We start from the raw sequence: 57,671 nt of genomic DNA, 5'->3' as shown, positions 1-57,671 counted from the left end.
GTTCACACCCGACACGCCCTATGGGCTGATCCTCGCCATGCTGCTCGCCGGGGGCTTCATCCGTTCGATGTTCTTCACCGGCATCAACGCGCTTGCCTATGCCGAGATTTCAGCCGCCGACACCAGCAAGGCGACGCCGATCACCGCGGTGTTCCAGCAGTTGGCAATCGCGCTCGGTGTGGCGCTGGCCGGCGGCATCCTGGAAGTGTCGACCAAGATCCATGGCGGCCCACTGACGCTGAGCGACTTCCACACCGCCTTCTTCATCGTAGCGGCGATGTCGGCGGCAGCCTCGCTGTCGTTCATGCGGCTGGCGCCGGACGCCGGCAATGCCGTGTCGGGACATGGCCGACTGACACCGCCGAAGACGCTGGAGCCGGTGAGCCCGCCGGGGAGTTGACCTTTGCTCGTACTTACGGACGCCGGAGGCGCCCCCCTCTGTCCTGCCGGACATCTCCCCCACGTGGGGGGAGATCGGACGTGACATCGGCTTTCGCCAATATTCAACGTTGCAGGATTAGACAGCGCGCCGAAGCTGCCAATCTCCCCCCTCGTGGGGGAGATGTCCGGCAGGACAGAGGGGGGCGCGAAGGATCGCTACAGAGCGATTTTCACGCCGCGCCGTTTCCGCCTTTAAAATCCTTCGCCAACAAATACAGCTCCACCGACTCATCGCGCGAGGCCGGCGGCTTGACGTGATGGACCGAGCGGAAATTCCGCTTCAGCCTCGCCAGCAATTCGTTTTCGGCGCCGCCCTGAAAGGTCTTGGCGAGGAAGTGGCCGCCCGGCTTCAGTACCGACAGCGCGAAATCGGCCGCCACCTCGCAAAGATGCATGGTGCGGATGTGGTCGGTCCGCTTGTGGCCGGTGGTGGGTGCGGCCATGTCGGAGAGCACGATGTCGGGCTGGCCGCCCAGCGCCTCGGCCAGCTTCTGCGGCGCCTGAGGATCGAGGAAATCCATCAGCAGCACCGGCGCGCCCGGCACCGCGTCCATCTCCAAATAGTCGATGCCGACGACGTTCGGGTGTTCCGCGGTAGATTTCGTACGTGCGGCGGCGACCTGGCACCAGCCGCCGGGTGCCGCACCAAGGTCGATCACCTTCATGCCTGGCTTGAGCAAATGGTGCTTGTCGTCGATCTCGATCAGCTTGTAGGCCGCGCGCGAGCGATAGCCGTCGGCCTTCGAGCGCTGGACATACGGATCGTTGATATGGCGCTGCAACCAGCGGCGCGACGATTCCTTCAAGCCGCTTTTCTTCTTGATCTTCGTCTTCAGCACGCGAATGCTGGCCGAACTCGGCTTTTCCGGTTTCTTCGTCATTGCCGGCCACGCCCACTGTTTCGCCAGACGCCGTCATCGGCCATCAATTCGCTCAATATGCCCTCGCGCAGGCCGCGGTCGGCGACACGCAGCCGCTCCGACGGCCAGACGGCACGTATCGCCTCCAATATGGCGCAGCCGGCCAGAACCAGGTCGGCGCGGTCGGCGCCGATGCAAGGATTGGCGACGCGCTGCTGGAAATCCCAGCCGACCAGCTTTTCGACCATGCGGTCGACGCTGTCGCGATCCATCCACAGCCCGTCGACGCGGCGGCGATCGTAGCGTTCGAGATCGAGATGGACGCCGGCCAGCGTCGTCACCGTGCCCGAGGTGCCTAGCAAATGGAATTTCGGGCTGGACAGGAGGTGGCTCAGCCGGTCGCGCCCGTCGAAGGCGCGCAGCCGCATTGCAACATCCTCGACCATGGCGCCAAAGATCTCGCGCGTTACCGTGCGGCCGCCAAAACGCTCGGCCAGCGAGACGACACCGACCGGCAGCGAGGTCCACGAGACGATATGGTTGGCAAGCCTTGGCGAGCGATGGCCGGTGAGGTCGATCAGCGCGATTTCGGACGAGCCGCCGCCGATATCGAACAGCACGACGCCTTGCGTGTCGCGCTCGACCAGCGAGCCGCAGCCCGACACCGCCAGCCGCGCCTCGGTCTGGCGGTCGATGATCTCGAGCTTCAGGCCGGCCTCGCGTTCGACGCGCTCGAGGAACTCGACGCCGTTGGCGGCGGTGCGGCAGGCCTCGGTGGCGATCAGCCTGGCCTTCCTGACCTTGCGGTTGCGCAATTTGTCACCGCAGATCTTCAGCGCCTCGACCGCGCGGTCCATTGCAGCCTCGCCGAGCCGGCCGTTGGCGGTAAGGCCTTCGCCCAGCCTGACGATGCGCGAGAAGGCATCGATGACGCGGAACTGGCCATGACGCGTCGGCACCGCGACCAGCAGACGGCAATTGTTGGTGCCGAGATCGAGCGCGGCAAACACCGGCAACTCCTGCAGCGGTGGCGGCGTGCGGGCACCTTGCCCCGGCCTTGGCGACGTTGCCGGGGCTGAGGGCGGAGGCACGTAAGCCGCTGGCTGGGGCGGAGGCGCGGCCGGGGTCTCGTTGGCGGCGGGCACCGAAGCGCCGGCCGCCAGCGGACGAGCCTCGTCGCGCGCGAAAACCTTGCGCCCGCGCCGGCGCTTGCGCCGCTTCTTGGGTTTGCCGTTCTGATGCGGGCCTTTTTGGTCTTGGCCCTTTTGGTGCTGGGACGTGTCGCCAGTCTGTCCGTTGCCGGACCGGGGCTGCACCTGACGGCCGTAGCGTCCGGTGGATGGGCTTGCCTGGCCGGACGGCGTCGGCGAACCCCTGGACACGCCCACTTCCGGCGCACCAGCGCCGGCTTCGTGGTCTTCCACTGTGGTTCCTTCCGGCGCCGCGCGAACCGGAGACCGGACGCAGCAGGCGCATTTACATGTTCAAGTTGCCGCCAGACTATCAGCGCCGGGCCGGATCACCAAGAGTGCTCGCGGCGAATTTTGCCGGCGGCATTGTCTCGCCCGTGCCCTCGGCCCGATGATGGCGCGCCTTCCCGGTTGAATAGCCGGCTTCAATGAGGCATTTCTGAAATGGAGGGCGAAACCATTCGGGACCGCGGGCGGTTTTCCTGCTGCGAACCGGAAAAAGGGTACGGGCTGCAACGCATGATCCTCACGCCATGAACTGGAGGCGCTATTTCTGGCCCGTGATCGGCATCGCCGCCGTGGTGTTCTCGCTGTGGCTGCTGCTGCACGAATTGCGCGGCATATCGCTCGACGATGTCTGGGACGGCATCGTCGCCATCCCGGCGCGCGGCTGGGTGCTGGCGGCGCTGAGCTCGGTCATTGCCTATGCCTCGCTCGCCGGTTACGACCACATCGCGCTTCTGCACATCGGCAAAAAAGTCTCGTGGCTGTTCGTCACCTTCTGCTCGTTCACCACCTACGCGCTGTCGCACAATATCGGCGGCTCGGTGTTTTCCGGTGCGGTGATCCGTTACCGCGCCTATGGCACCAGGGGCCTGACCGGGCAGGATGTCGGCGTTCTGGTGGCGATCTGCTGGATCACCTTCGTGCTGTCGACGCTGTTCGTCTCAGGCCTCGTCCTGCTGCTCGAGCCTGAGGTGATCGACCGGTTTTCCGGCACGCCGCACCACAAGCTGTCGCAAGCGGCAGGACTCGCCATGCTGCTCGTGGTGGCGGCCTATGTCTTCGGCAGCTGGCTGCATCTGAGGCCGCTGAGAATCGGCAGCTTTCAGCTGCACTACCCGGCGCTGCCGATCGTGGCGCGGCAATTGCTGGTCGGCCCGATCGAGCTGCTGGCGGCGGCGGCGATCATCTTCTTCGCCCTGCCCGCCGCCGGCAATCCCGGCTATTTCGTCGTGCTCGGCGTCTTCTTGGTGTCGTTCTCGATCGCGCAGATCTCGCATGCGCCGGGCGGGCTCGGCGTCTTCGAGGTGGTGTTCCTCGCCGGCTTGTCACATATGGACCAGGTCGGCGTGCTGGCGGCGCTGCTGGTGTTCCGGCTGTTCTACCTGATCATCCCGCTGCTGATCGCACTCGGCGTCGTGCTCTATTTCGAGCGCTCGCAATTCAGCCGCAGCGAGAATTGAATGCGCCAGAAGCCGACGATTGAACCCAGACACAGGGTTGACTATTTTCCGGCGGCGGCTACAAGGCACGCGCGGCGACATCGGTTTTCGACAGCCGCGCCTGCTGGGGAATAGGTTAACGGTAGACCCACGGACTCTGACTCCGTTAGTCCTGGTTCGAATCCAGGTTCCCCAGCCACTTGATTTCACTCACATTTCCGGCTGCTCAGACCCGACCCGCTAGTGTCAGTTGGGCACTTGGTTGGGAATTTTTTTCCCCTCAAGCTTTGCGATGGCTTTTTCGCCAGCGCCGTATCTCGCACAAGGTAGTGCACATCAAAATTGAGCGTACGTCACGAAGGCTATGGCCGGTCAATGTGGCTATCTCCGCCTCGGTTGCGCCGACCAGTGTAAGCCGGGTAACCCCAATGCGCGGTCACGAAATAGGAGCGTGTTACTCCTATCCCAGATATAATGACCTATGCAGATTATCCAGCTTCTGCTCTCTTTTTTCCAATAAATTTGCACGGACTATTGGTTTGTCCGGTCTATTGTCGCACTAAATGCCCGGGGGGCCTGAACGATGGTCGATATTTCCGCAACAGTGAGGCTTCGCCCAACCCGGATTGCGTTACTTGTAAAGCCAACCGATATGGGATCGATCCGTCGGTTCATGCAGGTTTGCACGTGCCTTTGGGGAGGTGCCTATAATCCTATTATCCCTGTCTTTCAGAAGCCGCCTACGGCTTGGATGTCGCGCACGCGAGACAGAGTTAAGGGTTACAATGTGGCCCGTGGATACGTTCAGTTTTTCGAGCCGGAAGTTTTCGTCGAAGCTCAAGAAGGACTTGCCGAAGCCATCGGATTAGCGGCATTGCGTAATGATCGCCTCGCCCGGACGTCGGTTATTGGATTGGACGCTCTCCTCAGAAAGCGGGAGGACCGCAACTGGTCCGAACTCAGCATGGGACTGAGCATAGTAGACCCACTCGCTGAGATTTACGAAACCGAGCGGCGCTTTCGGCTTCGCGATGCACGCCCTGCTGTGGCTGTACCAGTCGATCCAACGAGCGCTTTAGTTGAAGCTGTCTTCGGAGACTATCCGGCCGATGAGGCCTCTGACTATTTCGCTAAAAGCTATGCCAATGTCTTCAAACCAGAAGTGATGAAAGCTGACCACGCGCTTTGGCGAAACGTGTTCTTAGATGGAGCACAGACTCCGCTACGCACTACCCAGTACGGACTCGAAGTTCAGCGTTCCTGGCAACATGATCTGGTGGTATTTATTTTCGACCCTCGCCGCTCGATTGACGTTATCGATCTGTGGAACATGCGTTCGGAGCCTAGCCCGGTACTGCCAGTGCCAATCGATTGGGCTGATGTTCTAGCCGATGACATTGCACACATTCTACAAGATGAAACTCGCCCGCTCCAAGGCAATCCGAACGGGGCCATGCACCATCCAACGATTGAGTTTGCGCGGTCGATCTCTGATGACGTCCAAAACTCAACCGTGGAAAAAATCATTGCAGCAGCCGGCGACTTCACACCTTCGGTGAAGAGATGGCGCAATGAGATATGGGTGCCTCAGAACACACTGCACCCGCGATATTTAAGGGCAGAAATCACCGCGCGCGACAAGCGATTTGCGCTGACAACGGATGATAAGTGCATGATCCAGTTCGATGCATTGGCCCCGGATTTTGCAGAGCGCTATGGCGGCCAAAACGCCCGCTGGGTCAACACTGCCCGGATCGGAACTTACGGCAACAATATTGCCGTGGCGACAGTGTTCCCATTCAACACCTTCGACCGACACTGGCCGAGCCTCGACACTATGGGCAACGAAGTTCTGGTTGGTGCCGAGGGTTGGTCATTCGTTCAGAAATATAAGGATTCCGTCGAGTCCTTCAGGGCAATCAGCCACGAGAATGCGGTGATCGGCTCCCTCAAAGTGTTTGGAATTGAAGCTATAGCTTCCGATGCTGGATTGGTCGCAGGGCAGGTACTCAACCACCTAGAAGGATTCTGGGGCGTGCACCTCCTCGCCAATCTCGATACGTTGGCGCTTTTGAACAGCATGGCAGGCAGTCTTCGAAAACGCCAGCTTGGGGATGATGCTGCGGAGGAGCATTTGGGCGGCAAGTCCAGATCCCTAAACGTTTGGCACACTCATATCGAGAAGCGAAATAGCAAGGGATTGTTTAGCAAGGTTAAGCTTGAGGACTTCACGCGCAGAAACATCATTCGACTTGGCATCGAAACAGGCTGCCCACACTGTCAATTCGAGAACTGGCATAGCCTAGCGGAGACCCAATACGAACTAACATGTGAACGGTGTCTGAAGGTTTACCCGTTTCCCCAGTCGGGACTCAAAAAGAATAACGGTAATTGGGCATTCCGGGCGATAGGACCGTTTGCTGTGCCGGACTATGCCCGTGGCGCATACGGCGCAATATTGGTCGCGCGTGTCTTCGACAGGCTGTCTGGAGGCGGCTCTGATGCAATGACGTTCTCGACTGCGCTGAAGTTAAGATTTGATGGTATTGAGCGGGAAGCTGACTATGTGATTTTCAAGGCTGCATCGGACATGGATACGAACCGGCCGCCAGACCTCATCATCGGTGAGGCGAAATCGCTTGGTGATGGTGAGCTTCTGAAAAAGGCCGACATCGACCGGATGATTGATATTGGCTCTCGACTCCCCGGTTCTTACCTTGTTGTGTCAGTGCTGAGAAACAGCTTCACGGTAAAAGAAAAGCAATTGCTGACGCGTTTGGTCAAATGGGGCCGACGACTGAATAACGATTTCCGTCCAACAAATCCCGTGATCCTCTTCACCGGGAACGAGCTACTTTTCGAGTTTCATTTGACTGACGCTTGGAAGAAGTTGGGCGGTACGCACGCCAAGTTCGCCAGCTATGAGGACACCCATGACCTTGACGCCATCGCGAATGCCACCCAGTCGATCTATTTAGACATACCAACATTTGACGAGGAACGCCGGAAGCATTGGGAACGTAAGCATCAGAAGAGGAAAAGCGCGCTCAAAGGCGAGGCTCCTAGCCAAATGAAAGACGGGAACAGTGAGCAAACGAAAACGGTGGGATAACTGCGGTCTTTGCGGAGAATTCAAAATCACCACGCGGGAACACGTCGTACCCAAGTGCCTCTATCCGCCGTCGAAGGCCACCAGCAAATTTCAGCGGATCATCATTGCGGCTTGCTCCGAATGCAACAACGGAACGGCCGACGACGACGCGCATTTTAGAAACGTGATCCTCGTGGCCGGCGACGCAACCGACGCTGTGAATGAAATCTGGCATGGAGCCGCCCGACGGGCCTTCGCAGAAGTCGATGGCAAGCGCCGCCTCAAAGACCTTTTTGCCCTGATGAAACCAGCACCAGATGCCGGTCCCGACCGATATAGGATTTATCCAGCCGACGATGAGCGGATCTTACGAATCGTTCGCAAGGTCGTGCGCGGATTGTCCAAGCACCATGGACTCCCCTCACCTATCAAAGATCATCAGGTCTTCGCAGATGTCATGCGTTTTGCGATTCCTGGTGAGATTCTTGGCGCGATGCATTTTGAATCGGCGGAGCCAGATATTTTTGACTATCGCTATCTTCTATTGTCGGAACCGTCCTATACGCAATCCATTTGGGTGCTACGCTTCTTTCAGCGGACCTCATTCGTCGCCATGGTGCTCGATGCCAATGCGGACAATTGATCGCGCCCTCAGTAACCAATATCCCAACACGGACTCTGACTCCGTTAGTCCTGGTTCGAATCCAGGTTCCCCAGCCATGATTTTGTGATACTATTTAAGTTCGCCTTTTTGTCGCTGCTTCACAAGAATTCGAACCGAATCGATCTTGATAGGGATTGTCGTTTCACCTTTCACTGGCGAAACGCGAAGTTCAAGCTTTTCAATGCCTCTAATTTTAAGCTCAGGTAAAACACTCGCTGCATCAAGGGTTACCAAGAACTGAGCGCCGCCGGGTTGATTTTTTGTTGACGCACCAAACACGTTGAACCGACCCACGGCTACCTCTTTTTGTTCGAGCGCAGCTTGGGCAGGAAATTTCACGAATACATTGAACGATGTACTCGGCTCTTCGGTAGCACGAATTTCCAATTCAATTGATGCGTCAGAAATCTCCACAGCACCTACTGTCATCAGATCGGGCGTAGTAGCGAGGTCAACTACAGCCCCTGTTCCAACCACGGTGATTGATTCACCTTTCCCCATTTCGGCGATCATCACCTTTCGCGACGATTGAATATCCAATGTAGTGATCACCTCCTCCACGAGGGGAACGGTATCATAATCATACTCCAAGTACGGCAGGTCTAAAGATTTAAGCACTGCCATTTCCGTACGTTCACCATTACGATCAGCGAAAGCAAACGACACGTTTTCCCAGTCGCTGCGGAAAGACCCCTCGTCTGACTTGCCTTTGGACGATCTCCGCCACATTTCCCATAGGCGATCTATACTGCAATGGTGGATCCAGAATATTGGGTCACGCGCGGCCGTAGGGACGCTACCCATCCCGGCATCAATTCCGGAACCTCCAATAGCGCCGTGGACATTGCCGTGGGGAGCGTTGTTAAGACTTCGACTAAAACCACTCATATCACCTGGTTTGTAAAGCCCATCGGCCTTAAATGCGACCGTTGACGTGACATCCGACTCTTCAAGTTCCGCAGGGTTGCTTTCCTTGTTCATTTTAGCGTCTCTGTGTTCATACCATAGCAGGTTCCCTGCTTGTGATCCGTTTATGGCAACTCGAAACTCAGGAGGCAGGGCGCGACCGAAGGAAGAGTTTTTCTGGGAGTAGTCCCAATACGGCAATGCGAAGTCATCCCCTACAAGTGAGGCAACGATTCTCTCGAAGTGCCACAGATAAAGTCGGTGCCATCCTAAGAAAAAGTACTCTACATTGTCCGTATGCTGGCAGGTTGCCCATGTTCTCACTGCAGAAGAGGTGCCAATCGCCAGAATACGATGCCTTTTGACAGCGTCTGCTTGTTCATTTGACATGCCGCTGGTTGAGAATATGGCATCAAATGCCTCCTCCGAATTGTCTTCTGGATGAACCCAGTGGATATTTGCCTGGAATTTCCATGATCTTGGGTCGTGTCGAGGGAACTTGGTTTCGTCTCTCATAAGCTTTACCGCCTCGCGATAGCGCGACAGCATCCCTCGTCCCTCTGGAGTGCTGACCTCCGAGCGAATGCGTGAAGTGGCGGTTTGTGCCTTGAAGACCGTTCCCGCTAGACCGACGAATGCAGAGCCTCCAACAATTACATCTCTTCGCGTAACCATGTTGATCCTCATGTTGCGTTCGGTGTCTAGACATCATGTCCTGGATGGAACTGCTTCATCGACCTTTGACGCTCGCAGGTATTAGGCCAACAACGACCCTCTGCTTGTTGTAACTAACCGCCACACCATAGTGACAATCTTGATAGTTGGGATCGGCATACTCAACAGGCGTCAGGGTCAACACCTGCGTTACCTGCCCCACCGGTGGAAGTGCGGAAAGTTCTAGTTGGAGGATGAGCGGATTATCCTGAGGGCTCGCTTTCGCAAGGCTCAGTTTATAATCTGGAGTTGGAGCGAGAAATTGCCCCGTTACCAGGAGCGCCGAACAGCCCGTGTCCGTAGGCACATAGGTCGCGGAGAACGATCCCGATACCAGCCCGACATCATCTGCGGCCAAAGCAGCCGGCGACATTAGGGATGCGACGATCCCAGTCACGATATGCAGCGTCGAGTATCTCATTTCTGTACTCCTCATTAGAGAAACATGGTCTCAGCTTCACTCCGGCCAACAATGGTTATTCAGGGCAGAGACAATTTCGCTGCACTGGTCCGCCATAAGAAATCGCCCGTCCAACCCGCGCGTTCGGAGTTCGCCAACGCCCGGATTATCGAATGCTCTTCGGTGCCCACCAAGGGAATGGCCAGGGAACCGGCAAGCCTTCCCCACTCATCAAGGCTTTGGTCGGCTCACTGGCGCCTTCGATCTTGGCTTCCATTTTGTTCGTCGAACTGTGAATCCTGACACCAATTACCCACGCAGGAACGGGGAACGCCTTGACGACGCCTATGGTCGTGAAGACTTGCAGTACGAAGCCAGTTGGCTGTGTCGCCACAAAGTCGAGATCAAGAATACCGTCCTTCGGGGGAGTTATATATATCCATGGCGCAAGATCGGGATGCGTCCATCCGGTTGTTGGAACCGATCCCTTGGCCGATACTGCGATGGCTGGCGGATTCTCGGGAATTACGATCAGGCTCTCAATATGCACGTCCTCGACAGAATAAACACGCGATTGCATAGCTTCCTCCCTTACAGCCCTGGTTGTTCGCGTTTAGTACAGAACGAGCTCCGTCCTTCTGTTGTCCACAAAAGGTACCTGTCGTCCCCGCCGAACCAGCAACGAATGCTCAATCCCAAGTATCTTCCGCACGCTCGCTAGCGCCGCCTCGTTCACCTCGATATACGCGACGATGTACCACTCGCCGTTTTCTTCCCTCGCCATGCCCATCGGCTCGGCGCGCCATTTGAGGGCGCCGTGGTGCGGCATGAAGTACGTCTCCTGGACGCCGCCGACGGCGCTGAGGCCCTCGTCGAGAGAGTATTCCATTACCGCGCAGCACAGCTGCGTCAGCGTTCCCCTCAGTCCAGCAGTTCGCTTGTCGGGAACGACAAATGTGCGGGTCCATTCGGCCCAGTCGGGACGTCTTGGGACGCCCGATTTTTCGCACATGTGAGAAAAGACCTCCGAGACCATGTGCGGCTCGCTCGTTGGGATCAATCGAGCCGAAGTCACTACGCGATCGTCTTCAATGCCCAGCAGGTATGTCGCCGCATCCGTATCGAATTGATCCAGCTCGCGACCATCCGGGCTCGGAGGGCGCCAGCGTTTTTGATGCACGAAGAAATCGTGCCGGCGGCGCAGAAACTCGTCGAATTCGTTTTCGTAGAGATGCTTGTTATGCGCGTTGACTACATGGGCCGTTATCATGGCGCGATCCCCCGATCGTTCTCGCAGGGATATTTGCAGCCTCGCTAATGTACGTCACCTGTCCGATAGGACAGTTGACGCGGCTAGAGCAGGACGGTCGTCCTGCTCTAGCTCTTTGTTTCTTCGCATGATCTTATCCGAAAAGTCTGCAACTTTTCGGGATCATGCTCTAGGGGTGGATCAGGCGCCGGCGCACTGCCTCGACGACCGCCTGCGTGGTCGTTGCGACGCCAAAAGCCTCGCGGGCCCGCGTTGAGTGCCATTTGACGGTGCGCTCGGTCAGACCAAGGATCTGGGATGTCTCCGACGAGGTCTTGCCGGCCGCGGCCCAGAGCAGCACTTCTTTTTCGCGGTCGGTCAGCACGCCCTCATCGTCATCATTATCATCCGCCAAGGCCTGGATCGACATGCCGGCATAGACCGCCATCGTCACCAGTTGCACTTGATGGCGCGGCGAAAGGGTGCAGGACTTCGCGGAAGAGGCAAACGACAGCACGGATTGCCAATGGTGAATGCTGAGCATCGGCACAGCGAAGCCGCTACAGATGCCGAACTCCGTCGCCTCGCCGGCGACGCGTCGTGAACCTTCCGTATCCGACCACTTTGCCGGGACTTCGGACCAGAGGAACGGCTTCAGGGTCTTTGCCGAGTAGATGCAAACACCATCCACCGCGGCATGCTCGGCCTCGACATAGCGTTCGAACCAGCCGGCCGGCCAGCCATTCAGTTCAACCATCGGCGCAAGCTTCTGACCGCTGAGCGGCACTCCGCTCAGGATAAGGTGCTCGAAGCCGAGGTTCCTCACGGTATCGAGAAGGTCGCTCAGCAGCGGCCCGGTGGCTGTGTGTTTCCTGCAGCGTTCGACAAAGTCGAACACGTCTGAATCGATCATCACAGAGACCCCCGTCTCCACGCCCGAAAACAAACTTTAACTCAAATTAGCAACTTCGAATACTCCCAATAAGTGTGTCCGCCACGCAGGACGCGTGGACCAAAATCAGCTAAATCAGCCAGACGTGATCAGCGAAGCAGGACCCCCAAGCATGACGCCATCATTGCCGAAACGAAACGAGCCGTTCCGGGCCGGCGAAACCGCGCTGCTGCTGGTCGACATGCAACGGGTCTGGCTGGAGCCCGGCGCCGATCCGGCGCATCCGGAGCGCGGTCCCGACCACTATTTCTACCGGCAGACGGCGTCGCGAACGATCCCCAACCAGGAACGCCTGCTGGCGGCGGCGCGGGCCAACGGCGTCGAGGTGATCCATACCATCATCCAAAGCCTGACCGAGGATGGCCGCGACTGCTCGCTCGACCACAAGCTGACGCCGATTCATATCGCGCCGAGCCGGCCGGAAGGCCTGCCGGTGCCGTCGCTGGCACCGGTCGGCGACGAGATCATGCTGCCGAAGACGTCGTCGGGAGTCTTCAATTCGACCAACATCGATTATGTCCTGAAAAACCTCGGCGTGCGTTACCTGATCGTCGCCGGCATCATGACCGACCAGTGCGTCGACATGGCGGTGCGCGATGCCGCCGATCGCGGCTACCTCGTCACCTGCGTATCAGACGCTTGCGCCGCTGCCTCGCAGGAGCGCCATGATGGCGCGCTCGAGGCTTTCGGCGGCTATTGCTGGATCGCCGACACCGCCATCATTACTGCCCGTTTCGAAGCCTTGGGAAAAGCTACATGACATCGACCGTCGAACCGCTCGTTGCCGTCGTCACCACCGACCTTTCGGCGATCACGCGCGGCCGCTCCGTCGTCGAAAGCAAGCTGCAGAAGATCGCCGCGACCGGCGTCGGCTGGCTGCAGGCCAATCTGTCGCTGACGCCCTTCAATTCCATCGTCGACCCCAATCCCTGGGGCTCGTCCGGCGATGTGCGGCTCATTCCCGATCTCAACGCGCGGTTTCGCACGGCGCTGACCGGATCGCCGACACCGTTCGACATGGTCGCCGGCAACATCGTCGAACTGGACGGCAGCCCGTGGGTCGGCTGTACGCGGACCATGCTGAGCGATGCGCTGGCGGAGTTGAAGGCGGCGACCGGGCTTTCCGTCATCGCCGCGTTCGAGCATGAATTCCATATCGAGGGCGACTTTGGGCCGGCTCATTCGATGTCGTTGGCCGCATTGCGCCGCGCCGATCCGTTTGCCGCCAATCTGATAGCGGCGCTAGCGGAAGCCGGCGTCGCGCCCGAAGTGGTGATCGCCGAATTCGGCACCGACCAATTCGAGGTGACATGCGAGCCAGCCGATGCGCTCGCCGCGGCCGATCGCGCGGTCGCCATCCGTGAGATCACGCGCGAAGTCGCGCGATGTGCCGGCTGGCGGGCGAGCTTCGCGCCCAAGATCGCGCCGGATGCCGTCGGCAACGGCGTCCACATCCATTTCAGTTTCGTCGACGAGGCCGGCAAGCCGGCGACCTACGATCCGGCCCAGCCGGGCGGTCTTTCCAGCCGGACCGCTTCGTTCTGCGCCGGCGTGCTGCGCCACCTGCCCGCAATCACCGCCATGACGGCGGCAAGTGTGTCGTCCTACTACCGGCTGAAGCCGCATAGCTGGAGTTCGTCCTACACCTGGCTTGCCGATCGCGACCGCGAGGCGAGCCTGCGCATCTGCCCGACGGTGACAATCGGCGGGCGCGATCCGGCGCGGCAGTACAACATCGAATACCGGGCAGCCGACGCCACCGGCAATCCCTATCTGTCGCTGGCGGCGATCGTGCGCGCCGGGCTGGAAGGGCTGAAGGCCAAGCTGCCGGCGCCGCCGCTGGTCACCGGCGACCCGACGCAGATGAGCGCCGCCGAACGCAAGAAGCTTGGCCTCGTACGGCTGCCGGAAACGCTGCCGGCGGCACTCGACGCGCTCGTTGCCGACAAGACCGTGACAGGATGGTTCGCGCCGGTGTTCGTCGAGACCTTTGTCGGCCTCAAGCGGCATGAGACCGAGCGCCTTGCCGGGCTTGATCCAGTGGCAGTCTGCGACCTTTACCGGACGCTGTATTGATGGCTGAGCCGCTTGCCAACGCCATCCTACCGGAAGGTTGGCCACCCGCGGTCGACGCAATCAACGAAACGGGGCGTTCCGATATCGTTCTGATATGCGAGCACGCGTCAAATCACATCCCGGCCGAGTATGCGCGGCTTGGTCTCGACAGCAGCCATTTGCAGCGCCATATCGCCTGGGATATCGGCGCCGCCGAAGTGACCCGCCTTCTGTCGAAGCTGCTCGATGCTCCGGCCTTCCTCAGCTCCTATTCGCGGCTTTTGATCGATCTCAACCGGCCGCTTGGTTCCAGCGGCAGCATTCCGGTGCTATCGGAGGACACTGAGATCCCCGGCAATGTCGGCCTCGATCCGGAGGAGCGAAGCCGGCGCGCCGAGATCATGTTCGCGCCGTTTCATGACCGCGTCGCTGCCCATCTCGACGAGCGGGCGAAGCAGGGCAGAGCGACACGGATCGCGACGATCCACTCCTTCACGCCGGTCTACCTCGGTGTTGGCAGGCCCTGGCATGGCGGCGTGCTTTACGACCGGGCAATCGATTTCGGCCAGGCAATGCTTGCCGGCCTGGGCGCCGGCATCGGGCTCAACGTCGCGGCAAACGAGCCTTACGTGATCAGCCGCGAGGGCGACTACGCCATACCGGTCCATGGCGACGATCGCGGCATTCCAGCCGTCCTCGTCGAGATCAGGCAGGACCTGCTGGCGGGCCGCTCCGGCATCGAGGAATGGGCGCACCGCCTGGCAGCAGCGTTGCCGGCACAGACAAAGGCGTTATGACCGAGCTCGGCTGCTCGACCGCAACGCAAGATGCCAGCCGGTGAAAAGCCTCCACCGTCCTCAGGAGAAGATTTGCGACAGTTCTTCGACGCTGGTGCCTTCCTTGACCTGCCGCAGCTCGACATAGCTGACCGCCGTGGCGACCGACAGCACCATCGACAGCACGGTCGACACCAAGGCTGCCGCCACATCGGCAATGATCCCGCCAAACATGACGATGACTGCCAGCATCACCCACTGGATGACCATCGCGATGACCATCAGGATCAGGAAAAGGCCAAATAGCGGCCAGCGGTTGCCCTTGGTCAGGACACGGCTGCGCGACATCGAACCGAACACGCCAAGCCGCTCCTGGATCAGAACCGGCACCGCCACGCACCATCCGAGCCACAAGATGATGCCGGGAACCAGCAAAGCTATCGACGCCAGGCCCGCACCCAGGCCGACGAGCAGGCCAATACCAAGGGTCGGCAGCAAATTGCGGATGGCTATCTGAATGCAGTCGCCAAAGGTCGGCCGCTTGCCGTTGTCGTTGCCCGCACCAGCGCCGACTGGAGCAGCAGCGCGAAAACGAAGGATAGCAATCCCGCAATAACCGTAATCCATGAATTCTGAAACATCATCGAGGGATCGGCCGCGGCGCCGGGGTCGCCCTGCAGAACCGCATCTAGTTGCGGTTGGCTCCACAGCCGAAGAATAATCGCCGGCAAGCCTGAAAACAGCAGCGCGAGTCCAAGGCACAGGCCGATGTTGCGGCCGATCACGGCGAAGCTGTTGTTGAACACTCTGCCGATCTCGAATTTCTCAGGCCGTTCCAATGTCGTTGAAGCCATGATTTCCCCCGTGTTTCGCCGTAACAGTATCACGGCGCCCTAATAGCAATTCTGCCAAGATTAACCGTGGGCGTCCAGCCCACTTGCAATTCTTGTGCTGCATTGTCAGTGTCGGCTGGGAACTGCAGGTTGCAGGGGAGCGGGTGACGGTGGCACAGCCAGGCACAGCGGAAGCCGAATGGCTGACCAATCTGCACAAGCAGCTGATCGCCGATGAGTCGATCCAGTTCGACCTGCCGGCCTATGTGCCGCCCCAGCCGCCCGACTGGCTGAAGCCGCTGCTCGATCTTTTGTCATCGCTCGGTCCCTACATGATCTATCTGTTCTGGGGGGCGGTGATATCGGGCGCCGCAATCATCCTGCTTTTGGTCTTCCTCGAGGTGAAAGGCATCGCCTGGCACCTGCCGTGGCAGCGCGCGCGGCCCGAGGCCGAGGCCGAAGAGACCTGGCGTCCCGACGCGGGCGCCGCGCAGATCCTGCTGTCGGAAGCGGATGCGCTGGCCGCACGCGGCGACTATGACGAGGCGGTTCACTTGCTGCTTCGGCGCAGCGTCGCCGATATTGCCAGCCGGCTGCCGGACTTCCTGCGCCCGTCGCTCACCGCGCGCGACATCGCCAATGCTCCTTCCCTGCCGGGAAGGGCACGCCATGCGTTTACCGAGATCGCCCGCATTGTCGAGACGGCGCTGTTCGCGCGCCGGCCGGTCGGCGCGGAAGGCTGGCGGCAAGCACGCGGCGCCTATGAACGTTTCGCCTTCCGGGATGCCTGGACGTGAGCGCACCGGCGGTCGAGGCGCAGGAGCCGTTCAATCGAAAGACACTGTTTTGGGGGATTTTCGCCAGCCTGCTTGCGGCTGCCGGTTTCTTCCTGCTGTCCACCTATGCTCCCGATTTCCGGCAACCCGGCAATGGCGGCGCCACGCCGCTGTCGAAAAGCGGCGTCGGCTACGCCGGCCTGGCCGAATGGCTGAAGCTGACCGGCGAACCGCCCTTCATGGCGCGGACCGAGGACGATCTCGGCACCGACATGCTGCTGATCGTCACCATTTCGCTCGACAGCGATCCGGAGGCTCTCGACCACATCCTCGACCTTCGTCAGGACCAGAACACGCTCTTCGTGCTGCCCAAATGGCAGATCCTGCCGCTGCAGGAGCATGAAGGCTGGAACATGAAATTCGGGCGATTGCCTGGTTCGGTGGTGAACGAGTGGCTTGGCCGGATCGCCGATGCAAAGATTGGTGCCGGCCAAAGTACGCCAAAGCAACTCGACATCGACGGCAGGCTCGTCAACGCCCCCGAAGAATTGCAGTGGGTAGCGGACGAACACCCGGTCATTGCAGCCGGCAAAGGCCAGGCCGTCCTGACGCAAGTGGAGAACAAGCCGTTCTATATCCTGACCGACCCCGACCTGATCAACAACGCCGCCCTCAAGGATCCCGACAAGGCGGCAGCGGCGCTCGGGCTGATCGCCTTGCTCCAGCCGGACGACGGGCCGGTGATGTTCGATCTGACGCTGCACGGCGCGGGGCGGAAGTATGATCTGGCCAAGCTTCTGGTCGAGCCGCCGTTCCTGGCGCTGACACTGACGATCCTGGTCGCTGCGGCGCTGGCGTTCCTGCATGGCCTCGGCCGATTCGGCCCGCCGCGTGCCGACCAGCGTGCAATTGCTTTCGGCAAGCGTGCGCTGGTCGATACGACGGCGATGCTCATGCGGCGTGCCGGCCGGCTGGACGAGCTGGGAGGCCGCTATGCGGCCTTGATGCGGGTGCGCGCCGGCGCGCTGCTCGGGGCACCGCAAGGATTGCAAGGCACAGCGCTCGACCACTGGCTCGACTCTCGCGATAAGGAGCAAGCCGGCGGATTCACGACGCGCTCGCAAGCCGCCGGCGAGGCGAAGAACCTGACGCAGATGCAACAGGCAGCTGAGCGGCTGCACGACTGGACAGCAAGGAGGCTCGGTGAACGTCGATGATGTGAAGGCCCTGGCGACACGGATCAGGGAAGAAGTGGCCAAGGCGATTACCGGGCAGCACGATACGGTCGACCTGATGCTGACCGCCTTGTTTGCAGGCGGGCATATCTTGCTCGAAGGCCCTCCCGGCACGGCCAAGACAATGACCGCGCGCTGCTTCGCCCAAGCGCTTGGGGTCACCTACGGGCGGATCCAGTTCACGCCGGACCTGATGCCCGGCGACATCGTCGGGTCGAACATCTACAACTTCCAGACCGGGCAGTTCACGCTGACGCGCGGCCCGATCTTCTGCGATCTCCTGCTTGCCGACGAAATCAACCGCACGCCACCCAAGACGCAAGCCGCACTGCTCGAGGCGATGCAGGAACATGCGGTCACGTTCGACGGCACCACGCATTCGCTCGGCCGCAACTTCATGGTCGTCGCGACCCAGAATCCGATCGAGCACCAGGGCGTCTACCCCCTGCCCGAGGCGCAGCTCGACCGCTTCCTGTTCAAGCACCGCGTCAGCTATCCCGGCCCCGAGGAAGAACGAGCCATCATCGTCCATCACGGCGGCGGCTCCGCCTCGCACGACATCGCGCAATATGGCATCGAGGCGCAGACGGACCGCGAGACGCTGCAGGAGGCACTTGCAACCGTCGGCTCCGTCACCCTCGTCGACGATGTCATCGGCTACATAGCGGCGCTGGTACGGGCTACGCGCGAAAATGCCGATCTGGAAGTCGGGGCCAGCCCACGCGCGGGCGCCATGCTGGCGCGGGCGGCGCGTGCCAGGGCAGCGCTGGACGGACGCGCCTATGTGATCCCCGACGACGTCAAGGCGCTGGCAGTGCCGGCGCTGCGCCATCGCGTCATCCTTTCGCCGGCCGCACAGATCGATGGCCGCCTGGTCGAACAGATCGTCTCCGACCTGGTCGACCAGACGGAAGCGCCACGTTGATCTATCCCAGCGGCCGAGCAGTATGGGCAGCAGCGGCCGGCGCGGTGCCGGCCTTCCTGATCGCGCTGGCACTGCCGTCGTTCTGGTATCTGGGATTGCTGTGGAGCTGCCTGCTGCTCGCCTTCCTGGCGGGGGATGCCGCGGCCGGACGCGGGCGGGCATCGCTGAATGCCAGCATCGATGCGCCGCAGCAGGTCGGTGTCGGCGGCGAGTTCAGCGTGCAAATCGCCGCCCGTCACTCGGGGCCGCGCGCCGCGGAGGCTCGCGTCGGCCACGATGCGCGTCTGGCGCCGGTGAGCGACAGCGGTGGGACATTGCTGCCAACCCCCGGAGGCGGGTCGCTCGACCTTCGCTTCCAGGCGCTGCGGCGTGGGATCGCCAGCTTCGACCGTCTTTGGGTGCGCTGGCGCGGGCCGTTCGGGCTGGTCTGGAACCAGGTCGTGCTGCCGGTGGAAAGCAAGGTTGCGGTGCTGCCCGACGTCAGCAGCGCCCGCGGCGAGGCGCTCACGCTGCTGCAGCGTGCGACCCTCGCTGAAGGCCATGCGCAGCGCCGCGCCGGCCAAGGCCGCGAGTTCGACGCGCTCAAGGATTACCAGCCGGGCATGGGCCGGCGCATGATCGACTGGAAGCGCAGCGCCCGCCACGGCAAGCTTTTGGCGCGCGAGTTCCGCATCGAGGAGAACAACAATATCGTGCTGGCCATCGATAGCGGACGCCTGATGTGCGAGCCGGTCGACGGTGTGCCGAAGGTGGATCGGGCGGTGACGGCCGCCCTGCTCTCGGCATTCATCGCGCTGAAGGGCGGCGACATGGTCAGCCTGTTCGGCTTCGATGCAAGGCCGCGCGTTTCGAGCGGCGCGGTACGCGGCCCCGCCAGCTTTGCGATGATCCAGAAACGGGCCGCCGAGATCGACTATTCCAGCGAGGAGACAAACTTCACCTTGGCGCTGACGACGCTGGCGGCGCGGCTCGACCGCCGTTCGCTGGTCATCATCTTCACCGATTTCGTCGATCCGATCAGTGCCGAATTGATGCTGCGCACCGTGGGCCGGCTCACCGAACGGCATCTGGTGCTGTTCATGCTGATGAAGGATACCGAACTGGAGGGCCTGGCCGACATGCCGCCACGCTCCGGCGAGGACGTTGCCCGCGCGGTCGTTGCCGGAGGGCTCTTGCGCGAAAGGCAGGTCGTCATCGGCCGGCTGCGGCTGCTCGGGGCGCATGTCATCGAAGCCAACCACAACCGGCTGGGTCCCGCGCTGGTTGAGCGTTATCTGCAGTTCAAGCAGGAGGATCTGTTGTGACGGCGCCAGTACCCGGCAGTGCGGTGCGTGGCGACGCGGTACGCCAGTCGTTGGCCAGCTTTCGCCGCGAGCGCGAGGCCGACTGGAAAGCATTCGAGGCACTGCTGGCGCGTGTCGAGAAGCGTGCGCCGCGCACGCTTTCCGAAGAGGAGCTGCTGTCGCTGCCCCTACTCTATCGATCGGCGCTGTCTTCCCTTTCGGTGGCGCGGGCGACCTCGCTCGACAACGCGCTGGTCGCCTATCTCGAAGCGCTGTCGCTGCGCGGTTATTTCTATCTCTACGGCGCACGTCGCGGGCTGCGGCAGCGCCTCGCCGATTTCTTCCTGCACGACTGGCCCGAAGCCATTCGCGACCTGTGGCGCGAGACATTGGTTTCGGTCGCGCTGATGGTGATCGGCATTGGTGCAGGCGCCTGGCTGGTGGCATCCGACAAGAGCTGGTTCGACGCGATCATCCCGTCCAGCCTGGCGGGGGGCCGCGGTCCCGATGCCTCGGCCGAACTGCTGCGCAGCATGCTTTATGATGGCGACAATGGCTTTCTCTCAGGCTTTGCCGCCTATCTGTTCACGCACAACGTCCAGGTCGCAATCCTGGCCTTCGCCCTTGGCTTTGCCTTCGCCGTGCCGACGGTGCTGCTGATGCTGTTCAACGGCTGCATGATCGGTGCGTTGTTCCAAGTCTATTGGTCCAAGGGACTTGGCATGGAGCTCGGCGGCTGGCTGGCCATCCACGGCACCACCGAATTGTTCGCAATCGCTTTGGCCGGCGCGGCCGGCATGCGCATCGGCACCAGCATCGCCTTTCCCGGCGAATTGACACGCATGGCGGCAGCGGCTCGTGCCGGACGCATCGCCGCGAATGCTATGGTCGGGGTCTCGGTCATGCTGCTGTTTGCCGGGCTGCTCGAGGGCATTGGCAGGCAGACCATCACCAGCGACGTCACGCGCTACGCCATTGGCGGTGGCATGCTGGCGCTGTGGATCGGTTACTTCTACCTGTTCCGGATGGTGCGGCATGGCCATCGGTAGACGCGCCGCCTTTGCGGCTATACGGCCGCTGATCACGCCCGAAGGCGTCGATCTCCGGATAAAGTTGGCCGACGCCGGCACGCGGGCCTCCGCCTTCCTGCTCGACATCGTGTTCATCGCCGTGGCTGCAATCGTGATCACGATCGTCGCGCTATTCGGGGTGGGAGGCCTTGGCAGCGAGGGATTTCAGCCGCTCTTCGTCGTCTGGATCATCCTGATCTTCTTTCTGCGCAACGCCTACTTCATCGTCTTCGAAGCGGGCCGGCGCGCGGCTACGCCCGGCAAGCGGATCGTCGGCATCCGGGTCGCGTCGCGCAGCGGAGACGGCCTGTCGATCGACCAGGTCATCGCCCGCAACCTGATGCGCGAGATCGAGGTGTTCCTGCCGCTGTCGATCATCGTTGGACGCAGCGGGACCGACCTCGCCGACACGTTGACGACGGTGTTCGGACTGGTGTGGACGCTGCTGTTTGCCTTGTTCCCGCTGTTCAATCGCGACCGCATGCGGATCGGCGACCTGTTGGCGGGGACCTGGGTGGTCGAGGCACCGAAGCGCGCCTTGCTGGAAGATCTGTCGGCCCGGCAGGATGCCGGCGCTGGCGCGTTCCGGTTCAGCCACGCCCAGCTCGACGCCTACGGAATTGCCGAACTCCACAAGCTGGAGGAGGTGCTGCGCCGCGACGACTATTTCGCCCTGCGGACGGTTGCCGAGACGATCGGACGCAAGATCGGCGCGGCACCCCAAGCCCATGACGCGCGCGCGTTCCTGACGGCCTATTACGGGGAATTGCGGGCGCATCTCGAGCGCAAGCTGCTGCTGGGCAACCGCAGGGCCGATAAGCATCAGCGGTAGGTTCGCTTTCGCAGCCCTTCTATTGGAGAACTACGATGGCTTGGGTTTGGTACGATCGATTGGATACGTCGTTTCAGCCGGCGACTTTTGACTACGGTTCTCCAGTAACCCCCGTTGATGCGATGACCTCCGTACCAATCGAGGAATCTCGTGGTCGGCCGGTGCTTCGTGCCAGATCCAATTTAATCAATTTTGAAAGCCTTCACTGCCCACCAACTGGCAACCCTCCGGCTGTTGATGATACGTGGCAGGAAATAATTTTGAAATTCGTGCCCCAAGAGTTTGTTCAATTTTATCCAATAACCTTAGTGGCCCGCGACGGAACGACTAACAAGTTTTCTTGGGTTCTGCCACTCAGCCGGGTTCGCTGCATAGATCCAGAACGATCTGATGTTGCCAGCGCGGTGGAAGGAGGTAACGTCTTACATATAATTTCTTGTAATTTTTACGTACACTTTGAGCACTGCTTAGGCACTATTCATCTGGCTAGAGATGAGCAGCAGTTAAATCATATAGTTTTGTCCGACGAATTGAGAACTGCACTCGCCGTAACAGGCGAGTCCTCAATGTTTTTTCGACCAGGCGACGTTCCCACGTTGATTAGGCGGAGGGTCCACTGACCAAAGATAGCGCAAACTTTGCCAACCGGCCAGACCGCCCGTCGCTTCTTACCCCACCCACTTCTCATAATCGGACACCAGCAGGTGCAGCGGTGCTGTGTCCTCGTCGATGTCCGCGAAGCGGCCGATTGGTTCGCGGAAGACGTTGTCGGTGAGATCGTCGTTGACGGTCGAAACCTCGCCGATCAGCACGTCCTTGCCCTCGGCCCAGAAGGCGTGCCAGACGCCCGGCAGCAAGGTGACGCTCTGGCCTGGGTCGAGCTTCAGGAGCCCACCCGCAGGTAGTCTGTGGATGGTTCCGTCGACAGGCACCGATACTTCGGCCTTCGGATCGATGCCGCCATCGCGATCATGCATGAACAGCTCCAGCACCAGTTTGCCGCCGCCACGGTTGATGATGTCCTCGGCCTTGATGTTGTGGCGGTGCATCGGCGACAGCTGATCCTTGCGCGAGATCATGATTTTTTCGGCATAAAGCATGCCCATGCCCTTCTTCATGTCCTCGTAGCGGCCGTTGCGAACGGTGAACAGGAACAGGCCGAGCTTGTCGAATTTCTCCTGGCCGTAGTCGGTGATGTCCCAGCCAAGCCGCGACGAGAAGATTGCCGACGAATCCTGCCGGCGCGCCTTCATCTCTTCCGGCGACCAGTAGGCGAAGGGCGGCATGATGTAGCCGAACGAGCGGATGAAGGCGTCGGCGTCGCGGATGATGTCGTTGATGGCGGAGCGTTTCATGATCGTGGTTCCTTCCCGTCGCTTTGCGAGCGCTAGAACGGTTCATCGTTTCACGGAAACGCCGAACCGCTCGATCTTTTTTGGACGCAATTCCGGACGGAAAACCGTTTCACACTTTTCCTGGAATTGCTCAAACCGCAATAGCCGAACGTCCATCCGGTGTCGATGCAAACTGCTGTCGCTGGCCCCATGACATGCGGTCCGATCAGGGCCATAAGGTCAACCAATTTTCCGATGGTGAGACCATGCGCAGCATAGACGACCTCGATACGCCGGCGACCCTGATCGATGCCGACCGCGCCGAAGCCAATATCGCGCGGGCGCAGGCCCATGCCGACCGGCATGGGCTGAAGCTCAGGCCGCACGTCAAGACCCACAAGCTGCCCTACTGGGCAAAGAAGCAGATCGCGGCGGGCGCCGTCGGCATCACCTGCCAGAAGATCGGCGAGGCCGAGGTCATGGCCGATGCCGGACTGACCGACATCTTTCTGCCCTACAATATCGTCGGGCGGGCCAAGCTGGAGCGCCTCAAGGCGCTGCACGGCCGCGTAACCCTGTCGGTGACAACGGACAGCATGGACACGCTGATGGGGCTTGCCGCCACCTTTGCCGATCCCGGCCACGGCCTGCCGGTGCTGGTCGAATGCGACACCGGCATGGGCCGCTGCGGTGTGCAGTCGGCCGGCGAGGCAGTCGCGCTGGCGAGCGAGATCGACAAGGTTCGGGGGCTCGTCTTCGGCGGCTTGATGACCTACCCGGGGGCCGGCCGCGCCGCCGAGACCGAGGCGTGGCTCGCCGAAGCGCGGCAAGCACTTGCCGCAGCCGGCCTTGCTTGCGAGCGCATCTCCAGCGGCGGCACACCCGATATGTGGCGTTCCGGCGAGCACAGCGTCGTTACCGAATACCGGCCCGGCACCTACATCTATCTCGACCGCTACCAGGTCGCCAAAGGCGTCGGCAGCCTCGACGATTGCGCACTGACGGTGCTGTCGACGGTGGTCAGCCACCCGACCCCGACACGCGCCATCCTCGACGCCGGCAGCAAGGCCCTGTCCAGCGACACACTGGGGCTCGCCGATTTCGGTGAGCTGCTGGGCATTTCAGGCGCAAGGGTGACCAGCCTCAGCGAAGAGCACGGCAACGTCACGCTGTCAGGCGGCGCCGAGCTTCGCATCGGCGAGCGCGTGCGCGTCGTGCCCGACCATTGCTGCGTCGTCACCAACCTGTTCGACGAGGTGCATCTGATCGAAGGCGACAAGGTGCTGGAAACGCTGCCGGTGGCAGCACGCGGGCGGATGGGGTGAGTCCAGCTGGAGCGCGTGCGCTTCAGGTACAAAATCCTTCAAACGCTGGAGGGACAGCACCCCCCCTCTGGCCTGCCGGCCATCTCCCCCTCAAGGGGGGTGATCGGTAGCTTCGCCTCTCTTTCAACATTCGCGATTGGCGAAACGATACGTGACATTCAATCTCCCCCCTTGAGGGGGAGATGTCCGGCAGGACAGAGGGGGGCGCGAAGGAACTCGACGGCGGTCAGTTAGCCTGCCTTGCCGCGACGCGGCGCATCGAAATGACTCGGCGGCGGAGGATTTCCGTGCGCATCGCCGCTAGGTGCAGCGCGAAGAAAAGCACGGTGAAGCCGAGTGCCATCACCAGCAATGGCCACAACAGGCTTGGGTCGATGGTCGGGCCGCCGAGCCGGAACACCGACGCCGGCTGATGCAGCGTGTTCCACCAGTCGACCGAAAATTTGATGATCGGAATGTTGATGAAGCCGACCAGGGTGATGATGGCGGCGGCCCACGCGGCGCGCCCGGCATCGTCGAGCGCGCGGGTCAGCGCGATGATGCCGAGATACATCAGGAACAGGATGAAGACCGAGGTCAACCGCGCGTCCCATACCCACCAGGTGCCCCACATCGGCTTGCCCCAGATCGAACCGGTGATCAGTGCAAGGGCGGTGAAGACGGCGCCGATGGGTGCCGCCGATTTCAGCGCCACGTCGGCCAGCGGATGGCGCCAGACCAGCGTGCCCAGTGCCGAGACCGCCATCAGCGTGTAGCACATCATGGCGAGCCAGGCGAAAGGCACGTGGATATACATGATGCGAACGGTGATGCCTTGCTGGAAGTCCTCGGGCGCCGCGAAGCTCATGTAGAGGCCGACAGCGAGGATGATGGCGGCAACGCTCGCCAACCACGGCACTACCTTGTCGACCAGCCCGACGAACCGCGTCGGGTTGGCAAGGTCCATCCAGCCGGAGAGGCGTGAAGTCGTGTCGCTCATGCGGCTTTACATAGACCGCCGGCGGAGTTGCGGCAACCACGGCGCCGGCGGTCTCTCCTTCTTCCCTTTGTGGGAGAAGGTGGATCGGCGCGTGGCTCCGAGTCGGATGACGGCTCATGTCGAGCCTGAATCAGTACTCATCGCAATATGAAAGCCGCCAGTCGGTAAACAACCCGATCGGGGTGTTTGATCGCGCCGAAGTTGACGCCAAAAGCGGTCAAGCTGGAAGCGTCGAGGATTGGTCAAACGCTCGGCGGCAGACTTCAAACCTGCTGTGGGCTGTTGGTTGATGGGGCGTTGATCGCAAATTGCGAGGCGAAAGCCCGGATATAGGCGGGCCGTGCTTCCCCGCGCGCAACATAGGCAGCCACGTTTTGATATTCGTCCAAAATGCCTGACATTCTTAGTCGCAGCAGCACCGATACCATCAATAGATCGCCCGCGCTGAACGCATCATCGAGCCAGTCGGCGACGCCTAAGTGAGCCGAGAGTTTGTCCAGCCGAGCGCGAACACGGTCCTTTACCAACGGCAAGCGCTCCTCGCTCCAAGGCTTGTCACTTTCGAATATTCTTGCCGTCGTTAATTCCAGGATCGGCGGCTCGACGGTGTTAAGTGCGGCAAACATCCACGTGATCGCGCGTGCGCGGGCATCGCGATCCTTCGGGAGCAGGCCCGCATGCTGCTCGGCAAGATGAAAGACGATCGAGCCGGTCTCGAACAGCGAGAGAGAACCTTCCTCATAGGTGGGGATCTGGCCGAAGGGATGGATCGCCAGATGGTCAGGCGCCTTCATCCCTGCGAAGGAAACAAGACGAACCTCATAAGGCTGACCCACTTCTTCGAGCGCCCAGCGAACGCGCGTATCGCGCGCCAGTCCCTTGCCGCCATCGGGCGATCGTTCAAATGCTGTGATAGTGATTGTCATCGCATCCGTTTCCTTGCCTGGGCGAATTTCTTCGGCTTCCTATCGTGAGACGAATGAGCCTCCCCGAAATCGACATCGGTCTTGACCTATTTCATTGCTGGGCGCCGCTCCCGATCAGAGGTCGTGATAGCGCGATGGCCAATTCGGCGAGGCTGCGCGATGGCCAACTCCGCGAGGCCGCGCGTAGGGGCTGCCTTGTTACATTGTCCGCTTTTGCGAGCTTGCGCCCTGAACGCAGACCGAGGCCCTTCCGGTCAATCCCGATTTACGGATTCACATCCTGATCTGCAGTGCGCCTACATCTCCATTTTTGGATGAAGATTTTGCGCCAAGCTGGAGTTGCGGGATCTGAACGCCGTCTGCGACACAATTATCGCCTAGGTCCGCGATGAGAGCTTGCAGCCGTGGCGGTGACGCGGTCTCCCCTTCTCCCCTGTGGGAGAAGGTGGATTGGCGCGCAGCGCCGAGACGGATGAGGGATGCTGGACGGAGTAAGGCGCTACTCGGTGCGCCGCAGTCTGGATTTTGGATGAAGGTGTGCGCCGAGTTGGAGCGCACCTCATCCGTCGCCTACGGTGACACCTTCTCCCACAACAAGGGGAGAAGGTGAACCGTGCCACTCAGGCGGCTTCGTTCACCGGATGGCTGAGGCGGCGAACCTCCTCGTCGTTGAGCAGGCCGCCAGCACGCAGCAGGCTGGCGAAGCGGCCGTTGCGCAGCGACAGTTCGGTGAACCCGCCCATCTCGACCACCCGGCCCTTGTCCATGAACACGACCAGATCGGCATCGCGAACGGTGGTCAGGCGGTGGGCGATGATGAAGGTGGTGCGGCCGCGCCGCAATTCGTCGATGGCGTCCTTGACGCGGTCTTCCGTCTCGACGTCGAGCGCGCTGGTCGCCTCGTCGAGAACCAGGATGGGCGCGTCCTTCAGCACGGCGCGGGCAATCGCGATGCGCTGGCGCTCGCCACCGGACAGCTGTCCGCCGCGTTCGCCGACGACCGTGTCGTAGCCTTCGCTCTTCGACAGGATGAAATCCTGCGCGGCGGCGGCGTTGGCAGCGGCATGGACCTCGTCATAGGTCGCCTCCGCACGGCCGACGCGGATGTTGTCCTCGATCGAGCGGTTGAGCAGGCCGGCATCCTGGAACACGGTGGCGATCGAATGGCGCAGCGACTTGCGGGTCACCGTGCGGGTGTCGATGCCATCGATCAGGATACGGCCGCCGGACGGCGTGAAGACGCGCTGCAGGAGGTTGATGAGCGTCGTCTTGCCGGCGCCCGTCGGGCCGACGATGGCGACGGTCTGGCCGGCCTGGACCTCGAACGACGCGTCGTCGACGCCCTGCCCGGAATTGCCGAACTCGAAGCAGACATTCTCGAAACGCACATGACCCGTGACGTTGACGAGGTCGCGCAGCCCGTCGGGCTCGGCGGCATCGGAAGCGGAGTCCTCGAGATGATAGAATTCCTCGAGCTTGGCGCGTGCCTCGGAAATCTGGTTGGCGAAAGCCGACATCTGGTCGAGCCGGGCAATCAGCAGCGTGGCAAAGCCGGTAAAGGCGATGACGTCGCCGATGCGCAACTGGCCGTGCGTCACCAGATAGGCGCCAATCAAGAGCACCACCATCATCGAAATCGTCGACGACAGCCGGTGCAGCGCGTTGGCCATCGCCCACCAGTCGAGCACCGGATTCTGTGCATCGAGCAGGTTCTTGACGTAGCGCTTGAGCGCCTCGGTCTCGTGGCCGATGCGGTTGTAGCTCTGCAGGACAGCGACGTTGCTGACCGAGTCGGTCACATGCGCAAACACCTTGTGGTAATGCCGCTCGACGGCCGCCTGGCCTTCCTTGGTGCGCCGCATCACCAGCCGTCCGATGCCAACATAGAGCGCGCCAAGCGCCAGCAGCACCATCGACATGCGGATATCCATGCTGAGCGCCGTGGGCACCAGCAGAACCAGCGCGACCGCGGTCGACAGATGCTGCCGCATGAATTCGAGCCAGAGGCTGAACAGGGTCTCGACCGCGCGCAGGAGCGTGTGCAGGGAATTGGAGGTGCCGCGCTGATGATGCCAGGCTAGCGGCATGGTGATAACGCGCTCGAACGACTGGCAAAGAACCTCGCTGCGCCGCTGGTGGGCAAAGCGGTCGGCGCCGCGCGCCACCAGCACGAAGGCGATGATGTTGAACGCGCCGAGGCCGGCCCACATCGCCAGCGTCGAGAATACCGAGCCGCGGTCCGAAATGGCATCGATCACCCGGCCGAACATGATCGGCTCGAGAATGGCGATAATGGCAAGCGCGACATTCGCCCCGCAGATAAACGCAACGCGTTTCCTGTCGGCAGCGAGATAACCAAGGGCTCGCCAGTAGATTTGCAGAAGTGACACTTCAGCTACTCCGCCAATTATTTATGGTGCAGTGCGTCATTTTTTGACTCGTATCGGTTGACGCGTCGCAAAACAATGCTCGTCTACCTCTTCCGTTCCCATTCCGCGAACAAAAGATGACGACGCTTCGAAATTTGCCGTGATCGTCTAACAGTTTGAGATAAAAGGTGAAATGTCAGCGTTGCGGCAAAATCATGGCAGCTGGAAAGCACTGCCACAATTTTAATCAGCAAGACCCCGGGCACGACGTCTAAAGTCGTGTGCAGGCATTCAGCAAGGTCAAACGCAAATATAACCGGTAGAGGCACTTGGAGTGCCCGTGCGTTCCCTGGGGAAGCGCAAGGGACGCTCCAAGCCCTTGAATCTAGGCCGGTATTCTGACGATCACCTCGGCGTTGTCTCCGGCTTTTGGCTCGAAGGACGAAGATTTGGTCTTCGTGCCATTCACTTCAAGTGAGATGGCCCGAGCCTTTTTGTCGCGGACGACGCGTACCTTGATCTCGGCGCCCAGCATCTTCAGGGTCGCCGAATAACCGTCCCAATGGCTGGGAAGTCTCGGCGTGAATTGAATGCGCTGTCCGCGACGCTCGATGCCGAGAATGCTCTCGACCGCCGCGCGATAAAGCCAGCCCGCCGAACCGGTATACCAGGTCCAGCCGCCGCGGCCGCCCTTGTCCTGCCCGGAATAAACGTCGGCCGCGACGACGTAGGGTTCCACCCGGTAGCGCTCTGCCGCGGCTTCATCGAGTGCATGGTTGACCGGATTGAGCATCGAAAGGCAACGGTAGGCATCGTCGGTGCGACCCATCTCGGCGAGCGCAATGACGAACCATGTCGCCGCGTGCGTGTATTGGCCGCCGTTTTCACGGACCCCCGGCGGATAGCTCTTGATGTAGCCCGGGTCCTTTTCCGTCCTCGAGAACGGCGGGGTGAACAGCTTGACGATCTTGAGCTCGTCGTCGACGAGCGTTTTCAGCGCCTGCCCCATTGCCGTCGTCGACCGCGCCGGGTCGCCCTCGCCCGAAAGCACGCTCCAGGACTGGGCGATCGAGTCGATCTTGCACTCGTCCGATTTGCGCGAGCCGAGCGGCGTGCCGTCGTCGAAGCTGCCGCGCCGATACCACTCGCCATCCCAGGCGGTGCTTTCCAGCGCCCGCTTCAGCATCTCGGCGTGCTTTGCCCAGGCCTGCGCGCGCTTGGCATCGCTCTGCGCCTTGGCGACAGCGGCAAAGTCGCCCAGCGTCTTCAGCAGGAACCAGCCCAGCCACACGCTCTCGCCCTTGCCGTGCTCGCCGACGCGGTTCATGCCGTCGTTCCAGTCGCCGCCGAGGATCAGCGGCAGCCCGGCTGGGCTGCTGCGCTTGACGGCAAGATCGAGCGCCCGCGCGCAATGGTCATAGAGCGAGGCTGTCTTCTTCGAGATTTCCGGGATGAAGAAAGCATCGTGCTCGCCTTCGCCCAGCGCCTGCCCCTCGATGAAAGGCAATTGCTCCTTCAGGATCGCGGTATCGCCCGTCACCAGCAGGTAGCGCGCCGTGGCGTGGGCCAGCCAGACCACGTCGTCCGAGATCATGGTGCGAACGCCTGCCTCTGTGCGCGGCAGCCACCAATGCTGCACGTCGCCTTCGGGAAATTGCCGCCGCGCCGCATTGAGGATCTGGTCACGCGCCAACTTGGGGTCATGCGCCAGCAAGGCCAAGGTGTCCTGCAGTTGATCGCGGAAGCCGAAGGCACCGCTTGCCTGATAGAACGCAGAGCGGGCACGGATGCGGCAGGCCAGGCTCTGATAGGGCAGCCAGTGATTGACCATGGCGTCGAGTGCCTTGTCCGGCGTCTCGACCTGGATGGTGTCGAGAAAGCCGCGCCATGTGCGCTCGTTGTCGGCCAGCCGCTGATCGAAATCCCTGGAGCGATGGGTCTGCACCAGCGCGCTGGCCTCCTCGGGCGAGGCCGCGTCGCCGAGCAGCCAGAGCAGCGTGACGTCGCCACCGGCAGCGATGTCGATGTCGCGTGCGATGGCCGCGCAGGGATCGTCGCCGGCCTCGACACGGCCCGACAGGCCGGCGCCGCTCAGCACGGCATGCGGAAACTCGCTGGAGCCCAGCCTGCCGATGAATTCGCCGCGGTCGGCGGTGACCGAATGCACCGCACCGTCGGCGGCCAGAAAGGCGATCCGTTCGCCAAAATCGAGCCCATAGGGATTTTGCGCCAGCAGAGCGCCGGTCGCGGCATCCCGGGACGGAACGATGCTTGCCGCGGTGCGCGAACGATGGCCGCCAAGAACCCATTCAGCATAGGCGTAGACGCGTAGCCGCATCGGCGCCGAACCCGAATTCTGGATGCGCAGCCGCGATATCTTCACCGGATCGACGGGATCGACGACATGGGTCAGGTCCATCGACAGCGGCCCGCGTTTTGAACGGAACGTCGAAAAACCCTGCCCGTGCCAGGTTTCGTAAGTCATTGTCGGGTCACGCACCACGGCAGCCAGCGGCGAGAACGCTTTGCCACTGGCATGATCGTAGATATAGATGCCCTCGCCCGGCCGGTTGGTGACCGGATCGTTCGACCACGGCGTCAACTGATAGTCGCGGCTGTTGCGGCTCCAGGTGAAGGCAGCGCCTTCAGCCGATATGTGGAACCCGAACGATGGGTTGGAGATGACGTTGATCCACGGTTGCGGCGTCGTGCGCCGGCCGGCAAGACGCACGACGTAGTGGCGTCCGCCGCCGTCGAAGCCGCCGAAACCGTTCCATTGGTCGAGCCCGCTGCCGTCGACGCGGGCCTCGACCAGTGCCTGGGCGGCAAACGCTTGCGCCGTCGGCACCGGCAAGGACGGCTCGCGAAGCGCTGCAAGGTCTGCCGGCTGGAGGGCGGCGTCTCGCGCCTGCAGTGCCGCGGCCTCGGCGCGCTCGATCTGGTCGAAGATGGTGCCGTTACGCGTATGCAGCACCACCCGGGCGACGGCGAGCAAAGTCCTGTAGGTCGTTTCCTCCATCAGATCGCGGCGCACCGCGAAGATGTGCTGGCGGGGTCCAAGCTCCTTGCCGCGCAACCGGCTGTTTTCGCACAGCGTCTCGACCGCGCGCTGCAAGTCCTGCACGTATGACGAAGCCTGCTCGTTGACGACGACAAAATCGATCATCATGCCGCGGGCGCGCATGTATTCCTGGAAGCGAAGCGCCTGGGCGACGATCTCCAGATCGGCGACATCGGCGATCCTGACCAGGAAAATGGGAAAATCGCCGGATATGCTGGTCGGCCACAGGCTGGACTGCCTGCCGAGCCCGGAGGCGATGGATTCGCCGGGCAGGCGCAGGAACGGATCGGGATAGATCAGGTAGCGCGCCAGCTTCTGCACATTGGCGGCGTCGGACAGGCTGAGGCCGAGGTGACGGGTCTGCACCTGCGAGCGCGTCCAGGCGAGCATCGCCTGGCGGGAGAAGCTTTCGGGATGGTCGAGCCGTGCGATAGCGGCATCCAATTCGGCGCGATCGGCGCCGACGACGGTCCAGAACGTCAGCGAAATCTTCTTGTTGGCCGGCACGCGCACCTGCCGGCGAAGCGAGGCGATCGGATCCAGGGTGAAGCCGGAATGGCCGCCAAGCTTGGCGCCGGGATCAAAGGCAGCCGCGTCCGTGATGGTGCGGCCGCGGCCGATGAAGGAGCGCCTGTCGGTTTCCGCCTCGGCATCACGCGCCGATCCAGACGGATCGGTGACGAAATGCACCATGGTGACATCGGGTTCGTCCTTTTCGCGCTTGCGCCTGGTGGCGAAAATCGCGCCGTTGTTCGGTGCAATCTCGGTTTCCACGAACATCTTCGAAAAGGCCGGATGCGCATTGTCCGAGGGCTCGGAGCCCAGCACCAGTTCGGCATACGAAGTCACTTCGATGTGCCGGTCGGCGGCGCCGTCATTGTAGAGCGTTACCCGCCGGCCCTCGCCATTGCCTTCCGAGATGACGATGCACTCGACCTCCGAACGCAGCGACCCAATCGATTTGACGAAGCTCGCCTTGTCGTCGGAAAACAGCGTCTGCACACGCTCGTCGGTGGCGCGCTTCGGCTCGGCGGTGGCCGACCACCAGTCGCCATTGCTGGCGTCGCGCAGGAAAATGTAGGAACCAAGCCGGTCCTCGGTCGGATCCGGCTGCCAGCGCGTGACGGCAAGTTCGCCCCAGCTGCTGTAGCCCGAGCCGGTGGCGGTGGCCATGACCGAGTAGCGGCCGTTGGACATGACACTGGTCGAGCGCAGCGCCCTGAGCGGATCGAGCACGATACGCGTATCCGGGCTCTCGAGTTCGGTCTCGTCCTTCGAGCGCTCGTCGGCCTCGGTCCTGACGGTCGCCGTCGGGATGTCGCGCGGCGCCCTTTCCTGCAAGAGCAATTCCGCAGATTCGATCACCGGATCGCTGTGGAAGCGGTCGCGCAGGCGCCCCTCGAAGATCGCATCGGCAACGGCGGCGATCGACATGCCCGAGTGGTGGGCCATGTAGTTCAGCACGACGGCATGGTCGGTGCCCTCGGGGACGCGCTGCGGCGTGAAATCCACCGCGTCGTAAAAGCCATGCCGGCCAAGTGCGCCCAGCCGCCTCAGCCTGGCCAAGTTCTGCACGGATTCATGCGGCGTGAACTGCGCTGCCAGCACGGTCGCGTAGGGCGCGATCACCGTGTTTTGGCCAAGGCCGCGCTTCAGCCCGAGCCCGGGCACGCCGAAATTGGTGTACTGATAGGTCAGTTCGCGGTCGCGGGCGTTGTAGGCCGCTTCCGAAATCCCCCAGGGAACGTTCTTCGACCGGCCATACTGGATCTGGCGCTTGATGATGAGCTTGCTGGTCTGGTTGAGAATGCTGCCTTGCGGCTCCTTCATCACCAGCGGCGGCATCAGATACTCGAACATCGAGCCGGACCAGGACATCAGCGCGCCCTGGAAGCCGATCTCGACGATGGGCCGGCCGAGCCGGAACCAGTGCTCGGTCGGCAAATCGCCCTTGGCGATGGCGAACAGGCTGGTCAGCCGCGCTTCGGAGGCCAAAAGGTCGTAGCAGCTTTCGTCGAGCTGATGCTCTTCGACCCGGTAACCGATCGACAAGAGCTTGCGTTCGGGCCGCATCAGGAACGAGAAATCCATCTCGAAGGCGAAACGGCGCGTGCGCTCGCGCAAGGTCAGAAGCTTGGCCCGCAATGCCGCGACGGCGTTTTCGTCGCTGTGCGCGTCGTGGACATGCGCCTCGCAGGTGGCTTCGAGCCTGGCCGCCCAATCGGCGATGGTGTCGCTCTGGGTCGATGCGGCCTCGGTGTGGATGGCTGTCGCGAGCTTGCGTATCTCGCCGGCCAGGACGGCCAGGTTGATAGTGCGGATCGACGCCATCTCCGGCTGCGCCTTGATCAATTCCACCGCCCGCCGCATGCCGTCGAGACGGTCGGCGAGCCGCTGGCGCAAGGGCCGCAATTGACGGCGGTCGTCGGGCAACTCCTCAAGGCTTTCGTCGAGGATGGTGACGGTGTCGAGGATGCCTTCGAAGTCGCCCTGCACATGCACCGACGGCGCTTCCGCCCATTCGGCGCAGGCAGCGGCCACGGCCACCAGATGGCCGGCGAGATTGCCGCTGTCGACGGCAGAAATGTACAGCGGATAGAGCGGCTTCAACGTCGTGGTGTCGTACCAGTTGAAGAGATGGCCGCGATCGCGCGGCATGCTCTCGATGGTCGACATGGTCGCGTCGATGCGGTTGACGGCGTCGGAGAGGCTGATCCAGCCGAAATCGCGTGCCGAAATCACGGACAGCAGGTAGACGCCGATATTGGTCGGCGAGGTGCGGGGCGCCACCACGGGGGCCGGGCTTTCCTGGAAATTGTCCGGCGGCAGATGGTGATGCTCGGCCGTCACGAAGGTCTCGAAATAGTGCCACGTTCGCCGCGCCACGGTGCGCAGCGCGTGGATATCGGCGGCCGATATGCGCAGGCGATCCTCGGTTTCGGCCGAACGGCTGATCCAGCAGGCGATGGCGGGCGAGCCGATCCAGAACAAGGCAAAGAAGAAGGCGACGAAGGCGCCGGTGGAATCGGCCAGCACCGGCACAGCGAGGCCGACGACGCCGATGATCACCGCGCCGTACATGATGCTGTAATAGGAGCCGAGATCGTTGTCGCCGCCCTTGTGTGCCTGCGAGGCGGTGCGCCATTCGAGCAGGTTCTGGCGGCTGACGAACAGGCGGTAGAGCGTGCGGATGATCGCGTCGCCCATCATCCAGGCAAGATGCGCCATCAGCACGATCTTCAGCGCCACCAGGGCGGTACCGAAGGCAACGTCGCGCGCCAGTGCCGAGAAATGGCCGCGCGGCGTCTGGTCGCCGCTCTTCGGCAGGATGGCGTTGACGATGTCGAAAGTCGGCGCCATGAACAGCGTGAGGATCAGCAGCGCCTGCCATTGCGCCGCCTGCGTGAAGGGCAGCAGCGTCCAGCCGGCGATCGCGGCCATCACCCAGAAGATCGGCGTCACCGAGCGGCGCAGATTGTCCACCATCTTCCAACGCGACAGCGCCGGCACGTTTGAGCGCGGGCCGAGGATGAAGCCCAGAAGCTGCCAGTCGCCGCGTGCCCAGCGATGGTGGCGCGATGCGTCGACCGAATAGCGGGTCGGATAGTCCTCGACCAGTTCGACGTCAGTGACCAAGGCCGATCGCGCCAGCGCGCCTTCGAGCAGATCGTGGCTGAGGATGGTGTTTTCCTCGATACGGCCCTTCAGCGCCGCCTCGAAGGCATCGACATGGTAGAGACCCTTGCCGGTGAAGGAACCGTCGCCGAAGATGTCCTGGTAGAGGTCCGACACGGCAAAGACGTACGGATCGAGCCCGCGATTGGCGGAAAAGACACGCTGGAAGAACGACGCCTCGTCGCCGCTGGTCAGCGACGCGGTGATGCGCGGCTGCAGGATGGAATAGCCGGCCGTGACCTCGCGCCGGGCCGCGTCGAAATGCGGACGGTTGAGCGGGTGGCAAAGCTTGCCGGCCAGCGCAGCGACGGCGTCGCGGGTTGTGCGGGTGTCGGCGTCCAGCGTCATGACGTGGACGACGCTCTCCGGCAAGGGCACTTCCAACGGCAGGAAGGTGGTGTCGCTGTCGCCGCGCAGCAAGAGGTTCAATTCGTGCAGCTTGCCGCGCTTGCGCTCCCAGCCCATCCAGACGCCTTGCGAGGCGTTGTAGAGCCGGCGCCGATGCAGCAGATAAAAGCGCGGCGCGCCATCCGAGGGATAGCGGGCGTTCAGTCGGGCGATTTCGGCGCGGGCGAATTCGAGGATTTCGACATCCGCCGTATCGATCTCGGTCTTCGAGTCCGGCCAGTCGGAAAGCAGCGCGAAATGGATCTCGCCCGCCGTGTTGGCGAGGTGATGCACTTCGATGTTGCGGATGTTCTCCTCAACGTCGTCGCGCGAGCCGATCAGCGACGGCACCACCACCAGCGTCCGTGCCTCGGGCGGTACACCATGCCTGAAATCATAGCCGATGAGACGCGTCGGCTTCAAAAACAGCGAGACGACGGTGTTGAAGAATGCGAGCGCGCCTTCGCTGGCCGGCACCGCGAACAGGGCCAGCATCAGGACGATCGACGGCACTGACAGGCCGAGATTGGCGAGCGCATTGCCGGAGACGACCAGAAGCAGGACCGTCAGCGCAAACACCGGCACGACGATGCCCAGCCATCCGGTCTTGCGGAACGTCCGGTTGATCGTCTTGCCGATGGTAGGCCGGTAGCCGATCGACCGCTCCAGTTCCATCCGGCGCGGACCGACCAGAAAGAAGCCGACGTCGGTGTGAGCGATCGGACCGGTTTCGGAGCCCGGCGCATCGGCAGCATGGCCGGCGAGTTCAATCGCCCGTTCGGCAACGCGAAATTCGGAAAGATCGGAACGGCGTGCCAGCTCCTCGATCGCAGTCCGGTATTGGTCGCGCGAAAAGAAATCGAGCGCCGCGAAATCGGTGCGCTCGCGCAGCAAAGTGTCGATGCGGCTGACGCCCTCGAACCACACCGTCCAGTCGATGTCATTGATGAGGCGCAGGCCGCGGATGATGTTGCCGGTGGTCACATTGCCGCTGGACAGCGTGCGGTGCTCGCTGAGGATGATTTCCTCGGCGTCGGAGCCCGTCCTTTCCAGCTCGCCCTCCAGCCATTCCAGCGCCCTGCCGGCATTTTGCGAGCCGTCGCGCAGCCGGTAGAGCAACTGGGTTGCGAAGGTGGTGTCCTGCGCATGGGCGCTGTAGCCGGAAAGTATCGTCTGCCGGTCGGCGCTGTCGTCCGTCGCCAGCACACGGTCGGCGACCTCGTTGGCGATCTGGCGCAACTCCCGCGTGCGATTGACGCGCACCGCGATCCGGCGAAGATTCTCGATCAGGACAAAGCGCAGCAGCGACGGCAGCGCCCATAGTTCGCCGATCTTCAGCGGCTCGACGGACTGGAAGCCTTCGACGATCGCCTTGAACATGGCCGACGAGACGGAACTGTCGGAATGCGCGACATAGGTCCATGCGACCGCCAACGCGCGCGGCACGCTGGATCCGTCGGACAGTTTCAGCGTCGGCAACTGGCGATAGAAGCGGCGCGGCAGGTCGCGCTTGACCTGGAAAATGGTCTCCTCGACCAGGTAGTTGTTGTCGAGCAGCCACTGTGCCGCGGGCGTGATCGTTTCGCCCCTCGCCTGGGCAGCGTTGGTGGAACGGTAGACATCGAGAATCTTCCTGGCGCTGTCGCGGATGCGCGCCTGAAAATCGAAAGGCGTCAGCCCGAACAAATCCTTGGCATCGCCATTGGCAAGGGCTGCGCCCAACGCGCGCAGCCGATCTTCCGTCAGGAAATGGGAGCGTATCGGCTCGTCGGTGACAGCCGGGAAGCTGGCGCTCGTCTTTTCGATCTGTGCGAGATTGGTCTGGATATTCATCTAAGGTTCCGTGTTGGGGACGCAGTGCGGCGTCACCGCCACGGCAATGTCCCTAAAACCGGTCCAAATGCAATTGGTTGCATCGCAACACTTGGCCGAATGTTTGTTTCCGCACCACGACAAGGTGTCGTCTTTCGACAACTTCCAGGCGAGCGCCTCCGAGCATCGTTTCGGCTTCTGATCGGCGGAAGATTCAGGCTTTTTCGTGATGCAGGGACCAGCTTACGCAATATTTGACCGGCGTCTCGATCATGTTTGGAAACAGGCGTTAATCGTTGCCGGCAATGCGATCGATGCGGATCACGAACAGCATCGCCGGCCGGACGGGATCAAGGCGCAGTTCCGGCGCTTGCGGCCCGAGCAACAGCGCATCGAGCGGCCCCAGTTGCACGGGCGCGGCGCCGGCCACCCTAAGCTCGCCGTCGAGGGACAGGATGAGTGTTTCATCGGCTCCAAACCGGATTTTCGTCGGAGCCGAAATCAACAGGCGCTCGATCTGGTGGATCGCCCGGGTCCGGCGGGTCATGACGTTGAGGTCGGTGATCGGACCGGCGATCAGCGTCGCTTGCGTTGGCACGTCGGCCGGAAAGGCAAGCGGTGCGGAAGCCTTGGTGATTTCGACCGGCGGCCGGCCGGCGATATCGAGGACCATGCCCTCGCCTTCCAGCAAGGCCAAAGTCCGGTCGACGCCGGGAAAGCCGGAAAACGGGCCGCCGCCCTCGACCAGCGCCATCGAGACGCGCCAGTCGAAATCGTCGAGCCCAGCACCTGCCGGCGAGACGGCAATCTCCGTCGTCACGCCGCCGCCGTTCTTCCACGGCATCGACCGGTATTCCGAGGCCCGAAGGATGCGCAAGGCGCGCTCAGCCCAATATGCCGGGCAGGTTGAGCTGGTTCTCCCTGGCGCACTCGATCGCGATGTCGTAGCCGGCGTCGGCGTGACGCATGACGCCCGTCGCCGGATCGTTCCACAGAACCCGCTCAAGGCGCTTGGCCGCCTCACGCGTGCCGTCGGCGACGATAACCATGCCGGCATGCTGCGAAAAGCCCATGCCGACGCCGCCGCCATGGTGCAGCGACACCCAGGTGGCACCGGACGCGGTGTTGAGCAAGGCGTTGAGCAGCGGCCAGTCGGAGACGGCATCGGAGCCGTCCTTCATCGCCTCCGTCTCGCGGTTCGGCGAGGCGACCGAGCCGGAATCGAGGTGGTCGCGGCCGATGACCACCGGTGCCTTCAGTTCGCCGCTGGCGACCATCTCGTTGAAGGCGAGGCCGAGCCGGTGGCGGTCGCCAAGGCCAACCCAGCAGATGCGGGCCGGCAACCCTTGGAAGGCGATGCGCTCACGCGCCATGTCGAGCCAGTTGTGCAGATGGGTGTTACCAGGAGTCAGCTCGCGCACCTTGGCGTCGGTTCTGTAGATATCCTCGGGATCGCCGGAAAGTGCTGCCCAGCGGAACGGGCCGATGCCGCGGCAAAACAGCGGACGGATATAAGCCGGCACGAAACCCGGGAAGGCAAAGGCATTCTCAAACCCCTCCTCCTTCGCCACCTGGCGGATGTTGTTGCCGTAGTCGAGCGTCGGCACGCCGGCGTTCCAGAACGCCACCATCGCCTCGACATGCTCGCGCATCGACGCGCGGGCAGCCTTTTCGACCGCCTTCGGGTCGCTGGTGCGCTTCTCGCGCCATTCGGCCAGCGACCAGCCCTTGGGCAGATAGCCGTTGAGCGGGTCATGCGCCGAGGTCTGGTCGGTGACGATGTCGGGGCGTACGCCGCGCCGCACTAGTTCCGGCACGATGTCGGCGGTGTTGCCGACCAGGCCGACCGATTTCGCCTCACCGGCTTTGGTCCAGCGCTCGATCTTCTCCAGCGCCTCGTCGAGGGTGTCGGCGCGCTCATCGACATAGCGGGTGCGCAGCCGGAAATCGATGCGGTCGGGATCGCATTCGACCGCCAGGCAGCAGGCGCCGGCCATGACCGCGGCGAGCGGCTGGGCACCGCCCATGCCGCCGAGGCCGCCGGTCAGGATCCATTTGCCTTTGAGATTGCCGCCATAGTGCTGACGGCCTGCCTCGACGAAGGTCTCGTAGGTGCCCTGCACGATGCCTTGCGTGCCGATGTAGATCCATGAGCCGGCCGTCATCTGGCCGTACATCATAAGGCCTTTTCTATCGAGCTCGTTGAACTTCTCCCATGTCGCCCAGTGCGGCACGAGGTTCGAATTGGCGATCAGCACGCGCGGCGCATCGGCATGGGTGCGGAACACGCCGACCGGCTTGCCGGATTGCACCAGCAGCGTCTCGTCGTCGGCAAGCGTCTTCAGCGAGGCAACGATGCGGTCGAAATCGTTCCAGGTGCGCGCCGCCCGGCCGATGCCGCCATAGACGACCAGTTCGTTGGGATTTTCGGCGACGTCCGGATCGAGATTGTTCATCAGCATGCGCAACGGCGCTTCCGTCAGCCAGGTGCGGGCGTTGAGCTCGCTGCCGCGCGGGCTGCGCACTTCACGGATATTGTGGCGAGGATCGGTCATGATTGTCCCTTTCGAGTGAGGTGCGCCGTGCGTCAGCGTTCAGCCCAGGCGATCGCCGTTTCCAGGATCTTTCTCAGCGTGACGCGGATCGGCGCTGCGAATTCGGCGTCGTAAGGCACCGGCCAGTTATCCGGTTCGCCCTTGCCTTCGGGCTCGCGCAGATAGCCACGGTTGGAGAGCTCCATCTGCAGCGCGTGGACGCCGGCTTGCGGCTGGCCGAAATGACGCGTGATCCAGCCGCCCTTGAAGCGGCCGTTGACGACAAAGCTCTCGCCGGTTTCTGCGACAATCTGCGTGACTTTCTCCTGCAACGCCGGATCGGCGCTCTTGCCGTCATTGGTGCCGAGATTGAAGACCGGCAATTTGCCTTCGAACAGGCGCGGCAGCACCGAACGGATCGAGTGGCAGTCATAGACGACGATCTTCCCGTGCAAAGCGCGCAGCCTGTCGATCTCGGCCTGCAACGCGGCATGATAGGGCACGAAGAATTTTTCGCGGCGTTCGTCGATCTCAGACGGCCCCGGCTCCTCGCCTTCGCGGTAGAGCGGATCGCCGTCGAAGGTCTCGGTCGGGCAGAGCCCAGTCGTCGTCTGGCCGGGATAGAGCGAAACGCCAGACGGATCGCGGTTGACGTCGATGACGGTGCGCGAGATCGCCGTATGCACCACCGTCGCGCCAAGGCTCTCGGCGAAATCATAAAGCTTGTCGATCCACCAGTCGGCGTCACGGCGGCCGAGCCAGGGCGAGATAAGTCGGTTGTCGAGGCCGGCCAGATCGATGCCGGTATGCGGGATCGAAACCAGCAGGGGTGCCGTGCCTCGGGTGACGGTGAGCCAAGTCATGAGAAGTCTCCGCGCGTTGGAGCTCTACGGCGCCCCCCTCTGCCCTGCCGGGCATCTCCCCCACAGGGGGGGAGATTGGCAGCTGCGGCGCCTCGCTCAGTCCTGCAACGTTGGAGATTGGCGAAAGCCAGTGTAACGGCCAATCTCCCCACTCGTGGGGGAGATGCCCGGCAGGGCAGAGGGGGGCGCGGCAGAACGCGACCTTGCAATTGTCCGTGAACACCGACCTCGCTTTTTGCCGGCCGTGTCGTATTTTGTTCTTGCTTTGTGCCGGCAGCTATGCTACTAATATGGGTATGGTGATGATTGTCACCGACGACCCGCCCTCGAGGCGGGTTTTTTGTTTTTGACTTTGAAAATTTCGGTATTGCCGGGCTGAGGTTGGCGGGACAGCGCCGCCCTCTGTCCTGCCGGACATCTCCCCCACTTGGGGGGAGATCAGCTGGCGTCGAGGGTTTCGCCAACGTCCGACCTGTGGCGGCGTACAGTCTCACGACGTCACTCCCGGCAGCTTTACCGCGCTTGCCGCTTCCACCGCCGCGCCGCTGCGTACCATGGCGATGGCCTTCTCCATGTCGGGATGGAAGTGCCGGTCGTTGTCGAGATGCGGCACCTCTGCCCTGACCAGCCGGCGCACCGCCTCCAGTGCCGCGCTCGAGGCCAGCGGGGCATGGAAATCGCAGCCTTGCGCCGCGGCCAGCAATTCGATGCCGATGACGGCCGTCGCATTCTCGACCATGCCGATGAGCCGGCGCGCGCCATGTGCCGCCATCGAGACGTGGTCTTCCTGGTTGGCCGAGGTCGGGATCGAATCGACGCTGGCCGGATACGCTTTTTGTTTGTTTTCCGAGACGAGCGCCGCGGCTGTCACTTGCGGGATCATGAAACCGGAATTCAGACCCGGCTTGGGCGTCAGAAAGGCCGGCATGCCCGACAGCGCCGGGTCGACCAGCATGGCGATGCGCCGTTCCGACAGCGAGCCGATCTCGCAGACGGCGAGCGCGATCATGTCGGCGGCGAAGGCCACCGGCTCGGCGTGGAAATTTCCGCCAGAAAGCGCTGTGTCGTCCTCGGCAAAGATCAGCGGATTGTCGGTGACGCCATTGGCCTCGGTGCCGAGCGTATCGGCGGCCTGACGCAGCACGCTGAGTGCTGCGCCCATCACCTGCGGCTGGCAGCGCAGGCAGTATGGGTCCTGCACGCGCTCGTCGCCGACGCGGTGCGATTCACGGATGGCGCTGCCGGCCATCAAATTACGCAACGCCTCGGCCGTCTCGATCTGGCCGCGATGTTTCCTGAGCAGATGGATGCGTGGATCGAACGGCGCGTCGGAGCCCTTGGCGGCATCGGTCGACAACGCGCCGGCGACCAGCGCTGACTGATAGAGCACTTCCGCCTCGAACAAAGCCGCCAGCGCATAGGCGGTCGAAAACTGCGTACCGTTGAGCAGCGCAAGGCCTTCCTTGGCGCCCAATATCACCGGCTCCAGGCCGTGCGAGACAAAGGCGACCTTGGCCGGGAAGCGGCCATGCGGGGTAAAGCATTCGCCGACACCGATCATCACCGCGGTCATGTGCGACAGCGGCGCGAGGTCGCCGGAAGCGCCGACCGAGCCTTGCGCCGGCACCACGGGGATAACGTCGTTGGCCAGCATCGCCTCGAGCAGCTCGATCGTCCGCGGCCGCACGCCGGAGGCGCCCTGGGCCAGGCTGGCCAGCTTCAGCGCCATCATCAGCCGGCAAATTGCCAGCGGCATCGGCTCGCCGACGCCGGCGGCATGCGACAGCACGATGTTTCGCTGCAGCGTCTCGAGGTCGGCGGCGGGGATGCGCACGCTGGCCAGCTTGCCGAAGCCGGTGTTGATGCCGTAGACCGGCTCGCCCTTGGCAACGATCCTGGCGACGGCCTCGGCGCTGGCCTTGATCTTCGGCCGGCAGGCATCGTCGAGCCTCAGTGCGGCGCCGCGATAGATGGCGCGCCAATCGGCCAGCTTGGCATTGCCTGGCCTGAGCTTGAGTTCGGTCATTGTCCCCTCCAGATGCGGGCATGCAGCGGGTTGAAGCCCATGCGGTAGACGAGTTCGGCCGGGCGTTCGACGTCCCAGATCGCCAGATCGGCGGATTTTCCGACCTCCAGCGTACCGGTCTGTCCAAGCAACCCGAGCGCGCGGGCAGCCTCGCGCGTGACGCCGGCAAGGCATTCATCGACGGTCAGGCCGAACAATGTCGCCGCCATGTTCATGGTCAGCAGCAGCGAGGTCAGCGGCGAGGTGCCGGGATTGTTATCGGTGGCAACGGCCATCCTGACGCCATGCTGGCGAAACAGGGCGATCGGCGGCTTCTTGGTCTCGCGGATGAAGTAGTAGGCGCCGGGCAGGATGGTCGCCACGGTTCCTGCCTTCGCCATCGCCGCCGCGCCCGCCTCGTCGGTATATTCGAGGTGATCGGCCGATAGCGCACCATAGCGTGCCGCAAGTTCCGCGCCGTGCAGATTGGACAGCTGGTCCGCATGAAGCTTGACCGGCAGGCCCGCCGCCTTGGCCGCATCGAACACGCGAGAAATCTGCTCCGGCCAAAAGGCGATGCCTTCGCAAAAGCCGTCGACGGCATCGGCCAGGCCCTCGGCAGCGACGGCCGGCAAAATCTCGTTGGCGACAAGATCGATAAAGGCGTCCTTGTCGCCTTTTGCTTCGGGCGGCAGCGCATGAGCGCCGAGGAGAGTGGTTCTGACCGTCACCGGCCGCTCACCGCCCAGCCGTCGCGCGGCGCGCAGCGACTTCTTCTCGTTTTCGAGGTCGAGACCGTAGCCGGATTTGATCTCGACGGTGGTGACGCCTTCGGCGATCAGTGCGTCGAGGCGTGGCAGCGACTGGGCGACCAGCTCGTCCTCGCTCGCGGCGCGCAGTGCCTTGACCGAGGAAACGATGCCGCCGCCGGCCTTGGCGACCTCCTCATAGGTGGCGCCGGCCAGCCGCATCTCGAATTCATTGGCACGGTTGCCGGCATGGACCAGATGGGTGTGGCAGTCGATCAAGCCAGGCGTGATCCAGCGGCCTTCGCAGTCGGTCGCCTCGGCGCCCTCGCGGAGTGCTGCCGGCATGTCGGCTTCCGACCCGGCATAGACGATCCGGCCGTTGCGCACGGCGATTGCACCGTGCTCGACGACGCCTAACCCGGCGCTGCTATCAGCCATGGTCGCGAGGCGCGCATTGCGCCAAAGGCGAAGCTCCCGTGCCCGGTTTTTGCTCTCTCCAGCCATCATCTTTTCCGTTTCAATCGGGAGTTATTATGTATATACATATCAAAAGGCACTGCAAGCGCTATCATCACATGGCCAACCGGGATTTGGAGAAAGACGTGACGGCGATTTTTGCGGAACAGGCACTTCTGCCCGACGGCTGGCGCAGCGATGTGCGGATCGTAGTCTCCGACGGCAAGATCGCAACGGTCGAGGCGGATACCTCGCCTCTGCCTGGCGACGAGCGCCATTCTATCCTTTTGTCCGGCATGCCGAACCTGCACAGCCATGCCTTCCAGCGCGGCATGGCCGGCCTTGCCGAATTGCGCGGCCCTTCCGCCGACAGTTTCTGGAGCTGGCGCGAGGTGATGTATCGTTTCGCGCTGTCGATGACGCCGGACCAGGTCGAGGCGGTCGCGGCGCAACTCTATGTCGAGATGCTGGAGGCCGGGTTCTCGCGCGTCGGCGAGTTTCACTATTTACACCACGACCGCGACGGGCGGCCCTATGCCAATATCGCCGAGATTGCGGAGCGCATCGTTGCCGCAGCGTCCGAGACAGGCATCGGGCTGACTTTGCTGCCCGTCTTCTACGCGCATTCCTCTTTCAACCGCGCTGCGCCAAATGAAGGCCAGCGGCGATTCATCAACGATGTGAACCAGTTCTCGCGGCTTGTTGAGAAAAGCCGCGAATCCCTTCGCGCGTCGACTCAGGCTGTCGTCGGCGTGGCCCCACACAGCCTGCGTGCCGTGGCACCCGAGGAACTGGAAAACATCACGGCGATGGCGCCGGAGGGGCCGATCCACATCCACATCGCCGAGCAGATGAAGGAGGTCGAGGACTGCCTTGCCTGGTCCGGGGCGCGGCCGGTCGAATGGCTGCTTGCCAATGCCAAGGTCGACCAGCGCTGGTGCCTCATCCACGCCACCCACATGACCGACACCGAGACGACCGATATGGCGAAAAGCGGCGCCGTTGCCGGCCTCTGCCCGATCACCGAGGCCAATCTCGGCGACGGCACCTTTGCCGCGCCCCTTTTTATGCAGCATGGCGGCCGCTTCGGCATCGGCTCGGATTCCAACGTGCTGATCGGCCTGCCCGACGAGTTGCGCCAGCTCGAATATTCGCAGCGCCTCGCCCACCGCGCCCGCAACGTGCTGGCGGTGGCCGGCGGATCGACCGGTCGCGCGTTGTTCGATGCGGCGCTCGAGGGTGGCAGTTCCGCGCTGGGCGCCGGCGCCTCGCGGATCACTGCCGGTGCCTCGGCCGATCTCGTCTCGCTCGACGGCAAGCATCCATCGTTGGCGGGCAAGGCAGGTGATGCGATCCTCGACGCCTGGATTTTTGCCAACGGCACCAAGATCGATTGCGTCTGGGTGCATGGCAGGAAACTGGTCAGCGACGGCAGGCATGCAAGACGCGATGCCATTGCCGAGCGCTTCCGCAAGGTGATGACGGCGCTTTCGGCATGAGCATGATCGAGGCGATAAGCGCGGATTCTGGAAGCGCGGACGGCGGCGAGGCCCTTTCGCTACACCGGCGCATCCTGTCGGACATCAGCGAACGGATCCTGTCCGGCGCCTGGGCGCCCGGCCACCGCATTCCGTTCGAGCATGAACTGACGGAAGAATACAGATGTTCGCGCATGACGGTGAACAAGGCGCTGTCGCAATTGGCCAAGGCCGGGCTGATCGAGCGCCGGCGTCGCTCCGGCAGTTTTGTCCGCCGGCCGCAATCGCAGGCGGCCGTTCTCGAAATCCACGACATCCGAATCGAGGTCGAGGCACTTGGCCTGCCCTACCGCTACGAGCGCGTGGCGGGAAGCAGAAGGCGCAGCAGTGCCGACGATCGCGCCCTGCTGGAACTCGACGTCGCCGGGCCGGTGCTGGCGCTGGAATGCCGGCATTTCGCCGGCAACCGGCCGTTCGCCCACGAGCAGCGGCTGATCAACCTGGCTGCCGTGCCGGAGGCCGCCGAAGAGGCGTTTTTCGACACGGCGCCCGGTCCGTGGCTGATCGGCCGTGTGCCATGGAGTGCGGCCGAGCATCGCATCCGCGCGGTTGCAGCCGACAAGCATATCGCGGCGGCTCTCGACATCGCGACCGGCGCGCCGTGCCTGGTGATCGAGCGGCGAACATGGAGCGCCGAGCACCCCGTCACCCATGTCCGGTTCACCTACGCGGCCGAGAGCCACACGCTGGTGGCGCGGTTCACGCCGTCGCAGGGGTGAGCATTTCAACTGAGGGTCAGACCCCCTCACCCGGATTGCCGACCGAATTGCGAAGAGCATTCGGGGCAATCCGACCTCTCCCCGAGGGGAGAGGAGATCGCTGGTGCCAGCGCCAGTCTCTTCTCCCTCGGGGAGAAGGTGGCCGCGAAGCGGCCGGATGAGGGGGAACCTACGGAGCTGCTCAAATCGCCGCGGTGACAATGATCTCGACCAGATATTCCGGTCCGGCAAGCTTGGCCTCGCCGGTGGCGCGGGCCGGCGTGTTGCCCTGCGGTACCCATTTGTCCCACTCGGCGTTCATCTCGGCAAAGGTGCTCATGTCGGCCAGCCAGATGATCGCCTGCAGGATCTTGGTCTTGTCGGTGCCGGCCTTGGCCAGCAATTCGTCGATCGCCGCCAGAATGTCTTTTGTCTGGGCGCCGACGTTTCCACCCGGCTTGCCGACCTGACCGGCCAGATAGACGGTGTTGCCGTGGATCACGATCTGGCTCATGCGCGGGCCCACATCGATGCGACGAATGCTCATTGGATATTCCTTCCCTTGTCCGGCTTTCTCTTGTCGGCTGCGCCTGTTTAGGATCGCTGCTGGCTTCGAGCAAGGCCGCTCGAGCGGAACCTCTTGAGCCAAGCCAAAGCGGACAACATGACGGCCCGGCCGCAATTCCGCCCGATTGGCTTGTTGACTAATGTAATAACATCACATATCGAATCCGCCCCTGCAGCACCGATCGTCGCCCCATGGATCGTCACATGAGCCAAACCTGCCTGACCTTCCGCGACCTGACGCTGGGCTATAACAGCCATCCTGCGATCCACCACCTCAATGGTACGATCCGCAAGGGGTCCTTGACGGCGGTCGTCGGCGCCAACGGCTCCGGCAAGTCGACGCTGATGAAGGGCATCGTTGGCGTCCTGAAGCCGATGGCCGGCGCGGTGATCCGGGCGCCCGGCGTGCGCGCCGCCTACCTGCCGCAGCAGTCCGAGCTCGACCGCTCCTTTCCGGCCCGGGTCGTCGACCTGGTTTCGCTTGGCCTGTGGCCGCGGCGTGGCATGCTCGGCCGCTATACCAGGGAAGATCGCGACTCGGTCAGCAAGGCGCTGATGGCCGTCGGCCTCGGCGGTTTCGAGAAGCGGCCGATCGACACGTTGTCGGGCGGCCAGCTGCAGCGCACGCTGTTTGCCCGCGTGCTGTTGCAGGATGCCGAGCTCATCCTGCTCGATGAGCCGTTCAATGCCGTCGACACGAAGACCGTCGGCGACCTGATCGCGCTGATCAAGCGCTGGCATGGCGAGGAGCGTACGATCATGGTGGTCGTCCACGATCTCGACCTAGTGCGGCAGAATTTCCCCGAAACACTGCTCCTGGCGCGCCAGCCGGTCGCCTGGGGCGAGACCAGAGAGACGCTGCGGCCGGAGAATTTGTTGCGCGCGCGCCGCTTCCACGAAGCCTGGGAGGACAACGCGCCATGGTGCGAGCCTGGCGAGCATGATCACAGTGTGCACGATCACAGCAGCCACGAGCATAGCCATGACCATCATCACGGCTCCGGGCCGAGGGCGGCATGATGGACGTGCTTTACGGTCTTTTCGTCGCCCCGTTTGCCGACTACGCCTTCATGCAGCGGGCGCTCGCCGGTTCGATGATGCTGTCGCTCGGCGCCTGCCCGGTCGGCGTGTTCCTGATGCTGCGGCGCATGAGCCTGTCCGGCGACGCCATGGCCCATGCCATCCTGCCGGGTGCTGCCGCCGGCTTCCTGTTTTATGGCCTGGAGATCCTGCCGATGACCATCGGCGGACTGATCGCCGGCATCATCGTGGCGCTCGGCGCCGGCGCCGTCTCGCGCTTCACCATCCAGCGCGAGGACGCCTCGATGGCGGCCTTCTATCTGATTTCGCTGGCGATCGGCGTGCTTATGGTGTCGATCCGCGGCTCCAGCGTCGATCTCATGCATGTGCTTTTCGGCACCGTGCTGGCGCTGAACAACGAGGCGCTGACGCTGATCGGCGGCATCGTCGTGGTGACGCTGGTCAGCCTCGCCATCTTCTGGCGAGCGCTGGTCGCCGAATGCCTCGACCCCTTGTTCCTGCGCTCGGTCAGCCGGATGGGCAGCCCGGTGCATTTCATCTTTCTCGGCCTCGTCGTGCTCAACCTCGTCGGCGGCTTCCAGGCGCTCGGCACCTTGCTGTCGGTCGGGCTGATGATGCTGCCGGCAGCGGCGGCCCGCTTCTGGACCTCGCGCGTCGAGCCGATGTGCGTGCTGGCGACAGTGATCGGCTTTGCCTCTTGCATTGCCGGGCTGCTGTTGTCCTATCATGCGTCGCTGCCCTCCGGCCCGGCCATCATCCTGTCCGCCGGCGTCGTCTATTTCGCCTCGATCCTGTTCGGGACGCGCGGCATCCTGCGCGCCCGCATCATCCATCACCGCCACAGAACTGCCTGATCCCAACGAAGGAGACTTGTCCATGCTGAAATCGATCCGCGCCGCTTTGGCCGTGAGCGTTATAACATTAACCGCCTTTGGCGCATCTTCGGCTTTCGCGGAGCCGTTGAAAGTGGTCGCCAGTTTCACCATCATCGGAGACTTCGCCAAGAATGTCGGCGGCGACCGGATCGATCTGACCACCATCGTCGGGCCGAACGGGGATGCGCATGTCTACGAGCCGAGCCCAGCCGATGCGGTGGCGATGGCCAAGGCCGACATCGTGCTGGTCAACGGCCTGCATTTCGAAGGTTTTCTGCAGCGCCTGGTCGACGCCAGCGCAACCAAGGCGACCGTCGCCGTGCTGACCAAGGGCGTCACGCCGATCAATTTCAAGCCCGAATTCGCCGAGGCCGACGCCCACGCCGATGGTGAGACGGCAACCGATCCGCACGCCTTCCAGTCGATCGCCAATGCCAAGATCTATGTGAAGAACATCGCCGACGCCTTCTGCACGGCCGACGCTGCGGGTTGCGACAGCTACAAGGCCAATGCCGCCGCCTATACGCAAAAGCTCGATGCGCTCGAGGGCGAGGTACAGGCAGCGATCCAGTCGATCCCGCAAGAGAAGCGCGTCGTCATCACCTCGCATGATGCCTTCGGCTATTTCGAGCAGGCCTACGGCTTGACGTTCCTGGCCCCGGAAGGCGTGTCGACCGAGTCGGAGCCCTCCGCCGCCGACGTCGCCAAGCTGGTCAGCCAGGTGAAACAGGACAAGGCGGCGGCGATCTTCGTCGAGAACATCACCAATCCGCGGCTGATCGAGCAGATCGCCAGCGAGACCGGCATCAAGGTGGGCGGCACGCTCTATTCCGATGCGCTCTCACAGCCCGACGGCCCGGCCTCGACCTATATCGACCTGATGCACAACAACATCGCCCAGATCAAAGGCGCGATCCTCGGCAGCTGAGCCGACCGATCCGGTTCATCCAGCCGGGCTGGCGCATGATGCGTCCTGGCGACATGCGGCGTTAGCCCGGCTGGATTTCCGGCATCGAAATCTCTATCTGCGCGGATGGATTTCTTTTCGCGCGGATTGCCGACCGGGTCAGGGAGTGGCAAGACTGCCGCTAACCAGATTGCGAGGACCCCAGCCATGGAATACCGTCAGATCAGCGAGGACTATTCGGTCTCGGGCCAGATCCAGCCCGAGGATGTCGCGACCATCAAGGCCGCCGGCTTCAAGAGCGTGATCTGCAACCGGCCGGACGACGAGCAGCCCGGCCAGCCATCGGCCGACACCGTCAAGGCGGCGGTCGAGGGCGCCGGGCTCGCCTTCCGCTACATCCCCGTCATCAGCGGCCAGATCACGGCCGAGAATGTCGAGGACCAGGCTGAGGCGCTCGACGAACTCGAAGGCCCGGTGTTCGCCTATTGCCGGTCCGGCGCCCGCTGCACCAATCTCTATGGGCTGATCCAGCAATCGAAGGGGTGAACGTTCGCGCCCTCAGATCGGCAGCGCGCCGGTCTCCTTCAACGTCTCCAGCACGATCGCCGTCTTCACATGCTGCACCGATTCGTGCGGGAGCAGCACGCTGTTGACGAATTCCGACAGCGACTTCAGGTCCGGCGTCACCACTTTCAATATATAATCCATCTCGCCGGTCAGCGCGTGCGCTTCCTGCACTTGCGGCAGCCGCGCCACTAATTCGCCGAAACGCCGCGCATTGTCGCGGTTGTGGGTGGCGAGCGTCACCGAAATGACGTTGACCAGGGAAAAGCCGAGCTTGTCGCGGTCGAGCACCGCCCGGTAGCCCTTGATATAACCGTCCTCCTCCAGCCGCTGGCGACGGCGCGAGCATTGCGACGCTGACAGATTCACTCGTTCCGACAAATCGTTGTTGGTCAACCGCGCGTCGGCCTGCAGCAGAGCCATTATCTTGCGGTCAAACTGGTCAATGCGCGCGTCATCCATGGATTTCGACCCGGTCATGCACAAGTTGCGCATGATCGGAACATTTCAAGCGTTTGAATGCAAGCAATTTGCACTCGCTCCGCGCTATGATTGGGCTCAGATATGGCCGATGCGGCCAATGCCAGATTTCGGGCCAGATTTCGGAGCAATGCCATGGGTCCCTTCCCGCACGACGCACCGCCCGCCAAGATCAGCAAAACCAATCCCGCCGGCACCGACGGCTTCGAATTCGTCGAATTCGCGCATGCCGAGCCGGAAAAGCTCGCCGAGCTTTTCACCCGCATGGGCTACGTGCCGGTGGCCAAGCACCGCAGCAAGGACATCACCGTCTGGCGGCAGGGCGACATCAATTATGTCGTCAATGCCGAACCCGGCTCGCATGCGATGAAATTCGTCGACAAGCACGGCCCTTGCGCCGCCTCGATGGCGTGGCGGGTGGTCGATGCCAGGCATGCCTTCGACCACGCCGTGGCCAAGGGCGCGACGCCCTATGAAGGCGCCGACAAGGCGCTTGACGTGCCGGCAATCGTCGGTATCGGCGGATCGCTGCTCTATTTCATCGAAACCTATGGCGAGAAGGGCTCGGCTTACAACGCCGAGTTCGACTGGCTGGGCGAGCGCGATCCCAGGCCGGAAGGCGTCGGCTTCTATTATCTCGACCACCTGACCCACAATGTCTATCGCGGCCAGATGGACAAATGGTGGGATTTCTACCGCGACCTGTTCGGCTTCAAGCAGATCCATTTCTTCGACATCGACGGCAAGATCACCGGCCTGGTCAGCCGCGCCATCACCTCGCCCTGCGGCAAGATCCGCATCCCGCTCAACGAGTCCAAGGACGAGACCAGCCAGATCGCCGAATATCTGAAGAAGTACAATGGCGAGGGCATCCAGCACATCGCCGTCGGCACCGACGACATTTACGGCGCCACCGACAGGCTGGCCGCCAACGGCCTGAAGTTCATGCCGGGCCCGCCCGAGACCTATTACGACATGTCTTATGCCCGCGTGAACGGCCATGAAGAGCCGATCGAGCGCATGAAAAGGCACGGCATCCTGATCGACGGCGAAGGCGTCGTCGACGGCGGCACGACCAAGATCCTGCTGCAGATTTTTTCAAAGACTGTGATCGGGCCGATCTTCTTCGAGTTTATCCAGAGGAAGGGCGACGAAGGTTTTGGCGAGGGCAATTTCCGCGCTCTGTTCGAATCCATCGAGCAGGACCAGATCAAGCGCGGCGTGCTGAAGGTGGACGGCAAGGCAGCGTAGCCAGTTCGGCCGAGGTGCCTTGTGGTTTGATCAGTTATGACCTAAATTCTGGTCATAAAGGATCGAGTCATGAATGTTTCCATTGCCGAAGCCAAGGCCAAATTGTCGGAACTCGTCAGCCGTGCGGAAGCCGGCGAGGAGATCGTGCTCACACGCCACGGCAAGGTGGCGGCGCGTATCGTACCTCCGGCAGTGGCCGAATCCCTGCCGCGTATCGGCGCATTGAAGGGCAAGATCTGGATTGCGGACGATTTTGATGAACTCGGTCCCGAGTGGGATGAGTACGTGAAATGACGGTCGGCCCGTTTCTCGCCGACACACACATCATCCTCTGGTCGATTTCGGACGATCGGCGTCTCAGCGAGCACCACCGCGCTATTCTGGCTTCGGAAGCGGTGGTGTTCGCGAGCGCGGCTAGCGTCTGGGAAATTGCCATCAAACGCTCGATCAGAAAACTCGATGCGCCGGACGACCTGCCAACGCTGCTTCCAAGGATGCAATTTCAGCCGCTCGCCGTAACCTTCCAGCACGCAAACGCCGTCGGCAGCCTACCCCACCACCATGGTGATCCGTTCGACAGACTTCTGATTGCGCAGGCGCAAATGGAGAATCTCACCATCCTTACATCCGACCCGCATTTCGCCAGTTACGATGTGGCTTTGGCATAATTAGCCAAGCAGTTGGTCTCGCAGTCCCAGCCGCTCGACTTCGGCTTTCCTCAACTTAACATCGTAATCGAGGAAGAACTCGTCGAGTTGTGGCGGTTTCACCGAGGTGCCAGACAGCATCGCGTGCACCTGGCCGCGAGGATGGATGTCGTGGATGAAGAGATGGGCGAGCAAATCGCCGATCCGCTCCGGTATCATGCCGTCCTCGCGCCGATCAGTGACGACGCGGCGTTCGAGATCGTCCGCCGACAGGCGGTCGCAAAAAGCGATCAGCCGCCGGTCGGCCTCCGCCCGCTTGCCAAAGAGCGCGTCCGCTTCGTCGAAGCGCAAGAACTCATCATAGGCCGCGGCGCCGACGCCGCCCTCTTCGAGAAAATCGAGATAGAGGTGATCGACCGCCAGAATGTGGTTCAGCGTTGCCTTGATCGACGGGAAGAAGCTGGTTCGCTCGGCTTCGAATTCACCAGGCTTAAGCTGCAGTACGGCGCCATAAAGCCGGTCGTTCGACCAGAGATTGTTGCGCGCCATGCGGCGGAAATGGTTCAGCAGGTCCATGACTTCACGCAGCTGACCGGACCAACGACAAGCCTGCCCCCATTAGCAGGAATCCAGCGAGAACAATCAGCAGCAGCCCGATCATGCGCCGCCGCATGCCTTGCGTTTCCTGGTCACGCGCGACGTTCGTGTTGGTGACGGTGTGAAACATCATCGTCTTGCGCGGAAAGCCGCTGCGGTTGGTCAGGCCGGGCGAGCGCGCCTCGATGCGATAGCTCAGCCGGATCGCCTGGATGAAGATCGCCAGCATGACAAGGGCCCAGACACCGCACAGGAGATAGAATGTCTCGCCTGTCATTCTCTTGCCCCCTCGTATTTCTCGACCTTCTGCTCGATGGCGCCGAAGATCGAATGCCCGCCCCTGTCCTTCATCTCGATGCGCACGGTATCGCCAAAGCGCAGGAACGGCGTTTTCGGTTCGCCGGCTTCGATGGTCTCGATCATACGCAACTCGGCGATACAGGAATAGCCGGCGCCGCCCGCCGAGACAGGCTTGCCCGGCCCGCCATCGAGCTTGTTGGAGACGGTGCCCGAACCGACGATGGTGCCGGCGGCCAGCGGCCGCGTTTTTGCGGCATGGGCAATCAGCGCCGGAAAGTCGAAGGTCATGTCGATGCCGGCGTTCGCCCGGCCGAACGGTTTGCCGTTGAGATCGACCAGCAGCGGCAGGCTGACCTTGCCGCCGTCCCAGGCATCGCCCAGTTCGTCCGGCGTCACCGCAACCGGCGAAAAGGCCGATGACGGTTTCGACTGATAGAAGCCGAACCCCTTGGCGAGCTCAGGCCCGGTCAGGCCGCGCAGCGTCACGTCGTTGACCAGCATGACCAGCCGGATCGCCGCCCGCGCCTCATCGAGGCTTGCGCCCATCGGCACGTCGTCGACTATGACGGCGACCTCTCCTTCCATGTCGATGCCAAGGGTCTCGTCGGTCATGCGGATTGGGTCGCGCGGTGCGAGGAAGGCGTCCGAGCCGCCCTGGTAGATCAGCGGATCGCTCCAGAAGCTTGCCGGCATCTCGGCGCCGCGCGCCTTCCGCACCAGCTCGACATGGTTCACATAGGCCGAGCCGTCGGCCCATTGGTAGGCGCGCGGCAGCGGCGAATGAGCGTCGTGCTCGTGAAAGCGGGCCGACGGCACCGCATTATTCTCCAGCGATTCGGCCATGGCAGCGAGATGCGGCGCGATCCGATGCCAGTCGTCGAGCGCGGCCTGCAGCGTCCGAACCAGGAACGAAGCGTCGGTAAACCGCGTCAGGTCGCGCGAGACGACGACGAGCTTTCCGTCGCGCGTCCCGTCCTTCAATGTGGCAAGCTTCATGCGGTTTCCTCTCTTGGCGCAGCTTTGGCGCTGCTTAATTCCACAACAAGGCCGTCGCGGGCGATCGTCAAGTCGCCGGCCCATGTTTTCCTGACGGCGGCAATCCAGTCGGCTTCGCCAATTTCCGGATCGTCGGCCGGAATGAGGTGGTTGAGGACCAGTCTTTTGACGCCTGCATCACTGGCGATGCGGCCGGCTTCCTCGGCAAAACTGTGGCTGGCAAGCAGGTGTTCCCTCAGCCTTGCGCCGTTGCCCGTCTTCGCGACCAGCCGCTCGATACCCTCTTCCAGCATGGCCTCGTGGACCAGGACATCGGCGCCCTCGGCGAAATCCGCCAATGGCGGAAAGAACGCCGTATCGGACGAGAAGACGATGCTTTGCCCGGCTTGCTCGAAGCGCAGCGCAAAGCAGTCCGTCACCGGCGGGTGGTCGACACGCAAGGCCGATATTTTGAGACCGCGCTCTTCCGCCACCTGCCCTTCACCAAACTCGACAATCGAGACCAGGTCGCGGAGATCCGGCCGCCCTTCGTCGGCGATGCGGATCTCGATGTCGAACTCCATCGCCTGGCAAAAGCGCTGCCAGTAGTAGCCGATGCCGGGCGGGCCGAATACGGTGACCTTTGTCCCCAGGCCGGCCGTCCATGCGGTGTGGATCAACGGTCCGAGTTCCAGCACATGGTCGGAGTGCAAATGCGTGATGAAGATCAGGTCGAGCGCCTTCAGGCTGACGCCGGCATCGGTCAGCCCGCGCGTTACGCCCAGCCCGCAATCGACGACGATGCTGCGACGGCCAATCTCCAGCAGTGACGAACTCGGCCACGGCCCGCCCGGCCTGAGCGCCGGGCCGCCCTTCGAGCCGAGAAGCACCAGACGATCCGTCATGCGACGGCGCTCAAGACCAGTCGCCCTCTGGCGTGCCGTTGAAGCGTTTCTTCAGATCGGCCCAGCAGTCGATGTAATTGTCCTGCCGGGTTTCGAGCTCGGCGCCATAGCGGGTCACCATCTGCGGAAAGCGTGTCTCGAACATGAAGGCCATGGTGTTGTCGAGCTTGACCGGTTTCAGCTCCGCGCGCGAGGCTTTTTCGAAGCCAGACGCATCTGGTCCGTGAGCCAGCATCATGTTGTGCAGGCTGATGCCGCCGGGCACGAAGCCCTCTTCCTTGGCATCGTACTGACCATGGATCAGGCCCATGAACTCGCTCATGATGTTGCGGTGATACCAGGGCGGCCGGAAAGTGTTTTCCGCCACAAGCCAGCGCGGCGGGAAGATGACGAAATCGATATTGGCGGTGCCTTCCTCGCCGCTCGGCGCGGTCAGCACGGTGAAGATCGATGGGTCAGGATGATCGAACAAGATCGCGCCGACCGGCGAAAAGGTCGCAAGATCATATTTGTAGGGCGAATAATTGCCGTGCCACGCCACCACATCCAGCGGCGAATGATCGATCTCGGTGACATGGAACTGGCCACACCATTTCGCGATCAGCCGGCACGGTGTTTCCTTGTCCTCGAACCAGGCACAGGGCGTCTTGAAATCGCGCGGATTGGCCAGGCAGTTGGCGCCAATCGGGCCGCGATCCGGCAGCGTCAGCTTGGCGCCGTAATTCTCGCAGACATAGCCACGCACTTGCGGATCCACCAGTTCGACCTTGAACACCAGGCCACGCGGCAGCACGGCGATCTCGCCTGGCGTGAGTTCGATGACGCCCATCTCGGTGATCAAGCGCAAGGCTCCAACCTGGGGCACGACCAGCAACTCGCCGTCGGCGTTGAAGAAATGGTCGTCGGCCATCGAACGGTTGGCGACATAGGCATGTGCCGCCATGCCGGTCTGGCCGAGCACGTCGCCGGCGGTGGTGATCGAGCGCATGCCGGCGATGAAGTCTGTCGGCTCTTTCGGCATCGGCACGGGGCTCCAGCGATACTGGCCGAGAGCGAGCTGGTGGTCGCCGACGTTCGGCGCGCTTTTCCACAGCGGATAATTCGCCGCTTTGAAGCGACCGGTATGCCTGACGCTCGGCCTTATCCGATAAAGCCAGGAGCGCTCATTGGTGCCGCGCGGCGCAGTGAAAGGAGAGCCCGAAAGCTGCTCGGCGTAGAGGCCGTAGGCCGGCCGCTGCGGCGAGTTGCGTCCTTGCGGCAGCGAGCCCGGCAAAGTCTCGGTCTCGAAGTCGTTGCCGAAACCCGGCATGTAGGAATAGGCCATGGCATCCTCCCTGGATACTGACAGAGCGCGCTCCTCGCCTCCGATGGCTGCGGCACTCAAGCATTGACCAAACTGGTTTGATCTGTAACCATTGAAAATGTAACTATCAACCACGGCGTCTGCCGGGATACAAAATCATGGACGTCCTGGAACTCGAAAGCTTCCTGCCCTACCGGCTCTACCGTCTCGCCGATGCCGTCAGCCGGGAATTCTCCAGGATATACAAGGACCGTCACGGCCTGACCCGACCCGAATGGCGCACGCTGGCCGGGCTCGGCCAGCACGGCACCATGACCGCGACGGAACTCGGCGAGCAGTCGGCCATGCACAAGACCAAGGTTTCGCGAGCCGTCGCCGAGCTCGAACGGCGCCGCTGGCTCACTCGCACACCGGATGGAAAGGACAGGCGGGTCGAGCATCTGACGCTGACCCGAGCTGGCCTTGTCGCCTATCGCGAGATGGTGCCGCTGGCTAAAGCGTTCGAGCTGGAATTGCTTGCGAGGCTGAGCACGGAACAGCGAGCGGCCGTTGTCAGCGGAGTGGCGGCCCTGGAGATGGCGTTGCCGGATCGACGAAAGGAGCTGTGAAAGCTGCTACGCAGCGATCGTTCACACCCCCTCTGTCCTGCCGGACATCTCCCCCTCAAGGGGGGAGATTGGACGTCGCTTCGGCTTTCGCCAATCTCCAAAGAAGAGCGATGTCGGCGAAGCTGCCAATCTCCCCCCTTGAGGGCAGGGGAATCGCATATGGCGATTTTGGGGTTGAGTTTAGGCTGAGAAAGGATTCTTTGGAGAGGCAGGTGAGCGAAGGAGCGACTGCCATTTCCTGCC

51 protein-coding genes and 1 tRNA gene (1 of these 52 running past the window's edge) are annotated in these 57,671 nt (G+C 62.5%); 25 read left to right on the top strand and 27 right to left on the bottom strand.

Going from position 1 to position 57,671, the window contains the following annotated elements; genetic code table 11:
* Positions 1–400, top strand: the 3' portion of a protein-coding gene (locus NKJ09_RS21960; RefSeq protein WP_352495293.1) for an MFS transporter. Its footprint begins 1,022 nt before the window's first position; 400 of the gene's 1,422 nt are visible here — the last part of the coding sequence; its start codon lies off the left edge, out of view; it ends in the stop codon at positions 398–400.
* Between the two features lie 211 nt (positions 401–611).
* On the opposite strand, the gene NKJ09_RS21955 is transcribed toward NKJ09_RS21960, so the two are convergent.
* Positions 612–1,322: an RlmE family RNA methyltransferase gene (locus NKJ09_RS21955; RefSeq protein ID WP_023717236.1), complete on the bottom strand. Its 711-nt coding sequence runs from the start codon at positions 1,320–1,322 to the stop codon at positions 612–614.
* Positions 1,319–2,725, bottom strand: coding sequence for a Ppx/GppA phosphatase family protein (locus NKJ09_RS21950; RefSeq protein WP_023717235.1), 1,407 nt, complete (start codon positions 2,723–2,725; stop codon positions 1,319–1,321). The genes NKJ09_RS21955 and NKJ09_RS21950 overlap by 4 nt, the downstream gene beginning before the upstream one ends.
* 299 nt (positions 2,726–3,024) lie before the next feature.
* On the opposite strand from NKJ09_RS21950, the gene NKJ09_RS21945 reads away from it, so the two are divergent.
* The 4 genes from NKJ09_RS21945 (at position 3,025) to NKJ09_RS21930 (ending at position 7,670) form a co-directional block, all read left to right on the top strand.
* On the top strand, positions 3,025–3,957 hold the full coding sequence (locus NKJ09_RS21945; protein WP_352495292.1) for a lysylphosphatidylglycerol synthase domain-containing protein: 933 nt from the start codon (positions 3,025–3,027) through the stop codon (positions 3,955–3,957).
* Positions 3,958–4,061: 104 nt separating this feature from the next.
* A tRNA-Gln gene (locus tag NKJ09_RS21940) sits at positions 4,062–4,135 on the top strand.
* Between the two features lie 588 nt (positions 4,136–4,723).
* Positions 4,724–7,048 (top strand): hypothetical protein, encoded by a 2,325-nt coding sequence (locus NKJ09_RS21935; RefSeq protein WP_352495291.1) that lies wholly within the window; start codon positions 4,724–4,726, stop codon positions 7,046–7,048.
* Positions 7,023–7,670: a hypothetical protein gene (locus NKJ09_RS21930; RefSeq protein ID WP_352495290.1), complete on the top strand. Its 648-nt coding sequence runs from the start codon at positions 7,023–7,025 to the stop codon at positions 7,668–7,670. The genes NKJ09_RS21935 and NKJ09_RS21930 overlap by 26 nt, the downstream gene beginning before the upstream one ends.
* A 90-nt stretch (positions 7,671–7,760) precedes the next feature.
* Here the strand turns inward: NKJ09_RS21930 and NKJ09_RS21925 are convergent, their stop codons facing one another.
* From NKJ09_RS21925 to NKJ09_RS21905, 5 genes are all read right to left on the bottom strand, one after another.
* On the bottom strand, positions 7,761–9,284 hold the full coding sequence (locus NKJ09_RS21925; protein WP_352515774.1) for a tyrosinase family protein: 1,524 nt from the start codon (positions 9,282–9,284) through the stop codon (positions 7,761–7,763).
* A gap of 43 nt (positions 9,285–9,327) precedes the next feature.
* Positions 9,328–9,732 carry a hypothetical protein gene (locus NKJ09_RS21920; protein WP_352495288.1) on the bottom strand — a complete coding sequence of 135 codons (405 nt, stop codon included), beginning with the start codon at positions 9,730–9,732 and terminating at the stop codon, positions 9,328–9,330.
* 145 nt (positions 9,733–9,877) lie between these two features.
* Positions 9,878–10,291, bottom strand: coding sequence for a hypothetical protein (locus tag NKJ09_RS21915; protein WP_352495287.1), 414 nt, complete (start codon positions 10,289–10,291; stop codon positions 9,878–9,880).
* A 33-nt stretch (positions 10,292–10,324) separates the two neighbouring features.
* Positions 10,325–10,981: an acyl-homoserine-lactone synthase gene (locus NKJ09_RS21910; protein ID WP_352495286.1), complete on the bottom strand. Its 657-nt coding sequence runs from the start codon at positions 10,979–10,981 to the stop codon at positions 10,325–10,327.
* 169 nt (positions 10,982–11,150) lie between these two features.
* The gene (locus tag NKJ09_RS21905) at positions 11,151–11,873 is read right to left on the bottom strand and encodes a LuxR family transcriptional regulator (protein ID WP_352495285.1); all 723 of its coding nucleotides are present in this window, start codon (positions 11,871–11,873) and stop codon (positions 11,151–11,153) included.
* A gap of 151 nt (positions 11,874–12,024) precedes the next feature.
* Here NKJ09_RS21905 and NKJ09_RS21900 point away from each other — a divergent pair, with 151 nt between their 5' ends.
* The 3 genes from NKJ09_RS21900 to NKJ09_RS21890 are packed head-to-tail and all read left to right on the top strand — an operon-like array spanning position 12,025 to position 14,764.
* A complete protein-coding gene (locus NKJ09_RS21900; RefSeq protein ID WP_352495284.1) occupies positions 12,025–12,672 on the top strand; it encodes a cysteine hydrolase family protein in 648 nt (215 codons plus the stop codon).
* Positions 12,669–13,988 carry a type I glutamate--ammonia ligase gene (locus tag NKJ09_RS21895; RefSeq protein WP_352515775.1) on the top strand — a complete coding sequence of 440 codons (1,320 nt, stop codon included), beginning with the start codon at positions 12,669–12,671 and terminating at the stop codon, positions 13,986–13,988. The genes NKJ09_RS21900 and NKJ09_RS21895 overlap by 4 nt, the downstream gene beginning before the upstream one ends.
* Entirely contained in the window at positions 13,988–14,764 is a 777-nt protein-coding gene (locus NKJ09_RS21890) for an N-formylglutamate amidohydrolase (RefSeq protein WP_352495282.1), read from the top strand. The genes NKJ09_RS21895 and NKJ09_RS21890 overlap by 1 nt, the downstream gene beginning before the upstream one ends.
* 60 nt (positions 14,765–14,824) lie before the next feature.
* Here NKJ09_RS21890 and NKJ09_RS21885 read toward each other — a convergent pair whose 3' ends face one another.
* Positions 14,825–15,241 carry a hypothetical protein gene (locus tag NKJ09_RS21885; RefSeq protein ID WP_352763505.1) on the bottom strand — a complete coding sequence of 139 codons (417 nt, stop codon included), beginning with the start codon at positions 15,239–15,241 and terminating at the stop codon, positions 14,825–14,827.
* 11 nt (positions 15,242–15,252) lie between these two features.
* Positions 15,253–15,549 (bottom strand): hypothetical protein, encoded by a 297-nt coding sequence (locus tag NKJ09_RS21880; RefSeq protein WP_352763503.1) that lies wholly within the window; start codon positions 15,547–15,549, stop codon positions 15,253–15,255.
* 197 nt (positions 15,550–15,746) lie between these two features.
* On the opposite strand from NKJ09_RS21880, the gene NKJ09_RS21875 reads away from it, so the two are divergent.
* The 6 genes from NKJ09_RS21875 (at position 15,747) to NKJ09_RS21850 (ending at position 21,697) form a co-directional block, all read left to right on the top strand.
* On the top strand, positions 15,747–16,373 hold the full coding sequence (locus tag NKJ09_RS21875; protein WP_352495281.1) for a DUF4129 domain-containing protein: 627 nt from the start codon (positions 15,747–15,749) through the stop codon (positions 16,371–16,373).
* Complete coding sequence (locus tag NKJ09_RS21870) at positions 16,370–17,569, top strand: DUF4350 domain-containing protein (protein WP_352495280.1); 1,200 nt, start codon at positions 16,370–16,372, stop codon at positions 17,567–17,569. Before NKJ09_RS21875 ends, NKJ09_RS21870 begins: the two co-directional genes overlap by 4 nt.
* The gene (locus NKJ09_RS21865) at positions 17,556–18,512 is read left to right on the top strand and encodes an AAA family ATPase (RefSeq protein WP_352495279.1); all 957 of its coding nucleotides are present in this window, start codon (positions 17,556–17,558) and stop codon (positions 18,510–18,512) included. The genes NKJ09_RS21870 and NKJ09_RS21865 overlap by 14 nt, the downstream gene beginning before the upstream one ends.
* On the top strand, positions 18,509–19,816 hold the full coding sequence (locus tag NKJ09_RS21860; protein WP_352495278.1) for a DUF58 domain-containing protein: 1,308 nt from the start codon (positions 18,509–18,511) through the stop codon (positions 19,814–19,816). The genes NKJ09_RS21865 and NKJ09_RS21860 overlap by 4 nt, the downstream gene beginning before the upstream one ends.
* Positions 19,813–20,844, top strand: a complete 1,032-nt coding sequence (locus NKJ09_RS21855) for a stage II sporulation protein M (protein WP_352495277.1) — start codon at positions 19,813–19,815, stop codon at positions 20,842–20,844. The genes NKJ09_RS21860 and NKJ09_RS21855 overlap by 4 nt, the downstream gene beginning before the upstream one ends.
* A 64-nt stretch (positions 20,845–20,908) precedes the next feature.
* On the top strand, positions 20,909–21,697 hold the full coding sequence (locus tag NKJ09_RS21850; RefSeq protein ID WP_352495276.1) for an RDD family protein: 789 nt from the start codon (positions 20,909–20,911) through the stop codon (positions 21,695–21,697).
* Between the two features lie 668 nt (positions 21,698–22,365).
* On the opposite strand, the gene NKJ09_RS21845 is transcribed toward NKJ09_RS21850, so the two are convergent.
* On the bottom strand, positions 22,366–23,052 hold the full coding sequence (locus NKJ09_RS21845) for a D-lyxose/D-mannose family sugar isomerase (protein ID WP_352495275.1): 687 nt from the start codon (positions 23,050–23,052) through the stop codon (positions 22,366–22,368).
* Between the two features lie 245 nt (positions 23,053–23,297).
* On the opposite strand from NKJ09_RS21845, the gene NKJ09_RS21840 reads away from it, so the two are divergent.
* On the top strand, positions 23,298–24,356 hold the full coding sequence (locus NKJ09_RS21840; protein ID WP_352495274.1) for a D-TA family PLP-dependent enzyme: 1,059 nt from the start codon (positions 23,298–23,300) through the stop codon (positions 24,354–24,356).
* Positions 24,357–24,582: 226 nt separating this feature from the next.
* Here NKJ09_RS21840 and NKJ09_RS21835 read toward each other — a convergent pair whose 3' ends face one another.
* From NKJ09_RS21835 to hutI, 9 genes are all read right to left on the bottom strand, one after another.
* Complete coding sequence (locus NKJ09_RS21835) at positions 24,583–25,335, bottom strand: heme ABC transporter permease (RefSeq protein ID WP_352495273.1); 753 nt, start codon at positions 25,333–25,335, stop codon at positions 24,583–24,585.
* Positions 25,336–25,598: 263 nt separating this feature from the next.
* The gene (locus tag NKJ09_RS21830; protein WP_352495272.1) at positions 25,599–26,261 is read right to left on the bottom strand and encodes a glutathione S-transferase family protein; all 663 of its coding nucleotides are present in this window, start codon (positions 26,259–26,261) and stop codon (positions 25,599–25,601) included.
* Between the two features lie 620 nt (positions 26,262–26,881).
* Positions 26,882–28,651, bottom strand: a complete 1,770-nt coding sequence (locus NKJ09_RS21825; protein ID WP_023717211.1) for a glucan ABC transporter ATP-binding protein/ permease — start codon at positions 28,649–28,651, stop codon at positions 26,882–26,884.
* A gap of 364 nt (positions 28,652–29,015) precedes the next feature.
* Positions 29,016–37,586: a glycoside hydrolase family 94 protein gene (locus tag NKJ09_RS21820; RefSeq protein ID WP_352515778.1), complete on the bottom strand. Its 8,571-nt coding sequence runs from the start codon at positions 37,584–37,586 to the stop codon at positions 29,016–29,018.
* Positions 37,587–37,854: 268 nt separating this feature from the next.
* The gene (locus NKJ09_RS21815; protein ID WP_023717208.1) at positions 37,855–38,442 is read right to left on the bottom strand and encodes a HutD/Ves family protein; all 588 of its coding nucleotides are present in this window, start codon (positions 38,440–38,442) and stop codon (positions 37,855–37,857) included.
* Positions 38,443–38,449: 7 nt separating this feature from the next.
* Positions 38,450–40,120, bottom strand: coding sequence for a urocanate hydratase (gene hutU / locus NKJ09_RS21810; protein WP_352481266.1), 1,671 nt, complete (start codon positions 40,118–40,120; stop codon positions 38,450–38,452).
* A gap of 32 nt (positions 40,121–40,152) precedes the next feature.
* A complete protein-coding gene (gene hutG, locus NKJ09_RS21805) occupies positions 40,153–40,962 on the bottom strand; it encodes an N-formylglutamate deformylase (protein WP_352481267.1) in 810 nt (269 codons plus the stop codon).
* 490 nt (positions 40,963–41,452) lie between these two features.
* Positions 41,453–42,988: a histidine ammonia-lyase gene (gene hutH / locus NKJ09_RS21800; protein ID WP_352495270.1), complete on the bottom strand. Its 1,536-nt coding sequence runs from the start codon at positions 42,986–42,988 to the stop codon at positions 41,453–41,455.
* On the bottom strand, positions 42,985–44,220 hold the full coding sequence (gene hutI / locus NKJ09_RS21795) for an imidazolonepropionase (protein WP_352495269.1): 1,236 nt from the start codon (positions 44,218–44,220) through the stop codon (positions 42,985–42,987). Before hutI ends, hutH begins: the two co-directional genes overlap by 4 nt.
* A 98-nt stretch (positions 44,221–44,318) precedes the next feature.
* Here hutI and NKJ09_RS21790 point away from each other — a divergent pair, with 98 nt between their 5' ends.
* Both NKJ09_RS21790 and hutC read left to right on the top strand, forming a co-directional pair.
* On the top strand, positions 44,319–45,671 hold the full coding sequence (locus NKJ09_RS21790; RefSeq protein ID WP_352481270.1) for a formimidoylglutamate deiminase: 1,353 nt from the start codon (positions 44,319–44,321) through the stop codon (positions 45,669–45,671).
* Positions 45,668–46,429, top strand: a complete 762-nt coding sequence (gene hutC, locus NKJ09_RS21785; RefSeq protein WP_352481271.1) for a histidine utilization transcriptional repressor HutC — start codon at positions 45,668–45,670, stop codon at positions 46,427–46,429. Before NKJ09_RS21790 ends, hutC begins: the two co-directional genes overlap by 4 nt.
* 181 nt (positions 46,430–46,610) lie before the next feature.
* On the opposite strand, the gene NKJ09_RS21780 is transcribed toward hutC, so the two are convergent.
* A complete protein-coding gene (locus NKJ09_RS21780; protein WP_352481272.1) occupies positions 46,611–46,955 on the bottom strand; it encodes a RidA family protein in 345 nt (114 codons plus the stop codon).
* Positions 46,956–47,179: 224 nt separating this feature from the next.
* Here NKJ09_RS21780 and aztA point away from each other — a divergent pair, with 224 nt between their 5' ends.
* The 4 genes from aztA (at position 47,180) to NKJ09_RS21760 (ending at position 50,344) form a co-directional block, all read left to right on the top strand.
* Positions 47,180–47,995, top strand: a complete 816-nt coding sequence (aztA, locus tag NKJ09_RS21775; RefSeq protein WP_352481273.1) for a zinc ABC transporter ATP-binding protein AztA — start codon at positions 47,180–47,182, stop codon at positions 47,993–47,995.
* Complete coding sequence (gene aztB, locus NKJ09_RS21770; protein ID WP_352481316.1) at positions 47,995–48,870, top strand: zinc ABC transporter permease AztB; 876 nt, start codon at positions 47,995–47,997, stop codon at positions 48,868–48,870. The genes aztA and aztB overlap by 1 nt, the downstream gene beginning before the upstream one ends.
* A gap of 22 nt (positions 48,871–48,892) precedes the next feature.
* A complete protein-coding gene (aztC, locus tag NKJ09_RS21765; protein ID WP_023717198.1) occupies positions 48,893–49,819 on the top strand; it encodes a zinc ABC transporter substrate-binding protein AztC in 927 nt (308 codons plus the stop codon).
* A 186-nt stretch (positions 49,820–50,005) separates the two neighbouring features.
* The gene (locus NKJ09_RS21760) at positions 50,006–50,344 is read left to right on the top strand and encodes a protein tyrosine phosphatase family protein (protein ID WP_023674411.1); all 339 of its coding nucleotides are present in this window, start codon (positions 50,006–50,008) and stop codon (positions 50,342–50,344) included.
* 12 nt (positions 50,345–50,356) lie between these two features.
* On the opposite strand, the gene NKJ09_RS21755 is transcribed toward NKJ09_RS21760, so the two are convergent.
* Positions 50,357–50,824 (bottom strand): Lrp/AsnC family transcriptional regulator, encoded by a 468-nt coding sequence (locus NKJ09_RS21755; RefSeq protein WP_352495344.1) that lies wholly within the window; start codon positions 50,822–50,824, stop codon positions 50,357–50,359.
* A gap of 153 nt (positions 50,825–50,977) precedes the next feature.
* Between NKJ09_RS21755 and hppD the strand changes: the two genes are divergently transcribed.
* The 3 genes from hppD to NKJ09_RS21740 all read left to right on the top strand — a co-directional run bounded on the left by hppD (position 50,978) and on the right by NKJ09_RS21740 (position 52,761).
* Positions 50,978–52,093, top strand: coding sequence for a 4-hydroxyphenylpyruvate dioxygenase (gene hppD / locus NKJ09_RS21750; RefSeq protein ID WP_352609288.1), 1,116 nt, complete (start codon positions 50,978–50,980; stop codon positions 52,091–52,093).
* A 69-nt stretch (positions 52,094–52,162) separates the two neighbouring features.
* Positions 52,163–52,387 (top strand): type II toxin-antitoxin system Phd/YefM family antitoxin, encoded by a 225-nt coding sequence (locus NKJ09_RS21745; protein WP_023717195.1) that lies wholly within the window; start codon positions 52,163–52,165, stop codon positions 52,385–52,387.
* Positions 52,384–52,761 (top strand): type II toxin-antitoxin system VapC family toxin, encoded by a 378-nt coding sequence (locus tag NKJ09_RS21740; RefSeq protein ID WP_023717194.1) that lies wholly within the window; start codon positions 52,384–52,386, stop codon positions 52,759–52,761. Before NKJ09_RS21745 ends, NKJ09_RS21740 begins: the two co-directional genes overlap by 4 nt.
* Here the strand turns inward: NKJ09_RS21740 and NKJ09_RS21735 are convergent, their stop codons facing one another.
* Genes NKJ09_RS21735 through hmgA form a run of 5 tightly spaced genes read right to left on the bottom strand, consistent with a single transcriptional unit; the run spans position 52,762 to position 56,841 of the window.
* Entirely contained in the window at positions 52,762–53,316 is a 555-nt protein-coding gene (locus NKJ09_RS21735; protein WP_352495267.1) for a DinB family protein, read from the bottom strand.
* A gap of 4 nt (positions 53,317–53,320) precedes the next feature.
* Positions 53,321–53,614 carry a hypothetical protein gene (locus NKJ09_RS21730; RefSeq protein ID WP_352495266.1) on the bottom strand — a complete coding sequence of 98 codons (294 nt, stop codon included), beginning with the start codon at positions 53,612–53,614 and terminating at the stop codon, positions 53,321–53,323.
* A complete protein-coding gene (locus NKJ09_RS21725; protein ID WP_352495265.1) occupies positions 53,611–54,633 on the bottom strand; it encodes a fumarylacetoacetate hydrolase family protein in 1,023 nt (340 codons plus the stop codon). Before NKJ09_RS21725 ends, NKJ09_RS21730 begins: the two co-directional genes overlap by 4 nt.
* Positions 54,630–55,517 carry an MBL fold metallo-hydrolase gene (locus tag NKJ09_RS21720; RefSeq protein ID WP_352495264.1) on the bottom strand — a complete coding sequence of 296 codons (888 nt, stop codon included), beginning with the start codon at positions 55,515–55,517 and terminating at the stop codon, positions 54,630–54,632. The genes NKJ09_RS21725 and NKJ09_RS21720 overlap by 4 nt, the downstream gene beginning before the upstream one ends.
* A 10-nt stretch (positions 55,518–55,527) precedes the next feature.
* Complete coding sequence (hmgA, locus tag NKJ09_RS21715) at positions 55,528–56,841, bottom strand: homogentisate 1,2-dioxygenase (protein WP_352495263.1); 1,314 nt, start codon at positions 56,839–56,841, stop codon at positions 55,528–55,530.
* Positions 56,842–56,978: 137 nt separating this feature from the next.
* Here hmgA and NKJ09_RS21710 point away from each other — a divergent pair, with 137 nt between their 5' ends.
* On the top strand, positions 56,979–57,428 hold the full coding sequence (locus NKJ09_RS21710; RefSeq protein ID WP_023717189.1) for a MarR family winged helix-turn-helix transcriptional regulator: 450 nt from the start codon (positions 56,979–56,981) through the stop codon (positions 57,426–57,428).
* A gap of 55 nt (positions 57,429–57,483) precedes the next feature.
* Here NKJ09_RS21710 and NKJ09_RS21705 read toward each other — a convergent pair.
* Positions 57,484–57,671: hypothetical protein (locus NKJ09_RS21705; protein ID WP_352763492.1), on the bottom strand; the 188-nt coding region annotated here is incomplete at its 5' end.

It is taken from the genome of Mesorhizobium sp. M0189 (assembly GCF_040322135.1).
Lineage (GTDB): Bacteria > Pseudomonadota > Alphaproteobacteria > Rhizobiales > Rhizobiaceae > Mesorhizobium.
This window is presented reverse-complemented; position numbering and strand designations above follow the sequence as displayed.

Bases quoted from the DNA above. Each gene is read 5' to 3' on its own strand.
- NKJ09_RS21955 (WP_023717236.1), bottom strand. From the start codon at position 1,322: ATGACGAAGAAACCGGAAAAGCCGAGTTCGGCCAGCATTCGCGTGCTG.
- NKJ09_RS21945 (WP_352495292.1), top strand. From the start codon at position 3,025: ATGAACTGGAGGCGCTATTTCTGGCCCGTGATCGGCATCGCCGCCGTG.
- NKJ09_RS21925 (WP_352515774.1), bottom strand. From the start codon at position 9,284: ATGAGGATCAACATGGTTACGCGAAGAGATGTAATTGTTGGAGGCTCT.
- NKJ09_RS21920 (WP_352495288.1), bottom strand. From the start codon at position 9,732: ATGAGATACTCGACGCTGCATATCGTGACTGGGATCGTCGCATCCCTA.
- NKJ09_RS21915 (WP_352495287.1), bottom strand. From the start codon at position 10,291: ATGCAATCGCGTGTTTATTCTGTCGAGGACGTGCATATTGAGAGCCTG.
- NKJ09_RS21910 (WP_352495286.1), bottom strand. From the start codon at position 10,981: ATGATAACGGCCCATGTAGTCAACGCGCATAACAAGCATCTCTACGAA.
- NKJ09_RS21905 (WP_352495285.1), bottom strand. From the start codon at position 11,873: ATGATCGATTCAGACGTGTTCGACTTTGTCGAACGCTGCAGGAAACAC.
- NKJ09_RS21900 (WP_352495284.1), top strand. From the start codon at position 12,025: ATGACGCCATCATTGCCGAAACGAAACGAGCCGTTCCGGGCCGGCGAA.
- NKJ09_RS21895 (WP_352515775.1), top strand. From the start codon at position 12,669: ATGACATCGACCGTCGAACCGCTCGTTGCCGTCGTCACCACCGACCTT.
- NKJ09_RS21890 (WP_352495282.1), top strand. From the start codon at position 13,988: ATGGCTGAGCCGCTTGCCAACGCCATCCTACCGGAAGGTTGGCCACCC.
- NKJ09_RS21845 (WP_352495275.1), bottom strand. From the start codon at position 23,052: ATGAAACGCTCCGCCATCAACGACATCATCCGCGACGCCGACGCCTTC.
- NKJ09_RS21840 (WP_352495274.1), top strand. From the start codon at position 23,298: ATGCGCAGCATAGACGACCTCGATACGCCGGCGACCCTGATCGATGCC.
- NKJ09_RS21835 (WP_352495273.1), bottom strand. From the start codon at position 25,335: ATGAGCGACACGACTTCACGCCTCTCCGGCTGGATGGACCTTGCCAAC.
- NKJ09_RS21830 (WP_352495272.1), bottom strand. From the start codon at position 26,261: ATGACAATCACTATCACAGCATTTGAACGATCGCCCGATGGCGGCAAG.
- NKJ09_RS21820 (WP_352515778.1), bottom strand. From the start codon at position 37,586: ATGAATATCCAGACCAATCTCGCACAGATCGAAAAGACGAGCGCCAGC.
- hutU (WP_352481266.1), bottom strand. From the start codon at position 40,120: ATGACCGATCCTCGCCACAATATCCGTGAAGTGCGCAGCCCGCGCGGC.
- hutG (WP_352481267.1), bottom strand. From the start codon at position 40,962: ATGACTTGGCTCACCGTCACCCGAGGCACGGCACCCCTGCTGGTTTCG.
- hutH (WP_352495270.1), bottom strand. From the start codon at position 42,988: ATGACCGAACTCAAGCTCAGGCCAGGCAATGCCAAGCTGGCCGATTGG.
- hutI (WP_352495269.1), bottom strand. From the start codon at position 44,220: ATGGCTGGAGAGAGCAAAAACCGGGCACGGGAGCTTCGCCTTTGGCGC.
- hutC (WP_352481271.1), top strand. From the start codon at position 45,668: ATGAGCATGATCGAGGCGATAAGCGCGGATTCTGGAAGCGCGGACGGC.
- NKJ09_RS21780 (WP_352481272.1), bottom strand. From the start codon at position 46,955: ATGAGCATTCGTCGCATCGATGTGGGCCCGCGCATGAGCCAGATCGTG.
- aztA (WP_352481273.1), top strand. From the start codon at position 47,180: ATGAGCCAAACCTGCCTGACCTTCCGCGACCTGACGCTGGGCTATAAC.
- aztB (WP_352481316.1), top strand. From the start codon at position 47,995: ATGGACGTGCTTTACGGTCTTTTCGTCGCCCCGTTTGCCGACTACGCC.
- aztC (WP_023717198.1), top strand. From the start codon at position 48,893: ATGCTGAAATCGATCCGCGCCGCTTTGGCCGTGAGCGTTATAACATTA.
- NKJ09_RS21760 (WP_023674411.1), top strand. From the start codon at position 50,006: ATGGAATACCGTCAGATCAGCGAGGACTATTCGGTCTCGGGCCAGATC.
- NKJ09_RS21755 (WP_352495344.1), bottom strand. From the start codon at position 50,824: ATGGATGACGCGCGCATTGACCAGTTTGACCGCAAGATAATGGCTCTG.
- hppD (WP_352609288.1), top strand. From the start codon at position 50,978: ATGGGTCCCTTCCCGCACGACGCACCGCCCGCCAAGATCAGCAAAACC.
- NKJ09_RS21745 (WP_023717195.1), top strand. From the start codon at position 52,163: ATGAATGTTTCCATTGCCGAAGCCAAGGCCAAATTGTCGGAACTCGTC.
- NKJ09_RS21740 (WP_023717194.1), top strand. From the start codon at position 52,384: ATGACGGTCGGCCCGTTTCTCGCCGACACACACATCATCCTCTGGTCG.
- NKJ09_RS21735 (WP_352495267.1), bottom strand. From the start codon at position 53,316: ATGGACCTGCTGAACCATTTCCGCCGCATGGCGCGCAACAATCTCTGG.
- NKJ09_RS21730 (WP_352495266.1), bottom strand. From the start codon at position 53,614: ATGACAGGCGAGACATTCTATCTCCTGTGCGGTGTCTGGGCCCTTGTC.
- NKJ09_RS21725 (WP_352495265.1), bottom strand. From the start codon at position 54,633: ATGAAGCTTGCCACATTGAAGGACGGGACGCGCGACGGAAAGCTCGTC.
- NKJ09_RS21720 (WP_352495264.1), bottom strand. From the start codon at position 55,517: ATGACGGATCGTCTGGTGCTTCTCGGCTCGAAGGGCGGCCCGGCGCTC.
- hmgA (WP_352495263.1), bottom strand. From the start codon at position 56,841: ATGGCCTATTCCTACATGCCGGGTTTCGGCAACGACTTCGAGACCGAG.
- NKJ09_RS21710 (WP_023717189.1), top strand. From the start codon at position 56,979: ATGGACGTCCTGGAACTCGAAAGCTTCCTGCCCTACCGGCTCTACCGT.